The sequence below is a fragment of the Anoxybacillus kestanbolensis genome (assembly GCF_001996285.1).
GTDB classification, from domain to species: domain Bacteria; phylum Bacillota; class Bacilli; order Bacillales; family Anoxybacillaceae; genus Anoxybacillus; species Anoxybacillus kestanbolensis_A.
Genome location: NZ_MQAD01000019.1, coordinates 1 through 57,671, shown reverse-complemented (window position 1 = coordinate 57,671; position 57,671 = coordinate 1). Strand labels below are relative to the sequence as shown.

59 protein-coding genes and 1 other annotated feature (1 of these 60 running past the window's edge) are annotated in these 57,671 nt (G+C 44.8%); of the genes, 56 read left to right on the top strand and 3 right to left on the bottom strand.

All coding sequences use genetic code 11. From position 1 onward, the window contains the following. From BO219_RS10485 to pyrE, 29 genes are all read left to right on the top strand, one after another. Nucleotides 1–208 carry the final stretch of a cell division protein FtsQ/DivIB gene (locus BO219_RS10485; protein ID WP_077429491.1) on the top strand. 581 nt of this gene lie to the left of the window's left edge, so 208 of the gene's 789 nt are visible here — the last part of the coding sequence; the start codon falls outside the window, past its left edge; its stop codon occupies nucleotides 206–208. Beyond that, on the top strand, nucleotides 192–884 hold the full coding sequence (locus BO219_RS10480; protein WP_077429490.1) for a DUF881 domain-containing protein: 693 nt from the start codon (nucleotides 192–194) through the stop codon (nucleotides 882–884). Before BO219_RS10485 ends, BO219_RS10480 begins: the two co-directional genes overlap by 17 nt. A gap of 10 nt (nucleotides 885–894) precedes the next feature. Further along, the gene (locus BO219_RS10475) at nucleotides 895–1,611 is read left to right on the top strand and encodes a DUF881 domain-containing protein (RefSeq protein ID WP_077429489.1); all 717 of its coding nucleotides are present in this window, start codon (nucleotides 895–897) and stop codon (nucleotides 1,609–1,611) included. Between the two features lie 5 nt (nucleotides 1,612–1,616). Beyond that, complete coding sequence (locus tag BO219_RS10470; protein ID WP_004891201.1) at nucleotides 1,617–1,976, top strand: small basic family protein; 360 nt, start codon at nucleotides 1,617–1,619, stop codon at nucleotides 1,974–1,976. An 80-nt stretch (nucleotides 1,977–2,056) separates the two neighbouring features. Further along, nucleotides 2,057–3,337, top strand: coding sequence for a cell division protein FtsA (gene ftsA, locus BO219_RS10465; protein ID WP_077429488.1), 1,281 nt, complete (start codon nucleotides 2,057–2,059; stop codon nucleotides 3,335–3,337). 26 nt (nucleotides 3,338–3,363) lie between these two features. Beyond that, the gene (ftsZ, locus tag BO219_RS10460; protein WP_077429487.1) at nucleotides 3,364–4,482 is read left to right on the top strand and encodes a cell division protein FtsZ; all 1,119 of its coding nucleotides are present in this window, start codon (nucleotides 3,364–3,366) and stop codon (nucleotides 4,480–4,482) included. A gap of 137 nt (nucleotides 4,483–4,619) precedes the next feature. Further along, complete coding sequence (gene spoIIGA / locus BO219_RS10455) at nucleotides 4,620–5,513, top strand: sigma-E processing peptidase SpoIIGA (protein ID WP_077429486.1); 894 nt, start codon at nucleotides 4,620–4,622, stop codon at nucleotides 5,511–5,513. A gap of 48 nt (nucleotides 5,514–5,561) precedes the next feature. Continuing rightward, nucleotides 5,562–6,281: an RNA polymerase sporulation sigma factor SigE gene (gene sigE, locus BO219_RS10450; protein WP_006321468.1), complete on the top strand. Its 720-nt coding sequence runs from the start codon at nucleotides 5,562–5,564 to the stop codon at nucleotides 6,279–6,281. Nucleotides 6,282–6,346: 65 nt separating this feature from the next. Then, nucleotides 6,347–7,126: an RNA polymerase sporulation sigma factor SigG gene (gene sigG, locus BO219_RS10445; protein ID WP_077429485.1), complete on the top strand. Its 780-nt coding sequence runs from the start codon at nucleotides 6,347–6,349 to the stop codon at nucleotides 7,124–7,126. A 104-nt stretch (nucleotides 7,127–7,230) separates the two neighbouring features. Further along, complete coding sequence (locus tag BO219_RS10440) at nucleotides 7,231–7,473, top strand: YlmC/YmxH family sporulation protein (protein ID WP_032101528.1); 243 nt, start codon at nucleotides 7,231–7,233, stop codon at nucleotides 7,471–7,473. A 69-nt stretch (nucleotides 7,474–7,542) separates the two neighbouring features. Beyond that, nucleotides 7,543–8,343, top strand: a complete 801-nt coding sequence (pgeF, locus tag BO219_RS10435) for a peptidoglycan editing factor PgeF (protein WP_226373812.1) — start codon at nucleotides 7,543–7,545, stop codon at nucleotides 8,341–8,343. 1 nt (nucleotide 8,344) lies between these two features. After that, the gene (locus tag BO219_RS10430; protein ID WP_006321473.1) at nucleotides 8,345–9,028 is read left to right on the top strand and encodes a YggS family pyridoxal phosphate-dependent enzyme; all 684 of its coding nucleotides are present in this window, start codon (nucleotides 8,345–8,347) and stop codon (nucleotides 9,026–9,028) included. Further along, a complete protein-coding gene (locus BO219_RS10425; RefSeq protein ID WP_064220854.1) occupies nucleotides 9,028–9,450 on the top strand; it encodes a cell division protein SepF in 423 nt (140 codons plus the stop codon). The genes BO219_RS10430 and BO219_RS10425 overlap by 1 nt, the downstream gene beginning before the upstream one ends. 2 nt (nucleotides 9,451–9,452) lie before the next feature. Further along, on the top strand, nucleotides 9,453–9,725 hold the full coding sequence (locus tag BO219_RS10420; protein ID WP_006321475.1) for a YggT family protein: 273 nt from the start codon (nucleotides 9,453–9,455) through the stop codon (nucleotides 9,723–9,725). Beyond that, complete coding sequence (locus BO219_RS10415; protein ID WP_077429483.1) at nucleotides 9,725–10,498, top strand: YlmH family RNA-binding protein; 774 nt, start codon at nucleotides 9,725–9,727, stop codon at nucleotides 10,496–10,498. The genes BO219_RS10420 and BO219_RS10415 overlap by 1 nt, the downstream gene beginning before the upstream one ends. Nucleotides 10,499–10,561: 63 nt before the next feature. Beyond that, nucleotides 10,562–11,065 carry a DivIVA domain-containing protein gene (locus BO219_RS10410; RefSeq protein WP_006321477.1) on the top strand — a complete coding sequence of 168 codons (504 nt, stop codon included), beginning with the start codon at nucleotides 10,562–10,564 and terminating at the stop codon, nucleotides 11,063–11,065. 44 nt (nucleotides 11,066–11,109) lie between these two features. Further along, nucleotides 11,110–11,325, top strand: a binding site (T-box leader). 44 nt (nucleotides 11,326–11,369) lie between these two features. Next, nucleotides 11,370–14,126, top strand: a complete 2,757-nt coding sequence (gene ileS / locus BO219_RS10405) for an isoleucine--tRNA ligase (protein ID WP_077429482.1) — start codon at nucleotides 11,370–11,372, stop codon at nucleotides 14,124–14,126. Between the two features lie 75 nt (nucleotides 14,127–14,201). Continuing rightward, a complete protein-coding gene (lspA, locus tag BO219_RS10400) occupies nucleotides 14,202–14,690 on the top strand; it encodes a signal peptidase II (RefSeq protein WP_077429481.1) in 489 nt (162 codons plus the stop codon). Then, entirely contained in the window at nucleotides 14,665–15,576 is a 912-nt protein-coding gene (locus BO219_RS10395) for an RluA family pseudouridine synthase (protein WP_077429480.1), read from the top strand. The genes lspA and BO219_RS10395 overlap by 26 nt, the downstream gene beginning before the upstream one ends. 154 nt (nucleotides 15,577–15,730) lie before the next feature. Continuing rightward, nucleotides 15,731–16,267, top strand: a complete 537-nt coding sequence (gene pyrR / locus BO219_RS10390) for a bifunctional pyr operon transcriptional regulator/uracil phosphoribosyltransferase PyrR (protein ID WP_077429479.1) — start codon at nucleotides 15,731–15,733, stop codon at nucleotides 16,265–16,267. Nucleotides 16,268–16,385: 118 nt separating this feature from the next. Then, complete coding sequence (locus BO219_RS10385) at nucleotides 16,386–17,678, top strand: solute carrier family 23 protein (protein ID WP_035020976.1); 1,293 nt, start codon at nucleotides 16,386–16,388, stop codon at nucleotides 17,676–17,678. Nucleotides 17,679–17,820: 142 nt separating this feature from the next. Next, entirely contained in the window at nucleotides 17,821–18,744 is a 924-nt protein-coding gene (locus tag BO219_RS10380; RefSeq protein ID WP_077429478.1) for an aspartate carbamoyltransferase catalytic subunit, read from the top strand. Beyond that, on the top strand, nucleotides 18,710–19,996 hold the full coding sequence (locus BO219_RS10375; protein WP_077429477.1) for a dihydroorotase: 1,287 nt from the start codon (nucleotides 18,710–18,712) through the stop codon (nucleotides 19,994–19,996). Before BO219_RS10380 ends, BO219_RS10375 begins: the two co-directional genes overlap by 35 nt. Then, nucleotides 19,993–21,087, top strand: a complete 1,095-nt coding sequence (locus BO219_RS10370; RefSeq protein ID WP_006323162.1) for a carbamoyl phosphate synthase small subunit — start codon at nucleotides 19,993–19,995, stop codon at nucleotides 21,085–21,087. The genes BO219_RS10375 and BO219_RS10370 overlap by 4 nt, the downstream gene beginning before the upstream one ends. Continuing rightward, a complete protein-coding gene (carB, locus tag BO219_RS10365) occupies nucleotides 21,080–24,271 on the top strand; it encodes a carbamoyl-phosphate synthase large subunit (protein ID WP_077429476.1) in 3,192 nt (1,063 codons plus the stop codon). The genes BO219_RS10370 and carB overlap by 8 nt, the downstream gene beginning before the upstream one ends. Continuing rightward, nucleotides 24,268–25,032, top strand: a complete 765-nt coding sequence (locus BO219_RS10360) for a dihydroorotate dehydrogenase electron transfer subunit (protein WP_077429475.1) — start codon at nucleotides 24,268–24,270, stop codon at nucleotides 25,030–25,032. Before carB ends, BO219_RS10360 begins: the two co-directional genes overlap by 4 nt. Next, the gene (locus tag BO219_RS10355; RefSeq protein WP_077429474.1) at nucleotides 25,029–25,967 is read left to right on the top strand and encodes a dihydroorotate dehydrogenase; all 939 of its coding nucleotides are present in this window, start codon (nucleotides 25,029–25,031) and stop codon (nucleotides 25,965–25,967) included. Before BO219_RS10360 ends, BO219_RS10355 begins: the two co-directional genes overlap by 4 nt. Beyond that, the gene (gene pyrF, locus BO219_RS10350) at nucleotides 25,939–26,652 is read left to right on the top strand and encodes an orotidine-5'-phosphate decarboxylase (RefSeq protein ID WP_077429473.1); all 714 of its coding nucleotides are present in this window, start codon (nucleotides 25,939–25,941) and stop codon (nucleotides 26,650–26,652) included. Before BO219_RS10355 ends, pyrF begins: the two co-directional genes overlap by 29 nt. Beyond that, nucleotides 26,652–27,266, top strand: a complete 615-nt coding sequence (pyrE, locus tag BO219_RS10345) for an orotate phosphoribosyltransferase (protein ID WP_077429472.1) — start codon at nucleotides 26,652–26,654, stop codon at nucleotides 27,264–27,266. The genes pyrF and pyrE overlap by 1 nt, the downstream gene beginning before the upstream one ends. A 43-nt stretch (nucleotides 27,267–27,309) precedes the next feature. Here pyrE and BO219_RS10340 read toward each other — a convergent pair whose 3' ends face one another. Both BO219_RS10340 and BO219_RS10335 read right to left on the bottom strand, forming a co-directional pair. Then, nucleotides 27,310–27,867, bottom strand: a complete 558-nt coding sequence (locus tag BO219_RS10340) for a hypothetical protein (RefSeq protein ID WP_077429471.1) — start codon at nucleotides 27,865–27,867, stop codon at nucleotides 27,310–27,312. Nucleotides 27,868–27,970: 103 nt separating this feature from the next. Then, complete coding sequence (locus BO219_RS10335) at nucleotides 27,971–29,683, bottom strand: Rqc2 family fibronectin-binding protein (RefSeq protein ID WP_077429470.1); 1,713 nt, start codon at nucleotides 29,681–29,683, stop codon at nucleotides 27,971–27,973. Between the two features lie 102 nt (nucleotides 29,684–29,785). Here BO219_RS10335 and BO219_RS10330 point away from each other — a divergent pair, with 102 nt between their 5' ends. The 16 genes from BO219_RS10330 to spoVM all read left to right on the top strand — a co-directional run bounded on the left by BO219_RS10330 (nucleotide 29,786) and on the right by spoVM (nucleotide 46,905). Beyond that, nucleotides 29,786–32,455 (top strand): calcium-transporting P-type ATPase, PMR1-type, encoded by a 2,670-nt coding sequence (locus tag BO219_RS10330; RefSeq protein ID WP_077429469.1) that lies wholly within the window; start codon nucleotides 29,786–29,788, stop codon nucleotides 32,453–32,455. Nucleotides 32,456–32,558: 103 nt separating this feature from the next. Further along, the gene (locus BO219_RS10325) at nucleotides 32,559–33,437 is read left to right on the top strand and encodes a YicC/YloC family endoribonuclease (protein WP_077429468.1); all 879 of its coding nucleotides are present in this window, start codon (nucleotides 32,559–32,561) and stop codon (nucleotides 33,435–33,437) included. A 30-nt stretch (nucleotides 33,438–33,467) separates the two neighbouring features. After that, nucleotides 33,468–34,082 carry a guanylate kinase gene (gene gmk / locus BO219_RS10320; RefSeq protein ID WP_077429467.1) on the top strand — a complete coding sequence of 205 codons (615 nt, stop codon included), beginning with the start codon at nucleotides 33,468–33,470 and terminating at the stop codon, nucleotides 34,080–34,082. A gap of 1 nt (nucleotide 34,083) precedes the next feature. Beyond that, a complete protein-coding gene (gene rpoZ, locus BO219_RS10315) occupies nucleotides 34,084–34,293 on the top strand; it encodes a DNA-directed RNA polymerase subunit omega (RefSeq protein WP_003395016.1) in 210 nt (69 codons plus the stop codon). A 69-nt stretch (nucleotides 34,294–34,362) separates the two neighbouring features. Further along, the gene (gene coaBC / locus BO219_RS10310; RefSeq protein ID WP_077429466.1) at nucleotides 34,363–35,565 is read left to right on the top strand and encodes a bifunctional phosphopantothenoylcysteine decarboxylase/phosphopantothenate--cysteine ligase CoaBC; all 1,203 of its coding nucleotides are present in this window, start codon (nucleotides 34,363–34,365) and stop codon (nucleotides 35,563–35,565) included. Beyond that, nucleotides 35,562–37,976, top strand: a complete 2,415-nt coding sequence (gene priA, locus BO219_RS10305; RefSeq protein ID WP_077429465.1) for a primosomal protein N' — start codon at nucleotides 35,562–35,564, stop codon at nucleotides 37,974–37,976. Before coaBC ends, priA begins: the two co-directional genes overlap by 4 nt. Nucleotides 37,977–37,993: 17 nt before the next feature. After that, nucleotides 37,994–38,467: a peptide deformylase gene (def, locus tag BO219_RS10300; RefSeq protein WP_004891139.1), complete on the top strand. Its 474-nt coding sequence runs from the start codon at nucleotides 37,994–37,996 to the stop codon at nucleotides 38,465–38,467. After that, entirely contained in the window at nucleotides 38,464–39,408 is a 945-nt protein-coding gene (fmt, locus tag BO219_RS10295) for a methionyl-tRNA formyltransferase (RefSeq protein ID WP_077429464.1), read from the top strand. The genes def and fmt overlap by 4 nt, the downstream gene beginning before the upstream one ends. Then, nucleotides 39,401–40,741 (top strand): 16S rRNA (cytosine(967)-C(5))-methyltransferase RsmB, encoded by a 1,341-nt coding sequence (rsmB, locus tag BO219_RS10290; protein ID WP_077429463.1) that lies wholly within the window; start codon nucleotides 39,401–39,403, stop codon nucleotides 40,739–40,741. Before fmt ends, rsmB begins: the two co-directional genes overlap by 8 nt. Beyond that, nucleotides 40,738–41,787 carry a dual-specificity RNA methyltransferase RlmN gene (rlmN, locus tag BO219_RS10285; protein ID WP_077429462.1) on the top strand — a complete coding sequence of 350 codons (1,050 nt, stop codon included), beginning with the start codon at nucleotides 40,738–40,740 and terminating at the stop codon, nucleotides 41,785–41,787. Before rsmB ends, rlmN begins: the two co-directional genes overlap by 4 nt. A 58-nt stretch (nucleotides 41,788–41,845) precedes the next feature. After that, nucleotides 41,846–42,595 (top strand): Stp1/IreP family PP2C-type Ser/Thr phosphatase, encoded by a 750-nt coding sequence (locus BO219_RS10280; RefSeq protein ID WP_006323129.1) that lies wholly within the window; start codon nucleotides 41,846–41,848, stop codon nucleotides 42,593–42,595. Nucleotides 42,596–42,601: 6 nt separating this feature from the next. Next, nucleotides 42,602–44,527, top strand: a complete 1,926-nt coding sequence (gene pknB, locus BO219_RS10275; protein ID WP_077429461.1) for a Stk1 family PASTA domain-containing Ser/Thr kinase — start codon at nucleotides 42,602–42,604, stop codon at nucleotides 44,525–44,527. A gap of 13 nt (nucleotides 44,528–44,540) precedes the next feature. After that, the gene (rsgA, locus tag BO219_RS10270) at nucleotides 44,541–45,422 is read left to right on the top strand and encodes a ribosome small subunit-dependent GTPase A (RefSeq protein ID WP_077429460.1); all 882 of its coding nucleotides are present in this window, start codon (nucleotides 44,541–44,543) and stop codon (nucleotides 45,420–45,422) included. 2 nt (nucleotides 45,423–45,424) lie between these two features. Beyond that, the gene (gene rpe / locus BO219_RS10265) at nucleotides 45,425–46,081 is read left to right on the top strand and encodes a ribulose-phosphate 3-epimerase (RefSeq protein WP_077429459.1); all 657 of its coding nucleotides are present in this window, start codon (nucleotides 45,425–45,427) and stop codon (nucleotides 46,079–46,081) included. Nucleotides 46,082–46,111: 30 nt separating this feature from the next. Further along, on the top strand, nucleotides 46,112–46,750 hold the full coding sequence (locus BO219_RS10260; protein WP_006323123.1) for a thiamine diphosphokinase: 639 nt from the start codon (nucleotides 46,112–46,114) through the stop codon (nucleotides 46,748–46,750). A gap of 74 nt (nucleotides 46,751–46,824) precedes the next feature. Further along, nucleotides 46,825–46,905, top strand: coding sequence for a stage V sporulation protein SpoVM (gene spoVM / locus BO219_RS10255; protein WP_003394991.1), 81 nt, complete (start codon nucleotides 46,825–46,827; stop codon nucleotides 46,903–46,905). A 30-nt stretch (nucleotides 46,906–46,935) separates the two neighbouring features. Here spoVM and rpmB read toward each other — a convergent pair whose 3' ends face one another. After that, complete coding sequence (gene rpmB / locus BO219_RS10250; RefSeq protein ID WP_021094248.1) at nucleotides 46,936–47,121, bottom strand: 50S ribosomal protein L28; 186 nt, start codon at nucleotides 47,119–47,121, stop codon at nucleotides 46,936–46,938. A gap of 220 nt (nucleotides 47,122–47,341) precedes the next feature. On the opposite strand from rpmB, the gene BO219_RS10245 reads away from it, so the two are divergent. The 11 genes from BO219_RS10245 to rnc all read left to right on the top strand — a co-directional run bounded on the left by BO219_RS10245 (nucleotide 47,342) and on the right by rnc (nucleotide 57,500). Further along, complete coding sequence (locus BO219_RS10245; RefSeq protein WP_006323120.1) at nucleotides 47,342–47,704, top strand: Asp23/Gls24 family envelope stress response protein; 363 nt, start codon at nucleotides 47,342–47,344, stop codon at nucleotides 47,702–47,704. 17 nt (nucleotides 47,705–47,721) lie between these two features. Next, the gene (locus BO219_RS10240; protein ID WP_077429458.1) at nucleotides 47,722–49,380 is read left to right on the top strand and encodes a DAK2 domain-containing protein; all 1,659 of its coding nucleotides are present in this window, start codon (nucleotides 47,722–47,724) and stop codon (nucleotides 49,378–49,380) included. 84 nt (nucleotides 49,381–49,464) lie between these two features. Then, on the top strand, nucleotides 49,465–50,127 hold the full coding sequence (gene sdaAB, locus BO219_RS10235) for an L-serine ammonia-lyase, iron-sulfur-dependent subunit beta (protein WP_006323118.1): 663 nt from the start codon (nucleotides 49,465–49,467) through the stop codon (nucleotides 50,125–50,127). 23 nt (nucleotides 50,128–50,150) lie between these two features. Then, the gene (gene sdaAA, locus BO219_RS10230) at nucleotides 50,151–51,038 is read left to right on the top strand and encodes an L-serine ammonia-lyase, iron-sulfur-dependent, subunit alpha (RefSeq protein ID WP_006323117.1); all 888 of its coding nucleotides are present in this window, start codon (nucleotides 50,151–50,153) and stop codon (nucleotides 51,036–51,038) included. Beyond that, nucleotides 51,031–53,079: an ATP-dependent DNA helicase RecG gene (gene recG, locus BO219_RS10225; RefSeq protein WP_077429457.1), complete on the top strand. Its 2,049-nt coding sequence runs from the start codon at nucleotides 51,031–51,033 to the stop codon at nucleotides 53,077–53,079. Before sdaAA ends, recG begins: the two co-directional genes overlap by 8 nt. Nucleotides 53,080–53,154: 75 nt before the next feature. Continuing rightward, nucleotides 53,155–53,739 (top strand): transcription factor FapR, encoded by a 585-nt coding sequence (gene fapR, locus BO219_RS10220; protein ID WP_006323114.1) that lies wholly within the window; start codon nucleotides 53,155–53,157, stop codon nucleotides 53,737–53,739. Continuing rightward, nucleotides 53,736–54,722: a phosphate acyltransferase PlsX gene (gene plsX / locus BO219_RS10215; protein WP_077429456.1), complete on the top strand. Its 987-nt coding sequence runs from the start codon at nucleotides 53,736–53,738 to the stop codon at nucleotides 54,720–54,722. Before fapR ends, plsX begins: the two co-directional genes overlap by 4 nt. Nucleotides 54,723–54,737: 15 nt before the next feature. Then, a complete protein-coding gene (gene fabD, locus BO219_RS10210; protein ID WP_077429455.1) occupies nucleotides 54,738–55,679 on the top strand; it encodes an ACP S-malonyltransferase in 942 nt (313 codons plus the stop codon). Continuing rightward, on the top strand, nucleotides 55,676–56,419 hold the full coding sequence (gene fabG / locus BO219_RS10205; RefSeq protein WP_006323105.1) for a 3-oxoacyl-[acyl-carrier-protein] reductase: 744 nt from the start codon (nucleotides 55,676–55,678) through the stop codon (nucleotides 56,417–56,419). The genes fabD and fabG overlap by 4 nt, the downstream gene beginning before the upstream one ends. 58 nt (nucleotides 56,420–56,477) lie before the next feature. Next, nucleotides 56,478–56,714, top strand: coding sequence for an acyl carrier protein (acpP, locus tag BO219_RS10200; protein ID WP_003394967.1), 237 nt, complete (start codon nucleotides 56,478–56,480; stop codon nucleotides 56,712–56,714). Nucleotides 56,715–56,783: 69 nt separating this feature from the next. Next, a complete protein-coding gene (rnc, locus tag BO219_RS10195) occupies nucleotides 56,784–57,500 on the top strand; it encodes a ribonuclease III (protein WP_006323103.1) in 717 nt (238 codons plus the stop codon). The last annotated feature ends 171 nt before the right edge of the window (nucleotides 57,501–57,671 follow it).

The window sequence follows — 57,671 nt, the reverse complement described above, 5'->3', positions numbered from 1 at the left end:
TGCAAGGCATATTACTGTCTATATGAATGACGGCATCGAAGTGAGTGCTACAATCGATCGTTTTGCGAAAAAAATTGTGCATTATCCTTCGATTGTCAGTCAGTTACAGCCGGGGGTAAAAGGCGTTCTTCATTTAGAGATGAGCACATATTTCAAACCGTACGAAGCGGATGAAGGGAAGGAAAACGAAGATGAAAATGAACGGTAGCCACGTCATTTTGTCGTTCGTTTGTTTAGTTTTAGGATTTATGTTGGCTTTTTCTTATCAGATAACGAAAAAAGAGACGGCCAATCGCGAGCTAGAACGTCAATGGGATAAAGAGTACGAATATCGTCAACAGCTCATTGAACAACAAGAGCAAAACAAAAAGTTGCAAGCTGAATTGTTTAAAAAACAACAACGCGTACGCGAAATGGAAAAACAATTAGCAAGCGAAGAACAAATTTATTTTAACCTCGCTGAAGATGCAGAACGGTTGCGCATGTATCTTGGCAAAGTGAAAGTGAAAGGAAAAGGGGTCGAAGTGACGCTATCTGATGCTTCATACATTCCTTCAGAAGCGAACGCCACAAACTACATCGTCCATGAACAACATGTGTTTCAAGTTGTCAATGAACTATTGATTGCGGGGGCGTCTGCAATATCGATTAACGGACAGCGATTATCGCACCGATCGTATATTTTGTGCAATGGTCCGGTCATTGAAATCGACGGGACACAACATCCAGCCCCGTTCGTTATTCAAGCGATCGGCGACCCAAACGTACTTATTCCGGCGTTAACGATTGCTGGTGGGGTGAAAGATCAACTGACGAGCGACCATATTATTGTTGACATTACGGAAAAATCGGAAATTACAATGGAACCGTTGATGCAAAAATAGAGGAGGAGCGATGTTGACGCAAAAAACGATATGGCATTTCACGCTTGTGTCGCTCATTATTGGCTTTATGTTAGCTGTCCAATTCCAGACGAACAACGAGCCAGATGTGCGCGATACACGTGACATATGGGAAATTAGACAAGATTTAAAAAAAGAACAAGAGCTACATAAACAACTATTAAACGAAATACGAAAATATGAAGAAACGTTAGAAAAATATGAACAGCAACGTTCAGAAAGCAAAGGAGCGATTCTTCGCCAAACGGTAGAAGAACTAAAAAAAGAAGCTGGGTTAACGGAAGTTGTCGGGGAAGGTGTCGTGCTTTATGTCGAACAAATGTATGATGAATCGTACGTTGGCCCGATTAGCGATACGGTGTCAGCAGAGTTGCTTCGCCGACTCATGAATGAATTAAACATGTATGGCGCCCAATATGTAGCGATTGCAGATCAGCGCGTCGTCAACACGACAGTCATTCGCGACATTAACGGTGTGACGAAAGTCGATTCGTATCCGCTTCGCTCTTTCCCATTTGAAATTAAAGTCATTGCAGCGGACGCCGAAAAAATGTACAACCGGTTAAAAGCTTCAACGATTGCCGATGACTTTGCCATTGAAAATTTACTTCTGACGATTTCAGAACCGCAACAACGTGTCGTCATTCCTCCGTACGATGGAGTAGTGCGTGTGAAACAAATGGAAGCAGTTGAAGAGGATAGGAGGTGAACGTGATGTGGCTTCCGTTGCTCGGCCTCGTCATTGGCATATTGCTCGGATTGTTGACAGATTGGCGCATTTCGAGCGAATATGCTAACTACTTATCGATCGCGGTGCTCGCAGCGTTTGATACGCTCATAGGTGGTATTCGCGCACATTTGCAAAATATTTACGATGAGCACGTGTTTGTATCTGGATTTTTTTTTAATATTATTTTAGCAACAAGTTTAGCTTTTCTCGGTGTGCATCTTGGTGTAGACTTGTATTTAGCAGCTGTATTTGCGTTCGGTGTGCGCCTGTTTCAAAACATCGCTGTCATCCGCCGAATTTTGCTAACGAAATGGTTAGAAAGCCGCCAAAAAAATCGTTTATAAAAAAGGGAATGCTGTTCGAATGTGGAATATAGTGTTGATATACATAGTAACGTTCATTTTGTAAAGGAGGTGCCACCAGAATGAACAGCAACGATTTTTATGTTAGTCTTGACATCGGTACATCGAGCGTGAAAGTGATCATTGGTGAAATGATGAACGATCAGCTAAGCATTATCGGTGTCGGCAATGTGAAATCGCAAGGGCTGAAAAAAGGCTCTATCATTGATATAGATGAAACGGTACAATCCATTAAACGAGCGGTTGACCAAGCGGAACGGATGGTCGGCGTAACGATTAAAGGCGCCATTGTCGGAGTAAACGGCAACCACATTCAACTTCAACCGTGCAATGGGATTGTCGCTGTATCAAGCGAAAATAAAGAAATTACAACTGAAGACGTCACACGCGTTATTGAAGCGGCACAAGTCGTCTCCATTCCACCAGAGCGCGAAATTATTGACGTCATTCCGAAACAGTTTATCGTTGACGGCCTTGATGGCATTAACGACCCGCGCGGTATGTTAGGTGTCCGATTGGAAATGGAAGGAACGATGATTACTGCATCGAAAACCGCTTTACATAACGTGCTTCGCTGTGTCGAACGAGCGGGGTTAGATGTGCTTGATGTGTGCCTTCAACCACTAGCGGCCGCCTCAATTGCATTATCGAAAGATGAAAAAAATTTAGGTGTGGCACTTATTGATATCGGTGGTGGTTCAACGACGGTCGCTGTGTTTGAACAGGGCTTTTTACAAGCAACGACCGTACTTCCGATCGGTGGTGAACATATTACAAAAGATTTATCGATCGGCATGCGTACGTCGACAGAAGATGCAGAGCGCATTAAACTTAAGCATGGACATGCTTTTTACGACCTCGCTTCTGACGAGGAAGTGTTTAGCGTTCCGATCATTGGCACCGACCAACAGCAACAGTTTAGTCAATTGGAAATTGCGGATATAATCGAAGCGCGTGTCGAAGAAATTTTACTCATGGCACAAACGGAAATTCGAAAACGCGGATTTCGCGATTTGCCTGGCGGATACGTGTTAACCGGTGGAACAGTCAATATGCCGGGCGTATTGGAACTTGCCGAAGCCATTTTTGAAAATACTGTACGCGTGGCGATGCCGGATTATATTGGCGTCCGCGATCCACGATATACAAACGGTGTTGGCTTAATTCAATTTGCTTATAAAAATGCGAAGCTACAAGGAAGACACGTTCCTGTTCTTTCTTCGAGCGCGACAGACGATTTCCAACCGGAGAAAAAGGTGCATAAAGCGCCAGCAAAGCCGAAACAAAAAGAAGAACATTTAGGGCATAAAGTAAAGAAATTTTTCGGATACTTTTTTGAATGACAATTTGAATGGCTAGGAGGATTATCATGTTGGAGTTTGACACGACTGTTGATCAGTTAGCAACAATTAAAGTAATTGGTGTCGGCGGCGGCGGAAATAACGCTGTCAATCGCATGATTGAACATGGTGTACAAGGTGTTGAATTTATTGCGGTTAATACAGATGCTCAAGCGCTAAACTTATCCAAGGCGCCAACTAAACTACAAATTGGTGCAAAATTGACGCGCGGATTAGGTGCAGGAGCAAATCCAGAAGTAGGAAAAAAAGCGGCCGAAGAAAGTAAAGAACAAATTGAAGAAGCGCTCAAAGGTGCCGATATGGTATTCGTCACAGCCGGCATGGGTGGGGGCACAGGAACAGGAGCGGCGCCAGTTATTGCTCAAATCGCACGCGATTTAGGTGCGCTTACTGTCGGCGTCGTCACACGGCCGTTCACGTTTGAAGGAAGAAAGCGCGCGATGCAAGCGGCAAGCGGTATCGCAGCGATGAAAGAAGCCGTTGATACGCTCATCGTCATTCCGAACGACCGTCTATTAGAAATCGTTGATAAAAATACGCCGATGTTAGAAGCGTTCCGCGAAGCAGACAACGTGCTTCGTCAAGGGGTACAAGGCATCTCCGACTTAATTGCGGTGCCGGGATTAATTAACTTAGACTTTGCCGATGTGAAAACGATTATGTCGAACAAAGGTTCAGCCCTCATGGGAATCGGCGTAGCAACGGGGGAAAATCGCGCCGCGGAGGCAGCGAAAAAGGCGATCTCGAGCCCGCTATTAGAAACATCGATCGACGGTGCCCAAGGCGTATTAATGAACATTACAGGCGGTACGAACTTAAGCTTGTACGAAGTGCAAGAAGCAGCTGATATCGTCGCATCTGCTGCTGATCAAGACGTCAATATGATTTTCGGTTCGGTTATTAACGAAAACTTAAAAGACGAAATTGTCGTTACGGTTATCGCGACAGGATTTAACGAAGAAGTGAATCAAGCGAAAGCGACGCGACAAGCGGTTGTCAAACCGACAGTTGGCGTCAAGCGCGAGAAAAAAGAAGAGCCAGTCGACTACTCGCCAACACGCGGACAACAAGTCGAGGATCCACTCGACATCCCTGCCTTTTTACGCAATCGCAACCGTCGCCGTTAAAAAAACGCTCACTACGTGTGGGCGTTTTTTTATTTCCATCATCATATGACAAAATCTCTGAAGAAATGACGTCATCGTTTGACACACTTTTCTATTGGAAGTGCTATATACTAGTTTCAAGATGTTGTAGGGAGGGGATGCCGCTGATTTATGCCGATCTCGTATGGTTATTAAATTTTTGTTTTGATGCGATGTTGCTATGGCTTGCGGCAATTATGTTAAAGCGTCGCATTCGTTTATGGCGGCTTATGCTTGCAGCATTATTCGGTTCGTTGCTCGTCTTGCTTGTTTTCACTCCTTTTGCTTATATGACATCTCATTTCGTAACGAAACTTGTCATCTCTTTTTTCATCGTGTGGATTTGTTTTGGTTTCCATCGCTTTCGCTTTTTTGTGGAAAACGTGCTCGCTTTTTATTTCGCCACGTTTATGATGGGCGGAGGGATGGTTGCCTTTCACTTTTTGTTGCAAAGTGAAATCACGCCTTATTCATCGGGTTGGCTCACGCATTCAACTTCGATTAGCTGGTTGTTTATCGTCATCATGTTTCCAATTTTATGGATGTTATCAAAAGTGCAAATGGGAACGATTCGCGAAAAAAAATTGCGGTTTGAACACGTCATCGATGTGCGTGTCACATGTTTTGGACAAACGGTATGTTTAAAAGGATTAGTCGACAGCGGAAACCAGTTGCGCGACCCATTCACAAACACACCGGTTATGATCGTCGAATTGCAACCGTTCGCACATATTTTCCCTCAAACTGTTTTACAAATGATTCAAAAACGTACGTACACAGATGACATCCCGAACGAATGGGTGAGCCGGATACGTTTCGTCCCGTACCGTGCCGTTGGCGTCGAGCAACAGCTGTTAGTGGCGATGAAACCAGACGGCGTACAATGGTCAGACGGAAAACAGTGGATATCTGTCAAAAAAGTGCTTGTTGGCTTTTATCCGTCATCATTATCAGCAGACGGAGAGTATAACTGCATCGTTCATCCGCATATGGTTATGTCGCAAGCTTCGTAATTATTATTATCATACGGCCGTTCGTGCTGAAATAGAAGGAGGTTTTTTATGAAGTTATTCAAATTACGCCTCACATATGTATGGTACAAACTATTAAAAAAATTAGGGCTTAAAGCGGACGAAATTTATTACATTGGTGGAAGCGAGGCATTGCCACCGCCGCTCACAAAAGAGGAAGAAGAAATGTTATTAAAAAAACTTCCTTCTGGGGATGAAACAGCGCGTTCGCTCCTTATTGAGCGAAATCTTCGCCTCGTCGTCTACATCGCCCGAAAATTTGAAAATACCGGCATTAACATTGAAGATTTAATTAGCATTGGTACGATCGGGTTAATTAAAGCAGTCAATACGTTTAACCCGGAGAAGAAAATTAAACTCGCTACATATGCATCGCGCTGCATTGAAAATGAAATTTTAATGTATTTACGGCGCAACAATAAAGTACGTTCAGAAGTATCGTTTGATGAACCGTTAAACATCGACTGGGACGGCAACGAACTGTTGTTGTCGGACGTATTAGGCACAGAAGATGACGTCATTACGAAAGATTTAGAAGCAAATATTGACCGAAACTTATTATTTCGTGCGCTCGATCAATTAAGCGATCGAGAGAAACAAATTATGGAACTTCGCTTCGGGCTAAGTGGTGGAGAAGAAAAAACACAAAAAGATGTCGCGGACTTGTTAGGCATTTCCCAATCGTACATTTCCCGTTTAGAAAAGCGAATTATTAAACGATTGCGAAAAGAGTTTAACAAAATGATGTAATGCATATTTTTCCCTTCGAAGGAGATACTGAAAGCTGACAGCATCTCCTGCAAGGAGGGAAAGACATGGCAAGAAACAAAGTTGAAATTTGCGGCGTTGATACATCGAAACTTCCAGTACTGAAAAACGAAGAAATGCGTGAACTATTCCGCCAAATGCAAGCCGGTGACATATCGGCACGCGAAAAATTAATCAACGGGAATTTACGGCTAGTATTAAGCGTCATTCAGCGATTTAACAATCGTGGTGAATATGTCGACGATTTGTTTCAAGTCGGCTGTATCGGACTTATGAAATCGATTGATAATTTTGATTTAAGTCAAAACGTGAAATTTTCAACGTATGCTGTACCGATGATTATTGGTGAAATCCGCCGATATTTACGTGACAATAACCCGATTCGCGTGTCCCGCTCGTTGCGCGATATTGCATACAAAGCGCTACAAGTGCGCGAAAAAATGATGAGTGAAACAGCAAAAGAACCGACAGCAGAAGAAATTGCAAAAATTTTAGACGTCCCACACGAAGAAATTGTGTTTGCATTGGATGCGATTCAAGATCCTGTTTCCTTATTTGAACCGATTTACAACGATGGTAGCGACCCAATTTATGTGATGGACCAGCTGAGTGATGAGAAAAACCGTGATATAAATTGGATTGAGGAAATCGCGCTGAAAGAAGGGCTACGTCGGCTAAATGAGCGCGAAAAAATGATTATTCGCAAACGATTTTTTCAAGGGAAGACACAAATGGAAGTGGCCGAAGAAATCGGGATTTCCCAAGCGCAAGTATCTCGTTTAGAAAAAGCGGCCATTAAACAAATGAATAAAAATATTCAATGGTAACATCCCCCACACAGCTGGGGGTTTTTCTATGCTTTCAACATGACTACAACCTTCGATTTACGCATACATATAGGAGATAGAAAGAAGAAAAGGAGCGGGGGAACATGGTGAAAATTTCTGAACTCCAACAAAAAGACGTCGTCAATGTCGCAAACGGCAAACGGCTTGGAAATATTGGAGATATTGATATTAATTTAACGACCGGTCAAATTGAAGCTATCATCATTATCGGTGCAGGGAAGGTGCTCGGTTTATTTGGACGAACGGATGAAATTATTATTCCGTGGCGCGATATTGTGAAAGTTGGTGCCGACGTCATTCTCGTTCGATTAGATGGCGATGAATAATTCACGTTTTCGGCAAGCTGTGATAAAATAGGAAAAAAAGTGATAAAATTGTACAAAGGATGTCGAACGATGAATGAAATATTTCGACAAGCGCACGAGTCGTTGCTTTTGTTTGATGGATGGGAAAATGTGAGCGTTGCGTTTACGACAAAACGAGGCGGAGTGAGCACAGGGGCGTTTGCCACGTTAAACCTCGGCATGCATGTCGCAGACGATTGCGATGTCGTATATGAAAATCGAAAAAAAGTAGCCGAGCAGTTAAACGTTTCGCTTGATCGCTGGGTATGTGCCGATCAAGTGCATGGCGTACACATCGAAAAAGTGACGAACAATCATGCAGGAAAAGGGGTACGCGCGTACGATACCGCTGTGCCTCATACAGACGGGCTGTATACGAACGAACGACAACTGATGTTGGCGCTTTGTTTTGCGGATTGCGTTCCGCTTTACTTTTTTTCGCCAAGTAAAAAGCTAATTGGACTTGCACATGCCGGCTGGAAAGGGACGGTGCATAACATCGCGGGTGAAATGGTGAAACGATGGAACGAAGAAGGGGCTGATGATATTTACGTCGTCATCGGTCCGTCGATCGGCCGTTGTTGTTACGTCGTCGATGATCGCGTCATTGAATTCGTTCAAAAGGCGCTAGTCAACTCGCCACAATCTCTTTATAATGAAACAAGTAAGGGACAGTATGCGCTCGACTTAAAAGAAATGAATAAACAGCTTTTGCAACAAGCAGGTGTTCCGAGCGAACGTATCGCTGTTTCATCGTATTGCACAAGCTGTGAGCAGTCATTATTTTTCTCTCACCGACGCGACGGTGGCAAAACAGGAAGAATGATGGCGCTTATTGGCTGGAGGGAATGATATGTCGGTCAAACAACGGTTACAAACAATTCAACAACATATTGCTAAAGCGTGTGAAAAAACAGGACGAAACGCATCAGACGTTCAAATTGTGGCAGTGACAAAATATGTCAGCATCGCGCGAGCAAAAGAGGCGATCGATGCGGGCATCGTTCATTTAGGCGAAAGTCGTACCGACGGTTTTTTACAAAAATACGAAACAATCGGAAAAGAAGCAACATGGCATTTTATCGGCACGTTGCAATCAAGAAAAGTGAAACAAATCATCGATTACGTTGACTACGTTCATTCGCTCGACCGTCTTTCATTAGCGGAAGAAATTAACAAACGAGCGAATCGAACGATCAAATGTTTCGTGCAAGTCAATGTTTCAGGGGAGCAATCGAAACACGGGCTAGCGCCAAAAGACGTATTGCCGTTTATTGAAACATTATCTGCTTTTTCACGTATTGAAGTTGTCGGATTAATGACGATGGCGCCATATACGGACGATGAGGCGACGATTCGTCGCTGTTTTCGGACGTTGCGCGAGTTAAAAGAACAAGTACAAGAAAAACAATTGCCGCACGCCCCTTGTACACAATTGTCCATGGGGATGTCAAACGACTACGTAATTGCGGTCGAAGAAGGAGCAACGTTTCTTCGCCTCGGTACATGTCTTGTCGGTGAAGAGGAGGTGGAATGATGGGATTTGTGAAAAAAATTCGCGATTTTTTCGATTTAGATGAAGAAAAATGGGAAGAAGATGAATACGAGGAAGAAGAAGTCGTTCAACAACCGAAAGCCGAACAAAAACAAAATGTTGTGAGTTTACAAAGTGTACAAAAATCATCCAAGCTCGTCTTATTTGAGCCGCGCGCATATGCGGAAGTACAAGAAATTGCCGACCATTTAAAAAATCGGCGTGCTGTCGTCGTAAACGTTCATCGTGTTGACCGTGATCAAGCGCGGCGCATTGTCGACTTTTTAAGCGGAACGGTGTATGCGATTGGCGGAGACATTCAACAAGTCGGCTCTACCATTTTTTTATGCACGCCGGATAATGTAGATGTAAGTGGATCCATTTCGATCGTTTCTGACGATGAACCGACAATAAAGAGGTGGTAATTTTGTATCAAATAGCAAATTTTCTAGCAACCGTCATTGAAGTATATTCGTACGCGATTATTGTTTACATTTTAATGTCATGGTTTCCAAATGCGCGTGAAACAAAAATTGGTCAATTTCTCGCCAACATTTGTGAGCCGTATTTAGAGCCGTTTCGTCGCTTTATTCCACCGATTGGCATGATCGACATTTCTCCGATCGTCGCCTTGCTTGTGTTACGTTTTGCGACGGCGGGCGTTTACGGATTAGTCGACATGGTCATTCGAGGGTTGTAATGGATATTTATCAACATTTTCGCAAGGAAGAGCATCATTTTATTGATCTCGTTTGCGAATGGAAGCGGCTTGTCACGGAACAATATGCTCCGAAGCTCACAGATTTTTTAACTCCGCGCGAACAACAAATCGTCCGCTCGATTGTCGGCCATCACGATGAAGTGCACGTTGCCTTTTTTGGTGGCTCATCATCTGTTGAACGAAAGCGAGCACTGCTATATCCGACTTACATGCAACCGAATGAAGATGATTTTCAACTATCGTTGTTTTCCGTTCGCTATCCAAAAAAATTTGTTACACTCGGGCATCGTGACGTGCTCGGTGCCCTTTTGTCACTCGGTGTGAAGCGTGAAAAATTTGGCGATATCGTCATCGTTGATGATATCATTCAGTTTGTCGTCGCTAAAGAAATTGCACCGTTTGTGAAAATGAACGTCACAACGATTGGAAAAGCAAAAGTATCGTTAGAAGAACAACCGCTTTCGCAACTTCTCGCTGTGAAAGAAGAATGGGAAGAAGAAACTTTTACCGTTTCTTCTTTGCGACTTGACGCCATTTTAGCGCAATGTTTTCGCATATCACGCCAAAAAGCACAAGCTTGCATTGCCCAAAACTTCGTGAAAGTGAATTGGAAAACGGTTGACCAAGCTCATATGGAGTGCCAAGAAGGTGATTTATTGTCGTTACGCGGGTATGGGCGCTGCCGACTGCAAGCGATTGTCGGTCAAACAAAAAAAGAAAAATGGCGCATCGTTGTCGAAAAAGCAAAATAAAAGAAGGATTTTCGCAAAACATGTCGAAACATACGGTACGTACATAAGATGGAGGTGGGCCGCATGCCGTTAACGCCGTTAGATATTCATAATAAAGAATTTAGCCGAGGCTTTCGCGGATATGATGAAGATGAAGTGAACGAGTTTTTAGATCAAGTCATTAAAGACTATGAAATGATTTTGCGTGAAAAAAAGCAGCTTGAGGAAAAAGTGCGAGAGCTGACGGAAAAACTCAACTATTTTACAAATATCGAAGAAACGTTAAATAAATCGATTTTAATTGCGCAAGAAACAGCCGAAGAAGTGAAGCGAAACGCGCAAAAAGAAGCGAAGCTCATCATTAAAGAGGCGGAGAAAAATGCGGATCGCATCATTAGTGAGGCGCTCGCAAAAACGCGAAAAATCGCGATGGAAGTGGAAGAACTAAAGCGTCAAGCGAAAGTGTTCCGCAATCGTTTTAAAATGTTAATTGAAGCGCAGCTCGATATGTTAAATAGCGGCGACTGGGATCATTTATTAGATTACAAACTTGATGATGAAGCGGTGCAAGAAATAACAGAGTCTTGACGATGGCTATTGTGATTGCCTATAATATCGATTACAGTTATATCGCAAAAACGATGAAGGGGACAGTAGTTCTTTCATCAGCTTATTACAGCGAGCCGAGGGCGGTGGAAGCTCGGCATAAGCGAAAGAATGAAAATCACCCCGGAGTTCCGTGCTGAACAAATAGTAGGCCACGGCGCGTCATTCCCGTTACGAATGTCAAGTGGGCTATGTTTACATAGTCAACAAGGGTGGTACCGCGAGACCTTCTCGTCCCTTTTGGGCATGAGAAGGTTTTTTATTTACATAAAAGGAGGTAAACAAAATGGATTACAAAGATACGTTACTCATGCCAAAAACCGATTTCCCGATGCGCGGAAATCTTCCACAACGTGAACCACAAATGCAAGCAAAATGGGATGAAATGGACATTTATCGAAAAGTGCAAGAGCGTACAAAAGATCGCCCGCTTTTCGTATTGCATGACGGACCGCCGTATGCGAACGGCGACATTCATATGGGACATGCCCTTAATAAAATTTTAAAAGACTTTATCGTTCGCTATAAGTCAATGAGCGGCTATTGTGCTCCGTACGTACCGGGCTGGGATACGCACGGCTTGCCAATTGAAACGGCGCTGACGAAAAATAAAGGCGTCAATCGGAAAGAAATGAGCGTTGCGGAATTCCGCAAGCTATGTGAGCAATATGCATACGAGCAAATTGACCGCCAGCGCGAGCAATTTAAACGCCTTGGTGTGCGCGGTGATTGGGACAATCCTTACATTACGTTAACGCCAGAATATGAAGCACAACAAATTAAAGTATTTGGCGAAATGGCGAAAAAAGGATTAATTTATAAAGGATTAAAACCTGTGTATTGGTCTCCATCAAGTGAATCGGCGCTTGCCGAAGCGGAAATCGAGTACAAAGACAAACGTTCCCCATCGATTTACGTCGCTTTTCCTGTCAAAGACGGAAAAGGGGTGCTTAATGGCGATGAAAAAATCGTCATTTGGACGACAACGCCATGGACGATTCCAGCGAACTTAGGTATCGCTGTTCATCCACAGTTGCAATATAGCGTCGTTGAGGCAGATGGTGGCAAATACGTCATTGCATCGGAGTTATTACAATCGGTACAAAAAGAAATCGGCTGGGAGCATGTGACTGTATTAAAAACAGTGAAAGGAAGCGAACTCGAATACGTCGTTGCGAAACATCCGTTTTACGACCGCGATTCGCTCGTCATTTGTGGCGAACACGTCACAACAGACGCCGGAACCGGTTGCGTTCATACGGCCCCAGGACACGGGGAAGACGACTTTATCGTCGGTCAAAAATACGGCCTCGGTGTTCTTTGCCCTGTCGATGAACGCGGCTATATGACGGAAGAAGCGCCAGGGTTTGCTGGCATGTTTTACGATGACGCGAACAAAGCGATTACAGAAAAGCTACAAGAAGTAGGTGCTTTATTAAAACTATCGTTTATTACGCACTCGTATCCGCACGATTGGCGGACGAAGCAACCGACAATTTTCCGTGCGACAGCTCAATGGTTTGCGTCCATCGACAAAATTCGTGATCAATTATTGAAAGCTGTCGAAGAAACGAAATGGGTGCCAGCATGGGGTGAAATTCGCATCCACAACATGATTCGCGATCGTGGCGACTGGTGCATTTCGCGCCAACGTGCGTGGGGCGTACCGATTCCAGTCTTTTATGCGGAAAACGGTGAACCGATTATTACAGACGAAACGATTGAACACGTATCGAACTTGTTCCGCCAATACGGTTCAAACGTTTGGTTTGAGCGCGAAGCGAAAGATTTGCTCCCAGAAGGGTTTACGCATCCAGGTAGCCCGAACGGACGCTTTACGAAAGAAACAGATATTATGGACGTTTGGTTCGACTCTGGTTCTTCTCATCAAGCGGTATTAGAAGAACGGGACGATTTACAACGTCCAGCAGATCTTTATTTAGAAGGGTCCGACCAATATCGCGGCTGGTTTAACTCATCGCTCTCCACCGCGGTTGCAGTTACCGGAAAAGCGCCGTATAAAGGCGTATTAAGCCATGGCTTCGTACTAGATGGCGAAGGACGAAAAATGAGCAAATCGCTCGGCAACGTCGTCGTACCAGCAAAAGTCATGGAACAGCTTGGTGCCGACATTTTGCGTCTTTGGGTTGCTTCTGTCGACTATCAAGCGGACGTACGCATTTCTGACAACATTTTAAAACAAGTCGCAGAAGTATATCGTAAAATTCGCAACACGTTCCGTTTCATGCTCGGGAACTTATTCGATTTCAATCCTGCAGAACATACGGTAGCGATCGAGCAGTTGCGCGAAGTGGACCGTTACATGCTCATTAAATTAAATCGTCTCATCGAAAAAGTAAAACAAGCGTATGAAACGTATGAATTTGCGACGATTTACCATGAAATAAACAACTTCTGCACCGTCGATTTAAGCGCTTTTTACTTCGATTTTTCAAAAGACGTGTTGTACATCGAAGCAGCCAATAATCATGAACGTCGTTCAATTCAAACGGTGTTGTATGAAACGCTTGTAGCGTTAACGAAACTTGTTGCGCCAATTTTACCGCATACGGCAGATGAAGTGTGGTCGTACATTCCACACGTTAAAGAAGAAAGCGTACAGCTTGTCGATATGCCAGAATCCGTGCACATTGATGATGTCGATCGCATCGTTAAAAAATGGGATGCGTTTATGGAATTGCGCGACGAAGTATTAAAAGCGCTAGAAGTGGCGCGCAATGAAAAACTAATCGGCAAGTCGCTAACGGCGCACGTCATTTTATATCCGACGGACGACACGAAAGCGCTCATCGATTCAATTGAAGAAGATATGAAACAGCTATTAATCGTTTCAGCGTTTTCAATTGGTGGAACGTTTGCTGATGCACCGAGCGAGGCGCAAACATTTACGAAAACAGCGATTGTCGTCAAACAAGCGGAAGGAAAAACGTGCGCACGTTGCTGGGTCGTTACACCGACAGTCGGCGAAGATGCAGACCACCCAGAGCTATGTCCACGTTGTGCGACAATTGTCAAGCAATAACACATATCCCCCCTCTCTTTCAAGGGGGGATTGTTTATGATAAAATGAAAAAGAATTTTGCTTTGGAGGGGTATAATGTTATATTATTTGCTTGCTTTTGTCGTGATATTGATTGACCAATGGACGAAATGGCTCGTCGTTCGCTATATGGAATTAGGCGAAAGCATTCCGATTATTGAAAACGTATTATACATAACGTCGCATCGTAATCGCGGCGCAGCATGGGGCATGTTGCAGGGGCAATTTTGGTTGTTTTATATCGTTACGGTTGTCGTTGTCGTCGGCATCGTCATATACATTCAACGGTTGCAACCGACGCAACGGCTGTTTGGCATCGCGCTTGGACTGATGCTTGGCGGCGCGCTCGGGAACTTTATTGATCGCGTATTTCGAAAAGAAGTTGTCGATTTTGTGCATACGTATATTTTCAATTATAGCTTCCCGGTTTTTAACGTCGCCGATGCAGCATTGACAATCGGTGTTGCGCTCATGTTTATTTATACATGGACCGAAGAAAAACAACGAAAGGGAATGAGCGATGGAGCAAATTCAACTCACGATTGAAGAACAACACGATGGAGAGCGCATTGATAAAGTCATTGCTGAACTAAATGAACAATGGTCGCGTTCTCAAGTACAACAATGGTTAAAAGAAGGGCATGTGCTCGTGAACGGTAAAGCGGTGAAACCGAACTACAAATGCCATGTCGATGATGAAGTGGTCATTTCCATTCCGAGTCCGGAGCCGTTAGATGTCGCACCGGAGCCAATTCCGCTTGATATTTATTACGAAGATGCGGACGTGCTCGTTGTCAATAAGCCGCGCGGCATGGTCGTTCATCCAGCGCCAGGGCATATGCACGGGACGCTTGTTAACGCGTTACTTGCACATTGTCAAGACCTTTCCGGCATTAACGGTGTGCTTCGACCGGGCATCGTTCATCGCATCGATAAAGATACGTCCGGTTTATTAATGATTGCCAAAAACGATTTGGCGCATGAGTCGCTTGTTAATCAACTTGTAAACAAAACGGTGACGCGCAAATATGTCGCGATCGTTCACGGTGTCATTCCGCACGATTATGGGACGATTGATGCCCCAATCGGGCGCGACCCACGCGATCGTCAAAGCATGGCCGTTGTGGAAAACGGAAAAGAAGCGGTGACACATTTTCGCGTCCTCGAACGATTTGAACATTATACGTTCGTTGAATGTCAGCTTGAAACAGGGCGGACGCATCAAATTCGTGTGCATATGAAATACATTGGCTATCCGCTTGCCGGAGATCCAAAATACGGTCCACGCAAAACGTTGCCGATTGACGGACAGGCGCTTCACGCTGGGGTATTAGGATTTCAACATCCGCGCACGGGCGAATATTTTCAGTTTGAAGCCCCGATTCCTCACGAATTTGAGCGATTGCTCGACATGTTGCGAAATAATCGTTGACAAACGGAAAAAAGAAAAGTACAATGAGTTCAAGTGAACAAAGACCTTTAAGTTCAGTCCCGTGAGGCTGAGAAGGTGTCGGATTTAGGTGACGTATGCCTACATATACCCTCTCGCCAAACGGTGAGAGGGTTTTTTGTATGGAGGTGGAACGATGCAAAAGGCAATTGTATTAGACGAACAAGCGATTCGACGCGCGTTGACGCGTATTGCTCACGAAATTATTGAGCGCAATAAAGGGATTGACGATTGCGTCCTCATCGGTATTAAAACGCGCGGCATTTACTTAGCAAAGCGATTAGCTGAACGCATTGAACAAATTGAAGGAACGTCTATTCCTGTTGGCGAGTTAGATATTACATTATACCGTGATGATTTAACAGTAAAAACAGACGATCGTGAACCGCTTGTGAAAGGAACGGACGTCCCGTTTTCCGTTACAAATCGAAAAGTCGTTTTAGTTGATGACGTATTATTTACAGGCCGAACGGTGCGCGCTGCCATGGATGCCGTTATGGATCTCGGTCGTCCGGCGCAAATTCAATTAGCTGTTCTCGTTGACCGCGGTCATCGCGAATTGCCGATTCGTGCCGATTTCGTCGGTAAAAACATCCCGACATCAAGCGCAGAAAGAATTGTCGTCGAATTAAAAGAAGTGGACGACATTGATCAAGTGAGCATACATGAATAAAGCACCCTTTTTAAAGGCAGTCCAGCGAGGCTGACAAAGGGGATTCGTTTCCTATACCCTCTTTGTGCCTTCGTACGGACAAAGAGGGTTTTTTAATAAAAAGAAAGGGAGAGAGAAGATGAATAAACCAGTATTAGACGTGAAAGATGTTCCTTCTTTCGGACAGCTTGTTACACTTAGTTTACAACATTTATTTGCGATGTTTGGTGCCACCATTTTAGTGCCATATTTGGTCGGGTTAAGTCCAGCGATGGCGCTCATTTCAAGCGGACTCGGTACAATCGCCTTTTTAATCGTGACAAAATGGCAAGTACCTGCTTACCTCGGCTCATCGTTCGCGTTTATTACGCCAATTATTGCAGCGAAAGCAGCTGGCGGTCCGGGTGCGGCGATGATCGGAAGTTTTTTAGCCGGTCTCGTATATGGCATCGTCGCTTTAGCGATTAAAAAAGCAGGTTATCGTTGGATTATGAATTTACTTCCACCGATCGTCGTCGGTCCGGTCATTATCGTCATCGGCTTAGGATTAGCAAACGTTGCCGTCAGCATGGCGATGAACGGCCCAGATGGAAAGTATAGCTTGACGCACTTTTCTGTTGCGGTCGTGACGCTTGCTGCGACGATTATGTTTTCGATTTTATCAAGAGGAATGTTTAGTCTCGTACCTGTTTTGATGGGCATTATCGTCGGCTACGTGTACGCGTTAGCTGTCGGCGTCGTCGATTTATCAGGGGTAGCAAAAGCAAAATGGCTTGAGATGCCTGATTTCTTGTTGCCGTTCGTTCATTACGATGTACGCGTGACGCTCGACATTGTGCTTTTGATGGTGCCTGTAGCCATTGTGACATTATCTGAACATATCGGTCATCAGCTCGTATTAAGCAAAGTCGTTGGGCGCGATTACATTAAAGAACCAGGTTTACATCGCTCGATTTTCGGTGATGGATTAGCGACGATGATTTCAGCCCTCATCGGCGGTCCGCCGAAGACGACATACGGAGAAAATATCGGCGTGTTAGCGATTACGCGCGTATATAGCGTATATGTGTTAGCTGGTGCGGCTGTGCTCGCGATCGCGTTCGGATTTTTAGGAAAAGTGACGGCGCTTATTAGCTCGATTCCGACGCCGGTCATGGGTGGCGTATCGATCTTACTGTTCGGAATTATCGCTTCTTCAGGTTTGCGCATGCTTGTCGATAGTAAAATCGACTTTGGTGACAAACGAAACTTAGTCATCTCATCAGTTATTCTCGTCATCGGCATCGGGGATGCGGTTGTGAAAGTATCAGAACAATTTGAAGTGCACGGTATGGCGCTTGCGGCAATCACAGGTATCGTATTAAACCTCATTTTGCCTGGTCGCCCGAAAGTGTCGGATAGCGTATTTGAACAAAAACATGATGTCGCATAACACACCTTTTAAAAGAAGTCCAGCGAGGCTTACAAAGGTGTACTAGAGGAAATCCGTTCATCGAAACGGTCTCTTTCCTCATGCTTGTAAACACCTTGCCTCGCTCGGCAAGGTGTTTTTTTACTAAAAAGGAGGAGTTTATATGCATTTACTAACGTTAGCAGAACTCTCGGTTGATGAAGTGCTCGCCATTTTGCATGAAGCGGAACGATTTGCGAACGGTGAAACGTGGAAAGTCAATAAACAAACGTTTGTCGCCAACTTATTTTTTGAACCGAGCACGCGCACAAAATGCAGTTTTGAAATAGCGGAACGAAAACTTGGGGTTGAAGTCATTCCGTTTGATGCAGAGATGTCGAGCGTCCAAAAAGGAGAAACGTTGTACGATACGATTCGGACGTTGCAAGCGATCGGTGTGGAAGCGGTCGTCATTCGCCATCCATCCGATCATTACTTTGAACCGTTGCGCCATACGATTGACATTCCGATCATTAATGCAGGCGACGGGTGCGGTCATCATCCGACGCAATCGTTATTAGATTTACTGACGATTCGTCAACAATTTGGCACATTTATCGGGCTGAATGTTGCCATTGTTGGTGACATTCGTCATAGCCGAGTAGCACGTTCGAATGCTGAAATATTAACAAGGCTCGGCGCAAACGTCTTCTTTTGCAGCCCTCCTGAGTGGCAAGATATAACGAATCCGTACGGCACATACGTCGATCTTGACACGGCAGTGAAAGAAGCAGACGTCGTCATGCTTCTTCGCATTCAGCACGAGCGTCATGAAGAAAAAATGGGATGGACGAAAGAGCAATATCATGAACAGTACGGTTTAACGATCGCGCGAGAAAAACAAATGAAAAACACGAGCATCATTTTACATCCGGCTCCAGTCAATCGCGATGTAGAAATCGCAAGTGAACTCGTTGAATGTGAACGATCACGCATTTTTAAACAAATGGAAAACGGTGTATACGTGCGCATGGCTGTTTTAAAACGAGCATTACAAAAAGGAGGAACGAAACATGGCTATCATTTTCAAACGTGCGCGTTTGCTTAATGAGCAAGGTGAACTTATACAGACGGATATAAAAGTTGCTGGAGGTCGTATCGTTCAAATCGCCCACGACCTTCATGCAGACGCCGATGATGAAGTCATTGATGTGGATGGGCAATTTGTCGCGCCAGGATTTGTCGACGTACACGTTCATTTACGTGAGCCGGGCGGCGAGCATAAAGAAACGATCGCGACAGGTACGCTCGCTGCGGCAAAAGGCGGATTTACAACGATTGCAGCGATGCCAAACACAAAACCAGTACCTGATACGAAACAACAAATGGAGTGGCTCGTCAACCGCATTCGCGAAACGGCGCACGTGCGCGTGTTACCGTATGCTTCGATTACAGTGCGCCAAGCAGGAAAACAGCTTGTCGATTTCGCGGCCTTAAAAGAAGCAGGAGCGTTCGCGTTTACAGACGATGGCGTGGGAGTGCAAAGCGCGCGCATCATGTATGAAGCGATGCAACAAGCGGCAGCTCTCGATATGCCTATTGTCGCACATTGTGAAGACGAAACGCTCACATATAAAGGATGTGTACACGACGGTTCATTTGCAAAACGGTATGGACTTTCTGGCATTCCTTCCGTTTGTGAATCGGTACATATTGCCCGCGATGTGTTGTTAGCCGAAGCGACCGGGTGTCACTACCACGTTTGTCATATAAGCACGAAACAGTCGGTGCGCATCGTGCGCGAGGCGAAACAAGCAGGAATTCGCGTCACTGCTGAAGTGACTCCGCACCATTTACTGCTTTGTGATGAAGACATCCCAATGTTAGATGCGAACTTTAAAATGAATCCACCGTTGCGAACGAAAGAAGATCAACAGGCGTTAATCGAAGGATTGCTTGATGGAACGATTGATTTTATTGCCACCGATCATGCGCCACACACAAAGGAAGAAAAAAGCGAAGGGATGGTGCTTGCACCGTTTGGCATCGTCGGATTAGAAACGGCCTTTCCGCTTTTATATACGCATTTTGTTGAAAAGGGAATATGCACGTTAAAACAGCTTGTTGACTGGCTTTCAAAAAAACCAGCCGAGACGTTTCGCATTGACGGCGGGGAACTAAAAGTTGGCGCCAAAGCAGATTTCGTCATTATCGATTTACATACCGAACAAGCCATTGATCCAAACACGTTTGTATCGAAAGGAAAAAATACACCGTTTGCAGGCTGGACATGTAAAGGGTGGCCAACGATGACGATTGTAGATGGAAAAATGGTTTGGCAGAAAGGAAGAGGAGAATGAAACGACAACTCATTTTAGAAGATGGTACACGTTTTGTTGGCGAAGCGTTTGGAAGTGAACGACAAACAGTCGGTGAAGTCGTTTTTAACACAGGAATGACAGGATATCAAGAAATTTTGACTGATCCGTCGTATTGTGGACAAATCGTAACGATGACATATCCATTGATCGGCAACTACGGCGTCAACCGCGACGATTTCGAATCGATCGAACCGCATGTGTTTGGGTTTATTGTGAAAGAAGCGTGCCTATCTCCGTCCAATTGGCGAAGTGAGCTAACGATTGACGAATATTTGCGCATGAAAAATATCCCCGGCTTAGCAGGTGTCGATACGCGGAAACTGACGCGCATCATTCGTCAATACGGCACGTTAAAAGGGATGATTTGCGACATGGACGTGTCTGTGACGGAGGCAGTCGCTTATTTAAAAGAAACGGAGCTTGCGCGCGATCAAGTGAAACGCGTATCGACAAAAAGCCCATACGTTAGCCCAGGGCGTGGCCATCGCATCGTTTTAATCGACTTTGGCATGAAGCATGGTATTTTGCGCGAATTAAATAAACGCCATTGCGATGTCATCGTGTTACCGTACAACGCAACGGCCGAAGAAGTATTGCAATGGCATCCCGACGGTGTCATGTTATCGAACGGACCAGGGGATCCGAAAGACGTACCAGAAGCGATTGACATGATTCAACACATACTTGGCCACGTTCCGCTTTTTGGCATTTGTCTCGGTCATCAACTATTTGCACTCGCTTGTGGGGCGAATACAGAAAAAATGAAGTTCGGTCATCGAGGTTCCAATCACCCTGTGAAACATCTCCAAACAGGAAAAGTAGCAATTACTTCACAAAATCACGGCTATACCGTTACAGAGCAGTCGCTTCGTCACACGCGGCTAGAAGTGACGCACATCGCATTAAATGACGGAACGATTGAAGGGCTTCGCCATCGCGACGTTCCTGCGTTTACCGTGCAATATCATCCGGAAGCGTCGCCAGGTCCAGAAGACGCAAACGGTTTATTCGACGATTTTATTGCGATGATTGAACAGTTTAAAAAAGAAAGAGGTGTCGTTCATGCCTAAACGTCAAGATATTGAAACGATTCTCGTCATCGGTTCTGGACCGATTGTCATCGGGCAAGCAGCGGAGTTCGATTATGCGGGGACGCAAGCATGTTTAGCGTTAAAAGAAGAAGGATATAAAGTCATTCTCGTCAACTCCAACCCGGCAACGATTATGACCGATACAGAAATTGCTGACAAAGTATACATGGAACCGTTAACGCTCGAATTTGTCTCGCGCGTCATTCGGAAAGAACGGCCCGATGCCATTTTGCCGACGCTTGGCGGGCAGACGGGATTAAACTTAGCGGTCGAATTAGCAAAAGCAGGAGTGCTTGAAGAGTGCGGTGTTGAAATTCTCGGCACGAAATTAGAAGCGATTGAAAAAGCGGAAGACCGTGAACAATTCCGAGCCCTTATGAACGAGCTTGGCGAGCCGGTGCCAGAAAGCGCCATCGTACATAGTTTACAAGAGGCGTATGCGTTCGTTTCACAAATCGGATATCCGGTCATCGTTCGCCCGGCATTTACGCTCGGTGGAACAGGCGGAGGCATTTGTACGAACGAAGAAGAGCTTGTCGATATCGTTTCAAGCGGCTTAAAAATGAGCCCCGTTCATCAATGTTTATTAGAAAAAAGTATCGCAGGCTATAAAGAAATTGAATACGAAGTCATGCGCGATTCGAAAGACAACGCCATCGTCGTTTGCAATATGGAAAATATTGATCCCGTCGGCATTCATACGGGCGATTCCATCGTTGTCGCGCCAAGTCAAACGTTAAGCGATCGTGAATATCAGCTATTGCGCAACGCCTCGCTGCGCATCATTCGTGCGCTCGGCATCGAAGGGGGCTGCAACGTTCAACTTGCCCTTGATCCGCACAGCTTCCAATATTACGTCATTGAAGTCAACCCGCGCGTGAGTCGCTCATCGGCGCTTGCATCAAAAGCGACAGGGTATCCGATTGCGAAGCTTGCCGCAAAAATTGCCGTTGGTTTAACGCTTGATGAAATGACGAATCCTGTGACGGGAAAAACGTATGCGTGTTTTGAGCCAACGCTTGATTACGTCGTCACTAAAATTCCGCGTTTTCCATTTGACAAGTTTGAATCCGCCAACCGTCATCTCGGTACACAAATGAAAGCGACGGGGGAAGTAATGGCGATCGGGCGCACGTTTGAACAGTCGCTATTAAAAGCGGTGCGCTCACTTGAAACGAACGTCTATCATTTAGAATTAAAAGAACAAGTCGATGATGCATTGATACAAAAGCGTATTCAAAAAGCGGGCGATGAACGGTTATTTTACATTGCGGAAGCGTTTCGTCGCGGTGTAACGGTCGAACAAGTGCATGCATGGAGCCAAATCGATCCGTTCTTTTTAACAAAAATTGAAGGCATTGTGAAGTACGAATCCGTTTTACGCGAACATGTTGGCAATATCGACATACTAAAAAAAGCGAAAGAAATGGGCTTTTCTGATGTGGCGATTGCGAAATATTGGCAGATGACTGAACGAGATGTGTATGAGATGCGGAAACGCGCTTGCATTACGCCGGTATATAAAATGGTCGATACGTGCGCAGCGGAATTCGAATCGGAAACGCCGTATTATTACAGCACATATGAAGAAGAAAACGAATCTATTGTTACAACGCGTGAAAGTGTTGTCGTCCTCGGTTCGGGTCCGATTCGCATCGGACAAGGGATCGAATTTGACTATGCGACCGTTCATTCCGTATGGGCGATTAAAGAAGCAGGATATGAAGCGATTATTATTAACAACAATCCAGAAACGGTTTCAACCGACTTTAGTATTTCCGACAAGCTTTACTTTGAACCGTTAACGATTGAAGATGTCATGCACGTCATCGATTTAGAACAACCGATCGGCGTGATTGTACAATTTGGTGGACAAACAGCGATCAACTTAGCGGCGGAATTAGCGGCGCGTGGGGTGCGCATTCTCGGCACTTCGCTTGAAGATTTAGATCGTGCCGAAAACCGCGACAAATTTGAACGAACGCTTGCGCAACTCGGCATTCCGCAACCGAAAGGAAAAACAGCGTTTTCGGTTGAAGAAGCGGTACACATCGCGAAAGACATCGGCTATCCTGTTCTCGTGCGTCCATCGTACGTGCTCGGTGGTCGTGCAATGGAAATCGTATATAAAGAAGAAGAGTTGTTACATTATATGGAGCATGCAGTGAAAGTCAATCCGCAACACCCGGTATTAATTGATCGTTATTTAATCGGAAAAGAAATTGAAGTCGATGCCATTTCGGACGGAGAAGATGTGTTTATCCCAGGCATTATGGAGCATATTGAGCGCGCCGGTGTTCATTCTGGCGATTCGATCGCCGTCTATCCGCCACAAACGTTAACGAAAGACATGAAACAACAAATTGTTGACTATACGATTGCGTTGGCAAAAGGATTGCGCATCGTTGGACTGTTAAACATTCAGTTCGTACTATATGACGGCGATGTGTACGTGTTAGAAGTGAATCCACGTTCAAGCCGCACCGTTCCATTTTTAAGTAAAATTACGAACGTGCCGATGGCAAACATCGCAACAAAAGTCATTTTAGGCGCAAAGTTAAACGAGCTTGGTTACTACACTGGATTAAAAGAAGAAAGTGAAGGGGTATATGTGAAAGCGCCTGTGTTTTCATTCGCAAAGTTGCGTAACGTCGATATTTCGCTCGGTCCAGAAATGAAATCGACGGGTGAAGTGATCGGGAAAGACGACACGTTTGCGAAGGCGCTTTATAAAGGGCTTGTCGCTTCTGGCATCCACATTCGTCCGCACGGTGCCGTCTTATTGACGATTGCCGATAAAGATAAAGAAGAGGCGATTGATATCGCGCGCCGCTTTTACAATATCGGCTATCAATTGCTTGCGACAAACGGCACAGCGCAAACGTTGCGGAAAGCGAACATTCCTGTGACTGTCGTCAATAAAATTCATACCGGTTCACCAAACATTCTTGACGTCATTCGCCAAGGCGAAGCACAAGTCGTTATTAACACATTAACAAAAGGAAAAGAAACGGAAAGCGACGGCTTCCGCATTCGTCGCGAAGCGGTGGAAAATGGCATTCCTTGTTTAACGTCGCTCGATACAGCGAAAGCGATGCTGCTCGTTTTAGAAGCGATGACGTTTTCGACAACGGCAATGACAGAAAAGAAGGTGGGCGTATGAGAGAAAATATGATAATCGTCTCCAACCACCAAATCGCAACAGGCATTTATGAATTAACGCTTTCCGGTTCGCTCGTTCAGCGCATGCACACCCCCGGACAATTTGTGCATGTTAAAGTGGGACATCGTGAACCGTTACTAAGACGGCCGCTCAGTCTTTGCGACATTAATCACGAAGCAGGAGAATGTACGATCATTTACCGTGCGGAAGGGGCAGGAACAACGCTCCTTTCGCAAAAACAGCCTGGGGAGTCGCTCGATGTGCTCGGTCCGCTCGGAAACGGCTTTCCGCTTTCCGCTCTTTCAAGCGGGCAACATGCCCTTCTTGTCGGTGGTGGTATCGGGGTGCCGCCACTCTATGAATTAGCAAAGCAACTAGTGAAAAACGGTGTATGTGTCACAGTCGTGCTCGGTTTTCAAACGAAAGAAGTCGTCTTTTACGAGCAACAATTTGCTTCGTTCGGTAAGACGTACGTTGCAACGGCAGATGGTTCGTACGGCATGAAAGGATTTGTTACCGACGTCATTCAACGTCACGCCCTTTCGTTTCATGTGTTATATGCGTGCGGACCGAAGCCGATGTTAAAAGCATTACAACAACAATTTCCGCATAAAGAGCTATATTTGTCATTAGAAGAACGAATGGGTTGCGGCGTCGGCGCTTGTTTTGCATGCGTATGCCACGTGCCAAACAGCGAAACGGCATATAAAAAAGTATGTAGCGATGGACCTGTATTTCGAGCGGGGGAGGTCGTATTATGAACCGATTAGCAGTCGAATTGCCAGGACTTTCATTAAAAAATCCGATTATGCCTGCTTCAGGTTGTTTCGGATTTGGACGGGAATACGCGAAATTTTACGATTTAAGCGTTCTCGGAGCAATTATGATTAAAGCGACGACGCTTGACGCGCGCTTCGGCAATCCGACGCCACGTGTCGCCGAGACGGCAAGCGGCATGTTAAATGCGATCGGGTTGCAAAATCCCGGCGTTGATTATGTGCTTGCTGAAGAACTGCCGTGGTTAGCGCAATACGACGTACCGATTATCGCCAACATCGCTGGCTCAACGGTGGAAGAATACGTAGAAGTCGCCAAGCGCATATCAAAAGCGCCAAATGTTCATGCGCTCGAGTTAAACATTTCATGCCCAAACGTGAAAAAGGGCGGCATCGCATTCGGAACGGTCCCAGAAGTCGCTGCGGAGCTGACGCGGGCGGTAAAAGAAGTGTCGGACGTGCCTGTTTATGTGAAACTATCACCGAATGTCACCAATATCGTCGCGATGGCGAAAGCGATTGAACAAGCAGGCGCGGACGGATTGACGATGATTAATACGTTAGTTGGCATGCGCATCGACGTTAAAACAGGGAAGCCGATTTTAGCGAACGGAACAGGCGGATTATCTGGTCCAGCCATTAAACCGATTGCCATTCGAATGATTTATGAAGTAAGCCAAGCAGTATCGCTTCCGATTATCGGCATGGGCGGCATTCAAAGCGCCGAAGATGTCATCGAGTTTTTTTATGCCGGTGCAAGCGCGGTGGCGATTGGAACAGCGAATTTTATCGACCCGTACGTTTGTCCACATATTATTCGCGACTTGCCACCTCTTTTAGATGAACTACGTATCGATCATATTTCGGAATGTACGGGAAGGAGCTGGAACAATGGACAAACCGTTTATTGTGGCACTTGATTTTTCATCAAAGGAAGAAGTGCGGTCGTTTTTGCAGTTATTTTCTGACACATCGCTCTTTTTAAAAGTCGGCATGGAGCTATATTTTCAAGAAGGTCCAGCGATCATCGACGAATTAAAGCAGCGCGGACATGATATTTTTTTAGATTTAAAGCTTCATGATATTCCGCATACAGTAAAACGAGCAATGAAAGGATTGGCGAAATTAGGCATTGATTTAGTGAACGTTCATGCATCAGGAGGAAGCGCGATGATGTGCGCAGCGATCGAAGGATTAGAAGAAGGAACGCCACCGGGAATGAAGCGTCCCCGTTGCATTGCGGTGACGCAGCTAACGAGCACAAGCGAACGAATGCTCCATGATGAATTGTTGATCGACCGTACGATGAATGAAGCGGTGCTTCATTACGCCACCCTTGCATATCGAAGTGGGCTTGACGGCGTCGTTTGTTCCGCAAAAGAAGTGCCGTTTCTTCGTGCATCACTTGGCGCATCGTTCATCACCGTTACCCCAGGCATTCGTTTTGCGGATGATCAAGCGGACGATCAAGTGCGCGTTGTAACACCATATGAGGCGAAACAGCTTGGAACAAATTATATCGTCATCGGACGAAGTATCACAAAAGCGCACAATCCATATGCGGCATATGAACGCCTAAAACGAGAATGGGATGGTGGACAATGATGAACAAAGAAATCGCAAAACAATTGCTTTCGATCGGTGCAGTATCGTTAAGCCCAAACGAACCATTTACGTGGTCTTCCGGCATACAATCCCCTATTTATTGCGACAATCGGCTGACGTTAGCGTACCCAGCGGTGAGAAAAATGATTGCCGATGAACTCACTTCGCTTATTCGTACGCATTTTCCGAATGTGGAAGTTGTCGCTGGCACCGCTACCGCAGGCATTCCCCATGCGGCATGGGTGAGCGAACGACTCGATGTACCGATGTGTTATGTGCGTAGTCAAGCGAAAGGACATGGAAAAGGGAAACAAATTGAAGGGAAAGTCGAACGAGGGCAACGCGTTGTTGTCGTAGAAGATTTAATTTCAACAGGTGGCAGCTCGCTAAATGCTGTGCGGGCTTTGCGCGAAGCAGGATGCCATGTGCTTGGCGTCGTTGCCATTTTTACATACGGATTACAAAAAGGCAAACGAGCATTTCAGCAAGAACAAGTCCCATACTACACCGTCACCGATTACGATACGCTCATCGAAACAGCAACAGAGCTTAGTATCATTACCGAAAAAGAGCGAGCAACACTACATCATTGGCGTGAGCAATTAGAAGCATAAAAACGAGGGTGTCCAACGAGTGACACCCTTTTTCATGTTATATTTATTTCGTGGGAATGACGTTTGTTTTTAAATAGTGGATATCGTTTGCTTGTTGAATCGAACGGAGTGATAATGCTTGTAGAATCGTTTCTTGATGCGCCATTTTTTCAAATCCTTCTTCCATTTGTTGCGACAATTGTTCAATTTGCTGTTTCATAGCAGGAATTTCTTGAACATGCAACTCAACAACAGTCATTCGTTCCATTAATTGTCCAACCATTTCCCGAATCGCTGGCACGAGCGCCACATCGTCTTTTGTGGCCATTGTCTGTTCAATTCGCTCCACCCGATGTTCAAGCTCACGCATACCGCTTTGCAGAGATACAACATCCTCTTTTGTCGCCATACGTTGCTCGATGCTTGCGACATCGTCTTTTGTCGCCATACGCTGCTCGATGCTTGCAATATCGTCTTTTGTCGCCATCGTCTGTTCGATATGACTCACGCGGTTTTCTAATACGCGAATGTCATCTTTCAACATAGCGACGTCTTCTTTCGTTGCCATATTCGCACGCAAATATGCCAGCTCATCAAAAATGCGTTGCAACAACTGTTCCATCATGCTCACATCCTTTTTTTCGCTCCCATTATATCATGATTCGACGAAAAGAGAGAATAAAAAAACGACAAAATATTTTGATAAGTGTGAAAAACCCGCCTGCTTAGACGGGTTTTTTCATCCTCACGACCAACTCCTCGTCCGGCGTGACGTAAATCGTCTGTTGGTTTTCGTAAATGACGAAACCAGGTTTGGCACCGCTCGGTTTTTTAACGTAGCGGACGCGCGTGTAGTCGACCGGAACGGAGCTGGAGTGGCGCGCTTTACTAAAGTAGGCGGCTAAATGGGCAGCTTCGATGATCGTTTGTTCGGATGGTTGCTTGCTTTTAATGACGACGTGGGAGCCAGGGATGTCTTTCGTATGAAGCCAAATGTCGTCTTTGCTTGCGAATTTGTTCGTTAAATAGTCGTTTTGTTTATTGTTTTTGCCGACGAAAATTTCCGTGCCGTCGCTTGAGATGTAGCGTTCAAGGTCAATCGTGCGCGGCTTTTGTTTTTTCTGTTTTGTCGCCTTGGCGCGCAAATAGCCTTGTTCGATTAATTCGTCGCGAATATCGTCAATGTCTTTTGGTGAGGCTGTTTCGAGCTGTTGTAAAAGCGTTTCGAAGTAGACGATTTCTTCTTTTGTGCGTTCGATTTGCTCTTGGACGATCGCAAGCGAGTTTTTCGCTTTTTGATACTTTTGAAAATAGCTTTGCGCGTTTTCCGATGGCGTTTTTTGTTCATCAAGTGGAATCGTGACCGTTGCACCATTTTCGTCGTAATAGTTAACAACTTTCACTTCTTTCATTCCGCGTTCAACCGCGTAAAGATTTGCCGTCAACAATTCGCCGTACAGCCGATATCGCTCCGCTTGTTTTGCTTCTTCTAACGTTTGTTGTAACTTCATGAGCTTTTTCTCATTTTTCGCTTTTTCATTCGCGACAAATCGCTCTAAATCGTGCGCTTGTTGTTTGACACGGTCGCGTTCGGCCTTGCCGAAATAAAAACGGTCAAGCATCTCGCTTAATGTGTCAAACGGTTTCATTTCGCCTTCAATATGAGTGAGTGGCAACGCGTAAAATATTTCTTTTTCCCCTGTCGTATATATACACGGAGTAAAATTCCCGTTTCGTACGTTTTCGATAAGCGATATAAAACTTTTCGGTAGCGTCGTCCGATTGGCGAGCCCTGCCCGATGAACAGCTTCGCGAGCAAACAGCGGAGAAATGCCCATAAATGTCGCCACGAGTTGATCGGCTAATTTTCCAGCGAGAAAATCGATTTTTTTTAACACCGTTTCTTCCGTCGCATCAAGCGGATTCAGTTTGTTGTGTGATGGCGGCGAAATGTAAGGCGCCCCCGGCAGCACCGTTCGATAGCGGTTCACAGCAGGCGAGAGATGTTTGACGCTATCGATAATTGTATTCGTCTGTTCATCGACGAGAATGATGTTGCTGTGGCGGCCCATCATTTCAATAATGAGTTGCTTCGTACATACATCACCAAGCTCATTTCTTGCTTTCACGTGAATGATGATGATGCGATCAAAATCGACTTGCGTAATCGCCTCGATGATGCCCCCTTCCATATGTTTGCGCAAAAGCATGCAAAACATCGGTGGTTCAGACGGGTTATCGTACGTCTCATTTGTTAAATGAATACGGGCGTAAGTCGGATGTGCACATAATAACAATTTATAGTTACGTCCGTGCGAGCGAACATGAAATACTAATTCATATGAAGAGGGTTGATAAATTTTTGAAATGCGCCCCCCGACAAGCGTGCGCTGTAATTCTTTTGTCATCGCATATGTAAATACTCCGTCAAACGACATAAAAAAACACCTTTCTCTTTTTTCTTTTGATTATACCATATCATTTTTTTGTACATGCCTGAATAAGCTGTCATAGATAAGATAAGCGGAAGGGGGAAAGAAATGAGCTGGCACGGACTGCGTGTTGAACAAGTCGAACAACAAGTAAACACAACAATCGGTTTCGGATTAACGGAAAAAGAAGCGAAAAAACGATTAAAACAATTTGGAAAAAATGAGCTGTCAGAAGAAAAAAAGCCGTCTGCGTTCAAACAATTTATCGGGCAGTTTCAAGACTTTATGGTGCTCGTTTTATTGGCGGCAACGGCGATTTCTGCCGTATTAGGGGAATACATCGATGCGATCGCCATCGTAGCGATTGTGATCATTAACGCATGCCTAGGATTTATACAAGAGCGGCGAGCGGAAAAGTCGCTTGAGGCGTTAAAAAAACTATCCGCCCCAGAATCGCTCGTTTTACGTGACGGTGAATGGATGAAAGTGCCGTCCGCCGACCTTGTCGTTGGTGATATTGTGAAATTCGCAAGCGGCGATCGTATCGGGGCTGACGTACGCCTTATTGAAGCGAAGGGACTATATATTGAAGAATCGTCTTTGACAGGGGAGTCGCTTCCGGTTGAAAAACAAACAGCGCCACTTCCCCAAGACGTTTCGTTAGGTGATCGGACGAATATGGCGTTTATGGGCACGCTCGTGACGAAAGGAAGCGGTGCAGGTATTGTCGTAGCGACAGGGATGAATACAGCGATGGGACAAATCGCCCATTTATTGCAGTCTGCACCAACGATGACAACACCGTTGCAGCGAAAGCTTGAACAGCTCGGCAAAATTTTAATTGTCATCGCTTTAGCGCTCACAGCGCTCGTTGTCGTGCTTGGTGTATGGCAAGGACATGAACTGTATGACATGTTTTTGGCAGGCGTGTCGCTTGCGGTTGCGGCGATTCCTGAAGGATTACCAGCTATTGTCACTGTCGTATTAGCGCTCGGTGTGCAGCGAATGATGAAACGAAACGCCATCGTGCGCAAACTTCCGGCCGTTGAAACGCTCGGGTGCGCGTCCGTCATTTGTTCTGATAAAACAGGAACGATGACAGAAAATCAAATGACCGTCACACACGTATGGGTGAATCATCGCTTATGGACAGTAAGCGGGACGGGCTATGAACCAAAAGGAACGTTTTTGTTAAACGGTAAACAAGAAAAAATAGACACATCGTTGCAACAACTGTTACTGTTCGGGGCGTTGTGCAATCATGCTGAGCTGAAGAAAAAAGGGAAAACGTATATGATTGATGGTGACCCGACCGAAGGGGCACTCGTTGTAGCTGCGGCGAAAGCAGGATGGACGAAAGACAAAATCGCTAATGAGTTTACGATTGAACATGAATTTCCGTTTGATTCGACGCGCAAAATGATGACCGTCATCGTGAAAGATCGTTCGAATCGGCGCTTTATCGTGACAAAAGGAGCACCAGATATGTTGCTCGAACGATGCCGTTTCCTATACATGAACGGTCAAGCCAAACCGCTTCGCGACCAAGAACGAAAAACGGTACAACAAACGGTCAATATGCTCGCCTCACAGGCGCTTCGAACGATTGCGATCGCGTATCGTCCGCTTTCATTCGCCGAAGCGATCAACGATGAAACGAAAGCAGAAAGCGACTTAACGTTCATCGGTTTACAAGGGATGATCGACCCACCGCGAAAAGAAGTGAAACAAGCGATAGCCGAATGTAAAAAAGCAGGCATTAAAACGGTGATGATTACAGGAGATCACGTATTAACAGCAAAAGCGATCGCTCAGCAACTACACATGTTGCCATCAAATGGAAAAGTGATGGACGGAAAGACGTTATCGCAACTCACTGTCGATGAGTTAGAAGACGTTGTAGAGGATGTGTATGTTTTTGCGCGCGTATCGCCAGAACATAAACTAAAAATCGTACAAGCGTTGCAAAAAAGAGGGCATATTGTCGCAATGACAGGCGATGGCGTCAACGATGCCCCGGCTATTAAAACAGCAAACATTGGCATTGCGATGGGGATCACAGGAACGGACGTCTCAAAAGAAGCGGCTTCCCTCGTTTTGTTAGACGATAACTTTGCGACCATTAAAGCTGCCATTGAAGAAGGGCGAAACATTTACGAAAACATTCGCAAATTTATTCGCTATTTGCTTGCATCAAACGTCGGAGAAATTTTAGTCATGTTATTTGCGATGATTTTAGCTCTGCCACTCCCGCTTGTACCGATTCAAATTTTATGGGTCAATCTTGTGACAGATGGATTGCCTGCCATGGCACTCGGATTAGACCCTGCAGAAGAAAACGTCATGAGACGGCCCCCACGCCATCCGAAAGAAGGGGTGTTTGCGCGCGGGCTCGGTTGGAAAATCGTTAGCCGCGGGTTTTTAATCGGCATAGTGACGCTTATCGCTTTTCTCGTCGCGCATACGCGCCACCCAGAAAACTTGACGTATGCGCAGACGGTCGCCTTCGCAACGCTCGTGCTCGCTCAACTCATTCACGTTTTTGATTGTCGAAGCGAACGATCGGTGTTTGACCGCAATCCGTTTGAAAATATATATTTAGTGCTTGCGGTTTTGTCATCGCTTCTACTGTTACTTGTTGTCATTTATTATCCGCCGCTACAACCAATTTTCCATACCGTTTCGCTTCCGCTTGCAGATTGGTTGTTAATTGTCGGCTTATCGGCTATTCCGACGTTTTTACTGGCAGGTTCGCTATTTGCGCGTCGCCGTTCATGAAATGTTTTCGCTATATAGTGATATATGTTATAATGAAAGAGGGTAATGGAGCGAATCTATTACCTTCTTTTATTGTCGACAACGTAGCAATGGATGTGAGAACATGATCATGAGTATGACAGGATTTGGTCGAGGGAAAAAAGAAGGCGAAAACGTACGCGTTACGGTGGAAATGAAATCTGTTAATCACCGTTTTTGTGAAATTTCGATCCGCATGCCTAGACAGTGGATGATGTTTGAAGATAAAATAAAAAGAGTGATTACTGAACATATTGCACGTGGACGTGTTGAGGTGTTTGTGACGATTGAAGGAGAACAGCTCGTTGAACGAACGCTACACGTTGACTGGCAGCTTGTCGATGCGTATTATCGCATGCTGCATGAGATGCGCAGTCGATTTCATTTTGCTGATGATATATCGCTTCGGGATGTTGTGCACATGCTATCCGATGCGGTTGAAATGACAGAACAGCCTGTGCAGAACGATGCGCTTCTTTCTTTACTTTTAGAAGCGACAAAAGAAGCGGTTGAGCAACTAAAATATATGCGCGAACAAGAAGGAAAAGCGCTATTAGCAGATATGCTGACGCAACTGGAGACGATTGAAAAAAGTGCACGTCGCATTGAACAACTTGCGCCAACGGTCGTTGCCTCTTACCGCGATCGCATACATAAGCGAGTGCACGAGTTTGTACAAGGTATCGTCGACGAACAACGGCTATTAACAGAAGTCGCTTTATTTGCAGAAAAAGTCGACATTAATGAAGAATTAAAACGCATATATAGCCATATCGAGCAATTCCGTCGCATCGTTTCCGAAGGAGGATCTGTCGGACGAAAGCTCGACTTTCTCGTTCAAGAGCTCCATCGCGAAACGAATACGATCGGTGCTAAAGCAAACGATAGCCACATTGCTTCGGAAGTTGTTAACATGAAAAGCGCCCTTGAAAAAATTAAAGAACAAGTGCAAAATGTGGAGTAGTTTGTTTATTACAGAAGGGTAGGGATCAACATGAAAGAGCGAGGTTTATTAATCGTTTTATCAGGGCCGTCCGGTGTCGGAAAAGGGACGGTGCGTAAAGCTTTATTTTCACAGCCAGACATTCAATTACAATATTCCATTTCCGTCACAACGCGCAAACCGCGCGAAGGTGAAGTGGATGGCGTTGATTACTTTTTCAAAACGCGAGAACAGTTTGAACAAATGATTCGTGAAAATGAGCTGTTAGAATGGGCGGAATATGTTGGGAATTACTACGGTACGCCAATTGCGTACGTGGAAAAAACGTTGCAAGAAGGAAAAGACGTCTTTTTAGAAATTGAAGTGCAAGGAGCGATGCAAGTTCGCAAAGTGTTCCCAGAGGCGCTCTTTATTTTCTTAGCCCCGCCAAGTTTAAGCGAATTGCGAAAACGAATCGAAATGCGCGGAACTGAATCGGAAGAACTCATTCGCGATCGGTTAAAGGCGGCAAAAGAAGAACTAGAAATGATGGATGCGTACGATTACGTCGTCGAAAACGACCAAGTCGAGCTTGCGTGTGAACGCATTAGAGCGATTGTGATGGCAGAGCATTGCCGACGCGAACGCGTCGCACAACGATACAAAAAGATGTTGGAGGTTGAGTAATATGTTGTACCCTTCCATTGATTTACTTATGACAAAATTAGATTCAAAATATACGCTTGTGACCGTGGCGGCGAAACGCGCCCGTCAATTGCAAGTCAAAAACGATTTAACAATCGAAAAACCTGTGTCGAAAAAATTTGTCGGCAAAGCGTTAGAAGAAATTGCGGCGGGTCATATTGAAGTCGTTAGCGAAGAAGAAGCAACGCAATAACCTACTTACGACAACCTAGTTTTAGGTTGTTATTTTTTTACAAATATCAAAACGAAAGGGGCAACGCTGATGCTTCAGCAAAAAAACATTTTATTATGTGTTACAGGTGGCATTGCTGTATATAAAGCTGCAGCGCTCACAAGCAAACTTGTGCAAGCGGGGGCGAACGTCAAAGTCGTTATGACGGAAGCTGCTTGTCAATTCGTCACACCGCTTACGTTTCAAGCGTTATCAAAAAATGAGGTGTACATCGATACATTTGATGAAAAAAAGCCGCACGTCATCGCACACATTGATTTAGCTGATTGGGCACATGTCGTACTCGTTGCCCCTGCGACTGCAAACACGATCGCAAAGCTCGCGCACGGTTTAGCTGACAATATGGTGACAACGATTTTGCTTGCGACAAAAGCACCGGTGTGGATTGCACCAGCGATGAACGTCCATATGTACGAACACCCAGCCGTCCAACAAAATATGCGCACGTTGCAGTCGTTCGGTTATCGCTTCATTGAACCAGCCGAAGGGATGCTTGCGTGCGGTTACGTTGGAAAAGGACGATTAGAAGAACCGGAAACGATCGTTACGTTGCTTGAACAACATTTTGCAACAAATCACATATTAAAAGGAAAAAAAGTGTTAGTAACCGCTGGTCCAACGCGTGAAAAACTTGACCCTGTTCGCTTTTTCAGCAATCATTCAACCGGAAAAATGGGCTATGCACTTGCAGAAGCCGCACGTGATTTTGGAGCGAATGTCGTTCTTATTTCTGGTCCGACGGCGCTTCCTAGCCCTCCGGGTGTACAAATGATTCGCGTTGAAAGTGCGCAACACATGTACGAAGAAGTGATGAACCATTTCCATGATAGTGACATCGTCATTAAAACAGCAGCGGTGGCGGATTATCGTCCGAAATATGTTGCTGACAATAAAATAAAAAAGCAACAAGGGGACTATACGGTCGTTTTAGAACGAACGATCGACATTTTACAAACGCTCGGTGAACAAAAAACACATCAATTTTTAGTCGGTTTTGCGGCAGAGACGAACGATGTTGAACGATATGCCAAAGATAAGCTGACACGCAAAAATGCGGATATGATCGTTGCCAATAACGTCGTTCAAGAAGGGGCGGGATTTGGGACGGATACAAACATTGTGACGCTGTTTAAACGAGACGGAACAGTGAAAAGCCTTCCGCTTTTACCAAAATCGGAAGTGGCAAAAGAAATTTTACGTGAAGTTCATCGTGAAATCGAGGGACGCGTATGACCATTGCTTCTGTCATTGTTGATATTCCAGCTAGTCAAACGGATCGCCCGTTTGATTATATCATCCCGCCTAAGTTTGTCGATATCGTACAACCAGGCATGCGCGTCGTCGTGCCATTTGGCAATAGACTTTTACAAGGATTTGTCATCGAAGTAAAAGAAACGACCGATATGCCCATCGAGCAACTAAAGCCAATTCATTCCCTTCTTGATGTCGTTCCTGTATTAAACGAGGAATTACTTCAATTAGGGAGGTGGCTAACCGAAACGACACTTTGTTTTATGGTATCTGCCTTTCAAGCGATGTTACCTGCGGCGATGAAAGCGAAATATGAGAAAGATATTCGACTCATCGAACAACATATGCCCCTCGTCCACGAAAACGTGCGCGCGCTGTTTCGTGATCGTCTCACTATCCCATGGAGCGAGGTTGAGCAAACGCCATATGTGCGCCTATTACAAAAAGAAATTGCAAAAGGTCATATTGAAGTCGTTTATCGAGTTGAAGAAAAAGGAAAAATAAAAACAGAAAAATGGGTCGAATTATGTGCAAATGACGAACACGTCACCCATGCACTTGCATCACTTTCAACGCGCGCAATGAAACAAAAGCAAGTGCTCGAACATTTGTTGACAGCACGAGCTTTGCCTTTAAAACAGCTGTTGAGCGAAACAAATAGCACATGGGCAACTGTTCAAACGCTCATTAAAAAACAACTTGTCGCTGTGAAAGAGAAAGAAATATATCGTGATCCGTACGCCAATCGCTCATTTTCAAAAACAAAACCATTCGTCTTAACAGATGAACAACATCAAGCGTTACAAGCGATCGGACAAGCCATTGAACAAAACGTGCACGATGTTTTTTTAATGTACGGTGTTACCGGGAGCGGAAAAACGGAAGTGTATATGCAAGCGATCGATCTCGTTTTAAAAAAAGGGAAAGAGGCGATTGTGCTCGTCCCTGAAATTTCGCTTACGCCTCAAATGGTCAGACGGTTTAAAGAGCGATTCGGCTCCAAAGTAGCCGTTCTTCATAGTGGATTATCACTCGGAGAAAAGTATGATGAATGGCGGAAAATTCAACGAAAAGAAGTGAAACTTGTCGTTGGCGCTCGCTCTGCCATTTTCGCCCCGTTTGAAAACATCGGCATCATCATTATTGATGAAGAACATGAAACGAGCTACAAACAAGAAGAATCGCCTCGCTATCATGCGCGCGATGTGGCTATTTTTCGCGGTTGTTACCATCGTTGTCCGGTTGTGCTCGGCAGCGCTACGCCATCACTTGAATCGTTTGCGCGTGCGAAAAAAGGGGTATATAAGCAAGTGACGTTAACGAAACGAATGAATGACCATGCGCTCCCACCTGTTGAGATTGTCGATATGCGTGAAGAACTGCGCGCAGGAAACCGTTCCATGTTTTCTCGTCTTTTATATGAAAAATTAACGGAGCGGCTACAAAAAGGGGAGCAGTCTGTTTTGTTTTTAAATCGTCGTGGTTATTCATCTTTTGTCATGTGTCGCGATTGCGGTCACGTCATTCAATGTCCACATTGCGATATTTCGCTTACGTATCATCGCGTGCAGCAGCAACTGAAATGCCATTATTGTGGATACGAACAGCGCATGTCTGCCCATTGTCCTGCTTGTCAAAGCGAACATATTCGTTTTTTCGGAACAGGAACACAAAAGGTGGAAGAAGAATTAACTAAACTTCTCCCTCATGCTCGCGTCATTCGCATGGATGTCGATACAACGAGCCGAAAAGGAGCACATGAACGGCTGTTAAACGAGTTTGGCGACGGAAAAGCGGACATTTTACTCGGCACGCAAATGATAGCGAAAGGGCTTGATTTTGCGAACGTCACATTAGTTGGCGTATTAGCGGCAGACACGATGCTTCATGTCCCTGACTTTCGGGCGGCCGAAAAAACGTTTCAACTGTTGACGCAAGTGAGTGGCCGAGCGGGGCGGCATCATTTGCCGGGAGAAGTCGTTATTCAAACGTATACGCCCGAACATTACAGCATTCAACTAGCAGCCGATCATCACTTCGAAGCATTTTATGAGCGCGAAATGATGAACAGAAAAAAACATGGATATCCACCGTTTTACTATTTAACGCTCATTACCGTATCCCATGTCGATGCGCTGAAAGGAATAAGCATCGCTGAAAAAATCGCTGCACATGTGAAAAAACATTTGTCAGCTGAAGCGGTCGTGTTAGGACCTGTTGCTTCGCCAATTGCACGCATGAACGATAGATATCGTTACCAATGCATGATAAAATACAAGCGGGAAACGAACTTAACGACAGCGCTTCGCGCGATTGTCGAACATTATCAGCGCGACATGGCGCGCGGCGATGTGACGATTACGATCGATTTAAATCCATATATGATGATGTAAATAAGGGAGGAACCATTTTGGCCATTTTACCGATTGTGACATATCCTGCACCCATTTTAGAAACGGTTTGTCAACCAGTCACCGTATTTGACCGAAAGCTAATCAAGTTATTAAATGATATGTACGATACGATGCTTGCGGCCGATGGAGTTGGATTAGCTGCTCCACAAATTGGTGTCGATCAACAAATTGCCATTGTCGATATTGGCGATCGCCATGGGCGCATTGAATTAATTAATCCAATCATCGTTGCCCAAAACGGCGAGCAAATCGGTCCCGAAGGCTGTTTAAGTTTTCCGGGACTGTTTGGGGAAGTAAAACGTTTTCAATACGTGAAAGTACGTGCGCAAAATCGTCGCGGTCGCCCGTTTGAAATCGAAGCGACCGGCTTTTTAGCGCGTGCCTTACAACATGAGATTGACCATTTACATGGCATATTATTTACGTCAAAAGTGATTCGCTATTATGAAGAAGGGGAGTTCGAACAATGAACATTGTGTTTATGGGAACACCTGATTTTGCTGTTCCGATTTTAGAACAATTGATCAAAGACGGATATAACGTCGTTGGCGTCGTTACACAGCCAGATAAACCGAAAGGGCGAAAACAACAATTGACGCCACCACCTGTCAAAGTGGCAGCGGAATCGTACGGCATTCCGGTATTTCAACCAACGAAAATTCGCGAGAAAGAACAATACGAGCACGTCATCGCTCTACAGCCTGATTTAATTGTGACCGCTGCATTCGGACAAATTTTACCGAAACCGCTTCTTGACGCACCAACGTACGGTTGTATTAACGTGCATGCCTCGCTTTTGCCTGAGTTGCGTGGAGGGGCACCGATTCATTACGCCATTTTACAAGGAAAAGAAAAAACAGGTATTACCATTATGTATATGGTTGAAAAACTAGATGCAGGCGATATATTAACGCAAGTGGAAGTGCCAATCGATGAGCGCGATACCGTCGGAACATTGCACGACAAACTAAGCCAAGCAGGAGCACGACTACTTTCTGAGACGCTCCCAAAACTGCTTCGAGGCGACATTACACCAATCAAACAAAATGATGAACAAGCGACGTTTGCGTACAACATTAAACCAGAACAAGAGCGAATCGATTGGACAAAAACAGGAGAAGACATTTACAACCATATTCGCGGCATGAATCCGTGGCCTGTTGCCTATACGATGTATGGTGAGGAACGGTGGAAAATTTGGTGGGGAGAAAAAGTACCCGCTTCTTCACAAGCGAAACCTGGTACCATTGTCGCCGTTGAACAAGATGGCATCATCGTTGCGACAGGGAATGAAACGGCAATTAAAATTACGGAACTACAACCAGCTGGGAAACGGAAAATGAGCGCAACTGACTTTTTGCGCGGCACGACGATTTCCATCGGGACAGTATTAGGAGGAACGAATGAGTAACGTGCGAAATGTAGCATTAGATGTGCTAATCGATATTGAAAAAAAACGAGCATATAGCAATTTATCATTACATCATGTGATCGAAACGAACGAATTATCCGCCCAAGACGTTGCCCTTTTAACAGAATTAGTATACGGCACGATTCAGCGACGCGATACGCTTGATTACTATTTACAGCCGTTTATCAAAGGAAAAATCGAGCCGTGGGTGCACCTACTACTTCGCATGTCGCTTTATCAAATGGTATATTTAGATCGAATCCCTGATCGGGCGGTGTTATTTGAAGCAGTCGAAATTGCCAAGCGTCGTGGTCATCGTGGCATCGCTTCGCTCGTCAACGGCATATTACGTTCTGTTCAACGGCAAGGATTGCGCTCCTTGGACGACATAAAAGATGAGAGCGAACGGTTAGCCATCGCGACAAGTCATCCCGTATGGCTTGTGCGCCGATGGATCGAACAGTTTGGCTTCGATGAAACGAAACGGATGTGCGAAGTAAACAACTTCCCACCAGAACAAACAGCGCGAGTAAACGTGATGCGCGTAACCGTTGAAGAAGTTATCGATCGCCTAAAAGAAGAGGGAATAGAAGCTATCCCTTCTTCCATCGTTCCGATTGGCATTAAAATAACAAAAGGAAATGCCGCTAAAACGAGCGTGTTTCGCGAAGGGCTTATAACGATTCAAGATGAAAGTTCGATGCTTGTCGCTTATGCCCTTTCTCCAAACGAAACAGATGTCGTGTTAGACTGTTGTGCGGCTCCAGGCGGAAAAACGACGCATATCGCAGAGCGCATGAACAATCGCGGGCGCGTTGTCGCGTTAGATATTCACGATCATAAAGTAAAACTGATTGAACAGCAGGCGAAGCGACTCGGCTTGTCGAATATAGAAGCGAAACAGCTCGATAGCCGTCAAGCGCATACGCAATTTGCCACTGAAACGTTCGATCGCATATTAGTTGATGCCCCGTGTTCAGGGCTTGGTGTCATTCGTCGCAAACCGGAAATTAAATATGCGAAAAATGAAAAAGATATTACACAACTTGCGGACGTTCAACTCAATATTTTACGATCGGTTGCCCCGCTTTTAAAGCGTGGCGGAACGCTTGTATATAGCACATGTACCGTTGATCGCGAAGAAAATGAACAAGTCATCGCCCAGTTTTTAGCTGAACATCCCGAATATGATCGCGACGAAACACTTGCTTCGCGTCTACCATCGTCTGTTGCGTCATATGTAGATCGCGGCATGTTGCAATTGCTTCCTCATCACGTATATAGCGACGGATTTTTTATCGCAACATTGAAAAAGAAAGGTGACATCATATGAAACCATCCATTTACTCAATGCGTTTAGAAGATTTACAAAGTTGGGTGGAACAGCAAGGGGAAAAGCCGTTTCGCGCCACACAAATTTTTGAATGGCTATATAAAAAACGGGTGACGTCATTTGAAGACATGACGAATATTCCGAAAGCATTGCGCGAGCGGTTAGCTGAACATTTTGTCATTACAACGTTAAAAACGCTCGTACAGCAAACATCAAAAGACGGAACGATGAAATTTTTATTTGAGCTTCATGACGGTTATTCGATTGAAACGGTGCTTATGCGCCATGATTACGGAAATTCAATTTGTGTCACGACCCAAGTCGGCTGTCGCATTGGGTGTACGTTTTGCGCTTCGACATTAGGCGGATTAAAGCGCAATTTGCAAGCGGGTGAAATTGTCGCCCAAGTTGTCAAAGTGCAAAAGGCGCTCGATGAAACGAATGAACGTGTAAGCAGCATCGTTGTAATGGGAATAGGCGAACCGTTCGATAACTATGATGAGCTAATCAAGTTTTTAAAAATCGTCAACCACCCAAAAGGGTTGCATATCGGCGCGCGTCATATTACTGTATCGACAAGTGGTATCATCCCAAAAATTTACAAATTTGCCGATGAAAATATGCAAATTAATTTTGCGATTTCGCTTCATGCGCCAAATACAGAATTGCGCTCAAAACTAATGCCGATTAATCGAGCTTATAAATTGCCAGAACTCATGGAAGCGGTGCGCTACTACATTGAAAAAACGGGACGACGCGTCACATTTGAATACGGTTTATTTGGCGGTGTAAACGATCAAATTGAACATGCAGAAGAGCTTGCGGAGCTCATTAAAGGATTGAAATGCCATGTCAATTTAATTCCAGTCAACTACGTACCTGAACGCAACTACGTTCGTACACCGCGTGAACAAATTTTTGCGTTTGAGAAAATGTTAAAAAAACATGGCATTAATGTTACGATTCGTCGCGAGCAAGGACACGATATTGATGCTGCATGCGGACAGCTGCGCGCAAAAGAACGAAAAGAGGAGACGAAAGCGTAAGATGTAGCAACACCTATATGAAGGGAGGAAGCGATACTCTTGTGAGTGTCGTGCGTGTATGAAGGCGGTGTTTCAAACGGATGTCGGGAAAATTCGGTCACATAATGAAGATAATGGTGGAGTTTTTATTAATCAAGCGGGCAATTATTTAGCTGTTGTCGCTGACGGGATGGGGGGGCATCTCGCTGGCGACGTGGCGAGTGAAATGACGATGACGCAACTAAAACAATTTTGGGAAGAAACAGGCGAAATGACTTCGCCGCAACAGGCAGAAATGTGGTTAAAAGAACATGTTATGAAAGTAAACGAATCGCTTTTTCATCATTCGCAAACGAACGAGCATTGTCAAGGAATGGGTACGACCGTTGTTGCTGCTATTTGTACAAATCAGTTTGCGACAATTGGACACATCGGTGATAGCCGTTGTTATTTATTGAACGCAAACGGATTTCAACAAATGACCGAAGACCATTCCCTTGTGAATGAATTAGTGAAAAGTGGACAACTATCAAAAGAAGATGCAGAATACCATCCGCGTAAACATGTACTATTGCGTGCGCTCGGAACGGAACAGACGATTCAGTTAGATGTCAAAACGGTTACGATCGACGAAGGAGATATGTTGCTCCTTTGTTCTGATGGGCTTTCTAATAAAGTGACGGAACAGACGATGATCGACGTATTAACGTCCGACCGTTCGCTTGAGGAAAAAGCGCAAGCGCTTATCAACGTCGCAAACGAGCACGGCGGCGAAGATAATATTACGTTAGCGATCGTACAATTTGTAGATGTGGATGAAAGTAGGTGATCGCTCGTGCTCATCGGCAAACGATTAAACGGTCGCTATAAATTGTTGCAACTTATCGGCGGCGGTGGAATGGCGAACGTTTATTTAGCTAGAGATATCATTTTAGATCGCGACGTTGCCGTCAAAGTGTTACGCTTAGATTTTGTAAACGATGAATTATTTATTAAACGTTTTCGCCGCGAAGCACAAGCCGCAACAAGTTTAAATCATGAAAATATTGTCACGATTTACGATGTTGGGGAAGATGACGGCATTTATTATATGGTCATGGAATATGTGCGCGGCTGTACGTTAAAACAATATATTCAACAACATGCCCCGCTTCCTGTGCAAGAGGCGCTACGCATGATGGATCAACTAACAGGAGCAATTGCTCACGCGCATCAAAACGGTGTTATTCATCGTGATATTAAGCCGCAAAATATTTTAGTGGCAGAAGACGGAACATTGAAAATTACAGATTTCGGTATCGCTGTCGCGTTAAGTTCAACAACGATTACACAAACGAACTCGGTGTTAGGATCGGTTCATTATTTATCACCGGAACAAGCAAAAGGCGGAATGGCAACGGAAAAGTCGGATATTTATTCACTTGGTATCGTCATGTTTGAACTATTGACCGGTCAACTACCTTTTTCAGGTGAATCGGCTGTCGCGATTGTGTTAAAACATTTGCAAACGGAGACGCCATCTGTACGACGATGGAATCCGAATATTCCACAAAGCGTAGAAAACATTGTGCTAAAAGCAACGGCGAAAAATCCGTTGCATCGCTACAATAGCGCGTTAGATATGCGACAACATATTCGTACCGCTCTTTCACCTGAACGTATAAACGAAGCAAAATTCACGCTCCCTATCGAAGACGATGATGAGGAAACAAAAGTAGTGCCGATTATTAAATCACCTGCTCCATCGCTAGAAAAAAGGGAAAACGTGCCCGCTCCAAAAGAAAAAAGGTCAAAAAAATGGATCGCTTTATGGGCGCTGTTTCTTTTGTTGTTCATCGGGGCTGGAGTGAGTGCGGTCACATGGCTTCCTGATTTATTTTTCCCGAAAGATGTCACTGTACCGGATGTGACGAACAAACATTATGATGATGCGATCGCGGAACTGACATCATTAGGTTTAAAAATCGAAGAAACGATCGAACAAGAACATGATGACATCGCCGAAGGATTTGTTATCCGTACGAATCCACAAGCTGGAAAAGTCGTGAAAGCAGGAACGGCTGTCACCATTTATAAAAGTATCGGAAAGAAAAAAGTCGCGTTCAAAAATTATGTGGGTGAACAAATTGCTGATGTCGAACCGCAATTGCGTTCAGAAAAATATTTGCTTATCGATAAAAAAGAAGTATATAGTGATGAGCCAGCAGGGACGATTATTGAACAATTTCCGCTTCCGGGTGAAAAAGTTGTACCAGAAGAAACAGAAGTGCGTTTTACGGTAAGCCTTGGACGCGAAAAAATCATTTTAAAAGATTTAACAGGATATACGGAAAAGAGCGTACGTGACTACGCGGCAGATCAACAATTGTATGTCATCGTCAAACAACAATATTCCGATACGGTCGAAAAAGGGCTCGTTATTTCTCAAACGCCACAAGCGAATGCAAAACTAGAAAAAGGAGCAACCGTTACGGTTGTCATTTCCCTCGGAAAAGAGCCGGTACAAACAAAGAAAGTAATTCAAGACATCGACATTCCGTATGAACCGCCTGTTGATGTGAACGAACCAGTCATGGCAGAATTATATATTGAAGACGAAAATCATTCGTTCGCTCAACCGTACAAGCGATATCGTTTAACAAATGACGTGAAAGAACGTGTCGAATTTGTTATTCAACAAGGAAAACAAGGAAAATATCGCGTCGTCGTTAATGGCACGACGGTGCGCGAAGGCATTGTTCCATATCCAACAACACCGTAGAAGGAGGGAAGCCATGGCGGAAGGAAAAATTATTAAAGCGTTAAGCGGCTTTTATTACGTGTTAAGTGACGGGCAAGTGTATCAATGTCGTGGTCGTGGGGTGTTTCGCAAGCGAAAGGTGACGCCACTTGTTGGCGATTACGTTTCCTTTCAAGCAGAAAATGAACGAGAAGGTTACATATTAGACGTGTTTGAGCGGAAAAATGAACTTGTTCGCCCGCCGATCGCGAATATTGATCAAGCGATTTTAGTGTTTTCAGCCGTCGAGCCGGATTTTAGCCCAGGATTACTTGACCGCTTTCTCGTACTCATTGAAGCAAAAAACATTCGTCCGATTATCGTCGTCAGTAAAATGGATTTAGTCGACGATGAAACGAAGCCGCGCATCGAACAATATATTCGCGACTACCGTCAAATTGGATATGACGTGTTAGAAGTATCTGTCAAGACGCGTGCAGGAGTTGACGTGTTATTGCCTTACTTGGAAGGAAAAGTGTCCGTATTTGCTGGGCAATCTGGTGTCGGAAAATCGTCTTTACTCAATGCGTTACGTCCAGGCTTACAGCTAAAAACAGGCGACATTTCCCATCACCTTGGACGTGGAAAACATACGACAAGACATGTCGAGTTCATTGAAATCGGAGGCGGCTTTGTCGCAGATACACCAGGATTTAGTGCGCTAGAATTCGATGATATGGAACTCGAACAATTGCCGCTTTGTTTTCCGGAGTTTGTAGCTAGAAGTGCCGATTGTAAATTCCGTGGTTGTACGCATACAGCTGAGCCGAAATGTGCGGTGAAAGAGGCGTTAGCGTCGGGGGACATTCCTTCTTATCGTTATGAACATTACGTAAGCTTTATCGAGGAAATAAAAGAACGAAAGCCGAGGTATTAAACATGGTTAAAATTGCACCATCCATTTTATCTGCCAATTTTGCTAAACTTGGCGAAGAAATTATCGACGTAGAGCGCGGGGGAGCGGATTATATTCATGTTGATGTCATGGACGGGCATTTCGTCCCAAATATCACCATCGGACCGCTCATCGTCGAGGCGATTCGTCCTGTGACGACATTGCCGCTTGACGTTCATTTAATGATTGAACAACCCGATCGTTATATCCCGACATTTGCGAAAGCAGGAGCAGATTATTTGACGGTACATGTTGAAGCGTGTCCGCATTTACATCGCACGATCCATCTTATTAAAGAACATGGTGTGAAAGCAGGAGTAGCGTTAAATCCGCATACGCCGATTTCGATGATTGAACATGTGATTGAAGACCTCGACCTCGTTTTATTTATGACGGTCAACCCTGGTTTTGGCGGACAATCGTTTATTCCAGCAGTGCTTCCAAAAATTCACGCATTCTCAACACTCGTTCGTGAACGAGGGGTTTCTGTTGAAATCGAAGTCGACGGCGGCATTCACGCAGAAACGGCAAAGCTTTGCGTCGAAGCCGGTGCGAACGTGCTCGTTGCTGGATCAGCCATTTATAATCAAGCCGATCGTGCTAAAGCGATTCGCGCTATTCGTGAGGGTGTGTCATCTTGACACATCCTTCTTTCTTAGGAGGTGAGCCCATTGATTATTCATCTTGTAGCAGGCGGACCGACCAATCTTTTGCCACATTTACAAGCTTATGACGGAGAAGATGTATGTTGGGTAGGAGTAGATCGCGGCGTTTTAGCGTTGCTTGATGCGGGAATCATGCCAAAGCGAGCATTTGGCGATTTTGACTCAATTGATGAACAAGAGTTACAACAATTGAAAAACAAATTACCTCACATCGACATATGGCCAGCGGAAAAAGATCAAACCGACACAGACATTGCGCTCGATTGGGCGCTGGAACAAAAGGCAACGAAAATTCGTTTGTTTGGGGTGACCGGCGGACGACTTGACCATTTATTCGGGAACGTACAGCTTTTGTTTAAAGGAAAAGATGGACAAATTGAATTAATTGATCGCCAAAACGTCGTTACGCTTTATCGAAGCGGCGAACATACGGTTAAAAACGAGGGGAATTATTCGTATATTTCCTTTATCCCAATGACCCCGATTCGCGCTTTAACGCTTCGCGGATTTAAATATCCGCTTAATGCGCACGATATACCACTCGGCTCAACATTATGCGTAAGTAATGAACTCATCCATCATTTTGGTACTTTTTCGTTTACTGAAGGCATATTAATGATGATAAGAAGCAAGGATGAAAAATAAACGCTTCGAGGTACGATTTGTGCGGAGATGAATATAATGGTAGAAGAGTGTGCACAGTAGGGGAGGGAATCATGGTGAAATTTTATACGATTAAGTTACCAAAATTTTTAGGTGGAATTGTACGAGCGATGTTAAACTCGTTCAAAAAAGGATAAAAAGCACCAAATGATTGGTGCTTTTTTCTATTACACACGTTCTACTTTTCCGGATTTTAATGCGCGAGCAGAAACCCAAACGCGCTTTGGCTTTCCGTCAACTAAAATGCGAACTTTTTGAAGGTTCGCTTTCCATGTACGGCGGTTCGCATTCATTGCGTGAGAACGAGCGTTTCCGAATGATTTTTTCTTACCAGTTACAAAGCATTTTGCCATTTTGTTTCCCTCCTCACTTGCCAAACTACGTGCTCAAAACACTACTATAATTTATCATACATAAAAACGGATTGCAATACTTCCGATCAACTGTTTCAAGAAAATAACCTTGACATCTGTTTTCTGTTTCGGGTAAATATACTATGGGTAGGAGCTTTTAAAAATAAGCGGAGTATAGTACAATGGCGTTAGCTACCTAACAAGAAAGGGGACTTGAGCGATGTCCATTGAATTGCAAACGAAATACGGTCGTGTTGAAATTAGTAACGATGTGATTGCAGCGATTGCTGGAGGAGCCGCGGTCGATTGTTACGGCATTGTCGGCATGGCATCAAAAAATCAACTGAAAGACGGCATTGCTGAAATTTTACGTCGTGAAAATTTCGCCAAAGGCATTGTTGTACGCCAAGAGAACGATGAAGTGCACATTGATTTATACGTCATCGTCAGCTATGGAACAAAAATTTCTGAAGTGGCACATAACGTCCAAACGAAAGTGAAATATACGTTAGATCAAACGTTAGGTTTATCTGTTCAGTCAATTAACATCTATGTTCAAGGGGTTCGTGTCACGAATCCGTAGTGAGGAGGAACTAGTCTGTGGCAATGACAACATTAGATGGGAAACGCTTTGCACAAATGGTATTGCAAGGCGCGACACATTTAGCGAACAACGCAAAAACGGTAGACGCATTAAACGTTTTTCCCGTTCCGGATGGGGATACAGGAACGAATATGAATTTGTCGATGACGTCCGGTGCGAAAGAAGTAAAAAACCACGTATCTGATCATATCGGAAAAGTGGCGGGCGCATTAGCGAAAGGATTGCTAATGGGAGCGCGCGGCAACTCGGGCGTTATTTTATCACAACTATTTCGTGGATTTGCGAAAGCGATTGAACAAAAAAGTGAAATTAACAGCAAAGAGTTTGCGGCAGCGCTTGAAGCAGGTGTACAAACAGCATACAAAGCGGTCATGAAACCGGTTGAAGGCACGATTTTAACGGTTGCAAAAGACGCAGCAAAGCGCGCAGTAGCTGTGGCGAAAAAAGAAGCTGACATCGTCGTTGTAATGACGGAAGTATTAAAGGAGGCAAAAGCATCGCTGAAGCGCACCCCTGATTTACTTCCTGTATTAAAAGAAGTAGGTGTCGTCGACAGCGGCGGCCAAGGTCTCGTATTTGTGTACGAAGGGTTTTTAGCGGCATTAAAAGGCGAAACGATTGCAGAAACAGAAGCGTTATCGATGGAACAGCTCGTTCGTACCGAACATCACCGCAACGTGCAAAGCCATCTTAGCGCAGATGATATTGAATTTGGGTATTGTACGGAATTTATGGTGAAGTTTGAACAAGATAAAGTAGCGAAACATCCATTTCGTGAAGAGACGTTCCGTCAAGATTTGAGCCGCTTCGGCGATTCGCTACTTGTCATTGCAGATGATGAAGTAGTGAAAGTGCATATTCACGCAGAACAACCGGGCGAAGTACTCACATACGCGCAACGTTACGGAAGCTTAATTAATATTAAAATCGAAAATATGCGTGAACAGCATGCAAATATCGTCCATCAAGAGATGCAGCCGCCGAAAAAGCAAGAACGCATCCCGTACGGCATCGTTGCGGTAGCCATGGGCGATGGCATTGCTGAATTATTTAAAAGCATTGGTGCTCATGCGGTCATCGAAGGCGGACAAACGATGAATCCGAGCACAGAAGACATCGTAAAAGCAATTGAAGAAGTAAATGCCCAAACGGTATTTGTTTTGCCAAACAATAAAAACATCATTTTAGCAGCTCAACAAGCTGCGTCTGTCGCTTCATGTGATGTAGCCGTCATTCCATCAAAAACCGTTCCACAAGGAATGACTGCATTGCTTTCATTTAACCCTTCTGCGACAAAAGAAGAGAACGAGGAAGTAATGACAGAGGCACTTGCCCGTGTAAAAACAGGACAAGTAACGTTTGCTGTACGCGATACAAACATTGACGGCGTTGAAATTGAAAAAGACGATTATATGGGAATTGCCGATGGCAAAATTGTCGTATCTCATAAAGAACTTCATTCTGTCGTTGAGACGCTACTTACGCATATGATTGGCGAAGAAGATGAAATTGTAACAATTCTTTCTGGTGAAGATGCGACCGAAGAACAAACTGCGCACATCGTTCAATTTATTGAACAACAATTCCCGCATGTGGAAGTTGAAACACATCATGGCGGTCAGCCGTTATATCCGTTTATTTTTGCGATTGAATAAAACGCATGGTTGCTATTCACATACGATAAAAGAAGGGGAACGTTCCCCTTCTTTTTCATGAAGATAACAAAGGGGAGAACAAATATGAAATATCGGAGTGTGTTTGATATTATCGGTCCGATTATGATTGGTCCGTCGAGCTCGCATACGGCAGGAGCAGTACGCATCGGCAAAGTGGCACGCAACTTATTCGGCAGAAAACCAACGTGGGCGGATATTTTCTTTTACGGTTCATTTGCCCAAACGTATAAAGGACACGGAACAGATGTCGCCATCGTCGGCGGTTTATTAAATTTCGATACGTTTGATGAACGAATGAAAACATCGTTGCAAATCGCCAAACAAGAAGGGATTCGCATCACGTTTCATGAAGAGGAAGCCATTCCTCCTCACCCAAATACAGCAAAAATTCGCCTCGGCGATGAACAAGGTGAGCTTGAGCTTGTCGGCATTTCCATTGGCGGTGGGAAAATCGAAATTATTGAGCTAAACGGTTTCGAGCTGAAGCTTTCTGGTCATCATCCTGCCCTTTTAATTATGCATAATGACCGTTACGGTGCCATCGCAGGAGTAGCGAACGTGCTAGCGAAATATGCGATTAATATCGGCCATATGGAAGTATCGCGAAAAGAAAAAGGAAAACAGGCGTTAATGACGATCGAAGTCGATCAAAATATTGATGATGCGATCGTTGAGCAATTAAAAGCGTTACCACATATTATTGATGTAACAAAAATTGTTGAGTAAAGCGGTGCAAAGGGGAGACAACGATGTTTCGAAATGTAGCAGAACTCGTTGAACGAGCAGAACGAGAACAAATGAAAATTGCAGAAGTAATGATTCGTCAAGAGATGGAAGTGACAGAGCGCAGCCGAGAGGACATTATTGCGCAAATGGAGAAAAACTTACAAGTGATGGAGCAAGCCGTCATTCGCGGACTAGCGGGTGTTCGTTCGCATTCCGGATTGACAGGCGGCGATGCGACACGCTTACAGCAATATATTGCTCGTGGTCAGTTTTTATCGGGAGAAACGATTTTAGATGCCGTCAGTAAAGCGATGGCAACGAACGAAGTAAACGCAGCGATGGGAATGATTTGTGCAACACCAACAGCAGGATCAGCTGGTGTCGTTCCAGGCACATTATTTGCGGTTAAAGAAAAACTGCAGCCGACGCGTGAACAAATGGTTGAGTTTTTATTTACAGCTGGTGCGTTCGGATTTGTTGTCGCAAACAATGCATCCATTTCCGGTGCGGCAGGAGGTTGCCAAGCGGAAGTCGGTTCAGCGGCAGGTATGGCGGCGGCAGCGCTTGTCGAGATGGCTGGCGGTACGCCAAGACAAGCGGCAGAGGCGATGGCGATCGCTTTAAAAAATATGCTTGGACTCGTTTGTGACCCCGTTGCAGGGTTAGTGGAAGTACCGTGTGTCAAGCGAAATGCAATTGGAGCGGCAAATGCAATGATTGCTGCTGACATGGCGCTTGCTGGCATACAAAGTCGTATTCCGTGCGATGAAGTCATTGAAGCGATGTTCCGCATCGGCCAGACGATGCCAGTGGCATTAAAAGAAACAGCACAAGGAGGGTTAGCGGCGACGCCGACCGCTCGCAAATTCGAAGCGGATATTTTCGGTAAGCCAAACAACGAACGTGAGTGACGTATTACATCAATCAGTCACAGCGATTAAAGGAATTGGAGAAGAAACAGCCGCCGCGCTTCATGAAATGGGGATTGATACAATTGAACAACTGTTGTATCATTTCCCTTTTCGTTACGAAGATTATCGCATATGTGCATTAGAGGAAGCAAAGCACGATGAAAAAATTACGATCATTGGCAAAGTGTATAGTGAGCCTGTGCTTACGTATTATAGCCGCAAAAAGTCGCGCTTAACGTTTCGCGTCCTTGTTGACCGATTTTTAGTGACGGCTGTTTGTTTTAATCAACCGTATTTGAAAAAAAAGCTCACCCTGCACGAAACGGTGACGATCACAGGCAAGTGGGACAAACATCGTCAAACGATCACCGTACAGCAGCTGCATATCGGCGAAATGAAGCGACAAAAAGAAATCGAACCGGTCTATTCAACGCGTGGCGACTTAACAGTAAAAGGCATGCGGCGCTTTATTGCACTCGCTTTACAACAATACGGTGATGCGATTGTCGACCCGTTGCCGAGCGAGCTATTGCAAACATATCGCCTTATATCAAAACGCGATGCGATTCGGGCGATTCATATGCCGCTTTCGCACGAGCAACTAAAGCAAGCACGACGCCGTCTCGTTTACGAAGAGTTTTTACTTTTTCAATTAAAAATGCAAGCGTTAAAAAAATATCGTCGTGAACAGTCACCAGGTATTGCGCATCGCTTTTCAGATGGGCAACTTCAATCGTTTATTCAATCGCTTCCGTTTCCGCTAACGAATGCTCAGCAACGCGTTGTACGTGAAATTGTGCAAGATTTAAAATCGCCATATCGCATGAATCGCCTACTACAAGGAGATGTCGGTTCCGGAAAAACAGTCGTTGCAGCCGTTGCATTATATGCGGTGTATTTATCAGGGTATCAAGGGGCGTTAATGGTACCGACGGAAATTTTAGCCGAGCAACATGCTGAATCACTTTGTACGCTTCTTGCGCCGATGGGTATTCGTGTCGAACTGTTGACAAGTTCGGTAAAAGGAAAAAGGCGCAAACAGCTACTTGAACAGCTCGCTTTAGGTGACGTTCATGTTGTTGTCGGCACGCATGCCCTTATTCAAGACGACGTGAATTTTGCGAAACTTGGCGTTGTCATCACAGATGAGCAACATCGCTTTGGTGTCGAACAAAGGCGTATTTTACGTGAAAAAGGACAATCGCCTGATGTGCTATTTATGACGGCTACTCCGATTCCGCGTACGCTTGCCATTACGGCATTTGGAGAAATGGACGTGTCCATCATTGATGAAATGCCAAAAGGAAGGAAAAAAATTGAAACGTATTGGGTGAAACACGATATGCTTGAGCGTGTATTTCAATTTATGGCGAAACAAGTGGATGCAGGTCATCAAGCGTACGTCATTTGTCCGCTTATTGAGGAATCGGAAAAACTGGATGTCCAAAACGCAATCGACGTGCATGCGATGTTGACGCACTACTATAAAGGGCGGTATCGCATCGGGCTTATGCACGGCCGTCTATCTTCAGAAGAAAAAGAAGAAGTGATGCGTGCATTTAGCGCCAATGACATTCATATTTTAGTATCAACAACGGTCGTAGAAGTCGGTGTAAACGTTCCGAACGCAACCGTGATGGTCATTTACGATGCCGACCGCTTTGGTCTTTCGCAACTTCATCAGCTACGTGGGCGTGTTGGGCGCGGACAAGCCCAATCGTACTGTATTTTAGTCGCTGATCCAAAATCAGAAGCAGGAAAAGAGCGAATGCGCATTATGACGGAAACGAACGACGGTTTTGTGCTATCAGAAAAAGATTTAGAGCTGCGCGGACCCGGTGATTTTTTTGGGACGAAACAAAGCGGCATGCCAGAGTTTCGTCTCGGTGATCTTGTTCACGATTATCGCATTTTAGAAGTGGCGCGACAAGATGCGGAACGCCTCATTGCCTCGCCTTCGTTTTGGCGCGAAGAAAAATACGCTTTTCTTCGCGAACATTTACAACAATCGGGCGTTTTAAACGGCGAAAAATTAGATTAAAAGTTGTTGAAATGTTACTCTCGGTGTTATATACTACTATTAGTACCTAGTAATAATTCGGATGGTGGATCGAAAATGAGAAGAAATAAACGCGAACGGCAACGATTACTGCAAGCAACGATCGAAGAAAATCCTTTTATTACGGACGAACAACTTGCCGAAAAATTTTCAGTCAGCATTCAAACGATCCGCCTCGATCGCTTAGAACTATCGATTCCGGAGTTGCGTGAGCGCATTAAACATGTTGCTGAGCGCACATTTGCTGACGAAGTGAAGTCGTTGCCCATTGAAGAAGTAATTGGAGAAATCATCGATATACAGTTAGATGAAAGTGCAATTTCCATTTTTGATGTAAAAAAAGAACACGTGTTTAAACGCAATCAAATTGCACGAGGACATCATTTGTTTGCGCAAGCAAATTCGCTTGCGGTAGCAGTCATTAACGATGAACTCGCATTAACGGCAAAGGCAAACATTCGCTTTATGCGTCCTGTCAAAGAAGGCGAGCGTGTCGTCGCCAAAGCGAAAGTGAAAAATTTAAATGAAAATGGACGAACAGTCGTCGAAGTCAATAGCTACGTAGGACAAGAACTTGTCTTTCAAGGAGAATTTCATATGTACCGTTCAAACGTTGTAAAAAAGGATGGAGAAGAAAAATGAAAATCGCAATAGATGCCATGGGAGGCGATCACGCACCAAAAGAAGTCGTGATCGGTGCACAAAAGGCGATTGAGCATTTTCAAGATATCGAAATTACGCTCGTTGGGAATGAAACGCTCATTCGCCCATACATAACAAATGATGAACGACTCTCCATTATTCATACCGAACAAGTTATTGAAGCAACAGATGAGCCTGTCCGTGCTGTTCGCCGCAAAAAAGAGGCGTCCATGGTATTAATGGCAAACGAAGTAAGCGAAGGACGTGCCCATGCATGCATTTCCGCAGGCAATACAGGCGCTTTAATGGCAGCAGGGCTGTTTATCGTCGGTCGCATCGACGGCATTGATCGTCCTGCGCTTGCTCCGACGTTGCCAACGATTGATGGAAAAGGATTTGTGTTGTTGGACGTTGGCGCAAACGTTGATGCTCGCCCAGAACATATATTGCAATATGCGCTTATGGGCGCGGCATATGCCGAAAAAGTGCGCGGTATTCATCGTCCACGCATTGGTTTATTAAACGTTGGAACAGAAGATCAAAAAGGAAATGAACTAGCGAAAAAAGCGTTTCAGCTTATCCAACATACATCGTTAAACTTTGTAGGCAACGTAGAGGCGCGCGATTTATTAGAAGGCGTAGCTGATGTCGTTGTTACGGACGGATTCACCGGCAACGTCGCACTAAAAACGATCGAAGGCACGGCAATCGCTGTTTTCTCGATGTTAAAATCGGCATTGACAAGCAATGTTGTAAGCAAAATGGCGGCGCTTGCGTTAAAGCCACAACTTATGCAGTTGAAGAAAAAAATGGATTATGCAGAATATGGCGGTGCAGCACTGTTCGGTTTACGAGCACCTGTCATTAAAGCGCACGGTTCATCGGATGCGCACGCCATTTTTCATGCGGTGCGCCAAGCGCGTGAAATGGTCGTAAACGACGTTATACAGACGGTGAAACAATCGATAGCGGAAATAAAATAAATAAGAGGTGACATGATGGGGAAAATCGCATTTATTTTTCCAGGACAAGGTTCACAAACGGTTGGTATGGGAAAAGAGTGGGCGGAAAAAGATGAAAAAGTAGCAGCTGTTTTTCGCCAAGCGGATGAACGATTGCAAGTTTCTTTGTCACAACTTATTTTTGAAGGACCACAAGATGTATTAACAAAAACAGAAAATGCCCAACCAGCATTACTCACGACAAGCATCGCGTTTTTGCAAAAAGTAAAAGAAGCAGGTATTGCTCCGCATTATGTGGCAGGACATAGCCTCGGGGAATATAGTGCACTTGTTGCAGCATCGGTGCTGTCGTTTTCTGACGCTGTATATGCGGTGCGTAAGCGCGGAGAATTTATGGAAAAAGCAGTGCCATCAGGACAAGGAACGATGGCTGCGGTGCTTGGGATGGATGAAGCTTTATTGCAACAAGTAGTCGATGAAGCTTCAACGGAATCATCTCCGGTTCAATTAGCGAACTTAAACTGTCCGGGACAAATTGTCATTTCAGGGGCGAAAGAAGCGGTTGAGCGAGCGTCACAACTGGCAAAAGAAAAAGGAGCGAAGCGAGTCATTCCGCTCGAAGTAAGCGGGCCGTTCCACTCCCTTTTAATGAAACCGGCGGCAGAGCAGTTTTTATCGGTACTTGATACGTTGGCGTTTCAAGAAAGCGCTGTGCCAGTCATTTCAAATGTAACAGCTGAGCCGATGACAAATCCAACAGAAATCAAACAACGTCTCGTTGAACAGTTATACTCTCCAGTTCGTTGGGAGCAATCTGTTCAAACGATGATTGATTTGGGTGTAGATACGTTTATCGAAATCGGTCCTGGAAAAGTATTAAGCGGTCTAGTAAAAAAAATAAACCGTCATGTCAACGTCTATTCGATTTTTGATGAAGCATCGTTCACAGCGACGGTAGCTGCGGTGAAAGGGGAATGAAAATGGAAGGGAAAGTAGCGATTGTTACAGGGGCGTCGCGAGGTATCGGGCGCGAAATCGCTTTACATTTAGCTCGTCTTGGTGCAAAAGTAGCGGTCAATTATGCAGGAAGTGAAGCGAAAGCAAATGAAGTTGTCGCTCAAATTGTTGAGCATGGTGGCGAAGCGTTTGCTGTACAAGCGGACGTCGCAAATAACGAGGCAGTCGAACGCATGGTGAAAGAAGTGCTTGAGCGCTGGGGTCGCGTTGATATTTTAGTGAACAACGCAGGCATTACGCGCGACAACTTGCTTATGCGCATGAAAGAAGAAGAATGGGATGCGGTCATTAATACGAACTTAAAAGGCGTCTTTTTATGTACAAAAGCCGTCACACGCCCAATGATGAAACAGCGATACGGTCGAATTGTGAACGTAGCGTCCATTGTCGGTGTAAGCGGCAACCCAGGGCAAGCAAACTATGTCGCAGCGAAAGCAGGTGTGATCGGACTGACGAAAACAGCAGCAAAAGAACTCGCGAGTCGAAACATTACCGTCAATGCCGTTGCGCCTGGATTTATTACGACAGATATGACCGATCAACTAAGCGAAGATGTGCGCCAAGCGATGTTGCAGCAAATCCCCCTCGCTCGTTTCGGTAACCCAGAAGATATTGCACATGTCGTCGCGTTTCTCGTCTCAGACGGGGCAAGCTATATAACAGGACAAACAATTCACGTCGACGGCGGTATGGTGATGTAAAAATTCGTTTTATTTTCTGATATAATTCATTATAATAGCTTGAGGGGAGGTGAATAAAATGGCAGACGTATTAGAGCGTGTAACGAAAATTATCGTTGATCGCCTTGGGGTTGAGGAGTCACAAGTGACACTCGAGTCTTCATTCAAAGAAGATTTAGGAGCAGACTCACTTGATGTTGTTGAACTTGTTATGGAATTGGAAGATGAGTTTGATATGGAAATTTCAGATGAAGAGGCGGAAAAAATCGTGACTGTAGGCGATGCAGTTAACTACATAAAGAGCCGTCTATCATAATAAGCAAAGTCCCGTTTTATAAGCGGGGCTTTCTATGCTTTTTACGTTTATAGTTGGGGGTTCATATGCATGTCAAAGCAACGACCGTACGTGAAATTTAAACAATTTCAAGAACAAATAGGTATTTTTTTTCGTAATGAAAAACTACTCATTCAAGCATTTACCCATTCATCATATGTGAATGAGCATCGCAAGCGGCTGCATGAAGACAATGAGCGTCTTGAATTTTTAGGGGATGCTGTCTTAGAATTGACCGTTTCACAATATTTATTTGAACAGTTTCCACAAATGAGCGAAGGGGAATTAACAAAAATGCGGGCAGCGATCGTCTGTGAACCGTCGCTTGTTACGTTTGCCCATGCATTGTCGTTTGGCGATCTCGTGTTGCTCGGTAAAGGGGAAGAACTAACGGGTGGTCGCATGCGTCCGTCGTTGTTAGCCGACGTATTTGAAGCTTTTATCGGAGCGCTTTATTTAGATCAAGGTATGGAGACGGTCGTGCAATTTTTAGGGAAAACGATTTTCCCAAAAATCCGCGAAGGTGCTTTTTCTCATGTGATGGATTACAAAAGTCAACTACAAGAATTTGTACAACGTGATGGAAGTGGAGTATTAGAATATAAAATTTTACAAGAACGAGGTCCTGCTCATAATAAAGAGTTCGTATCGCGCGTATCGTTAAATGGCGAGGAGCTCGGTGTTGGAGTTGGGCGCTCGAAAAAAGAGGCAGAGCAGCGCGCCGCGCAAATGGCATTAGCTAAGCTAAAACAATTACAACAAGGCTGATCCGGTGCGAAAGGACAGCCTTGCTTGTTGTGACATCTTTTAGATAAAGGGGGCTTTTGACTGTTCATGATAAATGTATAAATATTTATAAAAATTTTATAAAAATCTGATGATCATTTTATGTGAAAAAAGTCAAAAAGGGGCTGGGAGAAGATGATTCGCACGTACAAA

What these genes read in the sequence shown, in the direction of transcription:
- BO219_RS10280 (WP_006323129.1), top strand. Translation starts at nt 41,846, where the DNA reads ATGAAGGCGGTGTTTCAAACGGATGTCGGGAAAATTCGGTCACATAAT.
- BO219_RS10360 (WP_077429475.1), top strand. Translation starts at nt 24,268, where the DNA reads ATGAGAGAAAATATGATAATCGTCTCCAACCACCAAATCGCAACAGGC.
- sdaAA (WP_006323117.1), top strand. Translation starts at nt 50,151, where the DNA reads ATGTTTCGAAATGTAGCAGAACTCGTTGAACGAGCAGAACGAGAACAA.
- lspA (WP_077429481.1), top strand. Translation starts at nt 14,202, where the DNA reads ATGTTATATTATTTGCTTGCTTTTGTCGTGATATTGATTGACCAATGG.
- pgeF (WP_226373812.1), top strand. Translation starts at nt 7,543, where the DNA reads ATGAATGAAATATTTCGACAAGCGCACGAGTCGTTGCTTTTGTTTGAT.
- rpoZ (WP_003395016.1), top strand. Translation starts at nt 34,084, where the DNA reads ATGTTGTACCCTTCCATTGATTTACTTATGACAAAATTAGATTCAAAA.
- sdaAB (WP_006323118.1), top strand. Translation starts at nt 49,465, where the DNA reads ATGAAATATCGGAGTGTGTTTGATATTATCGGTCCGATTATGATTGGT.
- rnc (WP_006323103.1), top strand. Translation starts at nt 56,784, where the DNA reads ATGTCAAAGCAACGACCGTACGTGAAATTTAAACAATTTCAAGAACAA.
- coaBC (WP_077429466.1), top strand. Translation starts at nt 34,363, where the DNA reads ATGCTTCAGCAAAAAAACATTTTATTATGTGTTACAGGTGGCATTGCT.
- plsX (WP_077429456.1), top strand. Translation starts at nt 53,736, where the DNA reads ATGAAAATCGCAATAGATGCCATGGGAGGCGATCACGCACCAAAAGAA.
- fabD (WP_077429455.1), top strand. Translation starts at nt 54,738, where the DNA reads ATGGGGAAAATCGCATTTATTTTTCCAGGACAAGGTTCACAAACGGTT.
- acpP (WP_003394967.1), top strand. Translation starts at nt 56,478, where the DNA reads ATGGCAGACGTATTAGAGCGTGTAACGAAAATTATCGTTGATCGCCTT.
- BO219_RS10355 (WP_077429474.1), top strand. Translation starts at nt 25,029, where the DNA reads ATGAACCGATTAGCAGTCGAATTGCCAGGACTTTCATTAAAAAATCCG.
- sigE (WP_006321468.1), top strand. Translation starts at nt 5,562, where the DNA reads ATGAAGTTATTCAAATTACGCCTCACATATGTATGGTACAAACTATTA.
- ileS (WP_077429482.1), top strand. Translation starts at nt 11,370, where the DNA reads ATGGATTACAAAGATACGTTACTCATGCCAAAAACCGATTTCCCGATG.
- spoIIGA (WP_077429486.1), top strand. Translation starts at nt 4,620, where the DNA reads ATGCCGCTGATTTATGCCGATCTCGTATGGTTATTAAATTTTTGTTTT.
- rsgA (WP_077429460.1), top strand. Translation starts at nt 44,541, where the DNA reads ATGGCGGAAGGAAAAATTATTAAAGCGTTAAGCGGCTTTTATTACGTG.
- BO219_RS10335 (WP_077429470.1), bottom strand. Translation starts at nt 29,683, where the DNA reads ATGTCGTTTGACGGAGTATTTACATATGCGATGACAAAAGAATTACAG.
- BO219_RS10330 (WP_077429469.1), top strand. Translation starts at nt 29,786, where the DNA reads ATGAGCTGGCACGGACTGCGTGTTGAACAAGTCGAACAACAAGTAAAC.
- rpe (WP_077429459.1), top strand. Translation starts at nt 45,425, where the DNA reads ATGGTTAAAATTGCACCATCCATTTTATCTGCCAATTTTGCTAAACTT.
- BO219_RS10385 (WP_035020976.1), top strand. Translation starts at nt 16,386, where the DNA reads ATGAATAAACCAGTATTAGACGTGAAAGATGTTCCTTCTTTCGGACAG.
- BO219_RS10395 (WP_077429480.1), top strand. Translation starts at nt 14,665, where the DNA reads ATGGAGCAAATTCAACTCACGATTGAAGAACAACACGATGGAGAGCGC.
- sigG (WP_077429485.1), top strand. Translation starts at nt 6,347, where the DNA reads ATGGCAAGAAACAAAGTTGAAATTTGCGGCGTTGATACATCGAAACTT.
- BO219_RS10410 (WP_006321477.1), top strand. Translation starts at nt 10,562, where the DNA reads ATGCCGTTAACGCCGTTAGATATTCATAATAAAGAATTTAGCCGAGGC.
- BO219_RS10370 (WP_006323162.1), top strand. Translation starts at nt 19,993, where the DNA reads ATGAAACGACAACTCATTTTAGAAGATGGTACACGTTTTGTTGGCGAA.
- BO219_RS10380 (WP_077429478.1), top strand. Translation starts at nt 17,821, where the DNA reads ATGCATTTACTAACGTTAGCAGAACTCTCGGTTGATGAAGTGCTCGCC.
- BO219_RS10430 (WP_006321473.1), top strand. Translation starts at nt 8,345, where the DNA reads ATGTCGGTCAAACAACGGTTACAAACAATTCAACAACATATTGCTAAA.
- fmt (WP_077429464.1), top strand. Translation starts at nt 38,464, where the DNA reads ATGAACATTGTGTTTATGGGAACACCTGATTTTGCTGTTCCGATTTTA.
- fapR (WP_006323114.1), top strand. Translation starts at nt 53,155, where the DNA reads ATGAGAAGAAATAAACGCGAACGGCAACGATTACTGCAAGCAACGATC.
- rlmN (WP_077429462.1), top strand. Translation starts at nt 40,738, where the DNA reads ATGAAACCATCCATTTACTCAATGCGTTTAGAAGATTTACAAAGTTGG.
- pyrR (WP_077429479.1), top strand. Translation starts at nt 15,731, where the DNA reads ATGCAAAAGGCAATTGTATTAGACGAACAAGCGATTCGACGCGCGTTG.
- ftsA (WP_077429488.1), top strand. Translation starts at nt 2,057, where the DNA reads ATGAACAGCAACGATTTTTATGTTAGTCTTGACATCGGTACATCGAGC.
- BO219_RS10470 (WP_004891201.1), top strand. Translation starts at nt 1,617, where the DNA reads ATGTGGCTTCCGTTGCTCGGCCTCGTCATTGGCATATTGCTCGGATTG.
- BO219_RS10480 (WP_077429490.1), top strand. Translation starts at nt 192, where the DNA reads ATGAAAATGAACGGTAGCCACGTCATTTTGTCGTTCGTTTGTTTAGTT.
- pyrE (WP_077429472.1), top strand. Translation starts at nt 26,652, where the DNA reads ATGAACAAAGAAATCGCAAAACAATTGCTTTCGATCGGTGCAGTATCG.
- rsmB (WP_077429463.1), top strand. Translation starts at nt 39,401, where the DNA reads ATGAGTAACGTGCGAAATGTAGCATTAGATGTGCTAATCGATATTGAA.
- ftsZ (WP_077429487.1), top strand. Translation starts at nt 3,364, where the DNA reads ATGTTGGAGTTTGACACGACTGTTGATCAGTTAGCAACAATTAAAGTA.
- BO219_RS10425 (WP_064220854.1), top strand. Translation starts at nt 9,028, where the DNA reads ATGGGATTTGTGAAAAAAATTCGCGATTTTTTCGATTTAGATGAAGAA.
- BO219_RS10245 (WP_006323120.1), top strand. Translation starts at nt 47,342, where the DNA reads ATGTCCATTGAATTGCAAACGAAATACGGTCGTGTTGAAATTAGTAAC.
- rpmB (WP_021094248.1), bottom strand. Translation starts at nt 47,121, where the DNA reads ATGGCAAAATGCTTTGTAACTGGTAAGAAAAAATCATTCGGAAACGCT.
- priA (WP_077429465.1), top strand. Translation starts at nt 35,562, where the DNA reads ATGACCATTGCTTCTGTCATTGTTGATATTCCAGCTAGTCAAACGGAT.
- BO219_RS10440 (WP_032101528.1), top strand. Translation starts at nt 7,231, where the DNA reads ATGGTGAAAATTTCTGAACTCCAACAAAAAGACGTCGTCAATGTCGCA.
- BO219_RS10340 (WP_077429471.1), bottom strand. Translation starts at nt 27,867, where the DNA reads ATGGAACAGTTGTTGCAACGCATTTTTGATGAGCTGGCATATTTGCGT.
- BO219_RS10475 (WP_077429489.1), top strand. Translation starts at nt 895, where the DNA reads ATGTTGACGCAAAAAACGATATGGCATTTCACGCTTGTGTCGCTCATT.
- carB (WP_077429476.1), top strand. Translation starts at nt 21,080, where the DNA reads ATGCCTAAACGTCAAGATATTGAAACGATTCTCGTCATCGGTTCTGGA.
- pyrF (WP_077429473.1), top strand. Translation starts at nt 25,939, where the DNA reads ATGGACAAACCGTTTATTGTGGCACTTGATTTTTCATCAAAGGAAGAA.
- BO219_RS10375 (WP_077429477.1), top strand. Translation starts at nt 18,710, where the DNA reads ATGGCTATCATTTTCAAACGTGCGCGTTTGCTTAATGAGCAAGGTGAA.
- BO219_RS10415 (WP_077429483.1), top strand. Translation starts at nt 9,725, where the DNA reads ATGGATATTTATCAACATTTTCGCAAGGAAGAGCATCATTTTATTGAT.
- fabG (WP_006323105.1), top strand. Translation starts at nt 55,676, where the DNA reads ATGAAAATGGAAGGGAAAGTAGCGATTGTTACAGGGGCGTCGCGAGGT.
- BO219_RS10325 (WP_077429468.1), top strand. Translation starts at nt 32,559, where the DNA reads ATGATCATGAGTATGACAGGATTTGGTCGAGGGAAAAAAGAAGGCGAA.
- gmk (WP_077429467.1), top strand. Translation starts at nt 33,468, where the DNA reads ATGAAAGAGCGAGGTTTATTAATCGTTTTATCAGGGCCGTCCGGTGTC.